This window comes from Vibrio sp. ZF 223 (assembly GCF_003050585.1).
In the GTDB taxonomy this organism is placed as follows: domain Bacteria; phylum Pseudomonadota; class Gammaproteobacteria; order Enterobacterales; family Vibrionaceae; genus Vibrio; species Vibrio crassostreae.
The window spans coordinates 115,344-173,014 of sequence record NZ_PIGB01000011.1 but is presented as its reverse complement, the minus strand read 5'-3'; the positions used below and the strand labels follow the sequence as shown (position 1 = coordinate 173,014).

Annotated in this window: 49 protein-coding genes and 1 riboswitch (2 of these 50 cut by a window edge); of the genes, 18 read left to right on the top strand and 31 right to left on the bottom strand. The window is 45.0% G+C overall.

Annotated features, from left to right (window positions below):
• From nqrM to bolA, 9 genes are all read right to left on the bottom strand, one after another.
• A protein-coding gene (gene nqrM, locus CWO13_RS19240) for a (Na+)-NQR maturation NqrM (protein WP_009848378.1) crosses the window boundary here: on the bottom strand, window positions 1–99 show its 5' portion. 156 nt of this gene lie to the left of the window's left edge; 99 of the gene's 255 nt are visible here — the first part of the coding sequence; the start codon lies at window positions 97–99; its stop codon lies beyond the left edge, outside the window.
• A 16-nt stretch (window positions 100–115) separates the two neighbouring features.
• Complete coding sequence (locus CWO13_RS19235) at window positions 116–1,120, bottom strand: FAD:protein FMN transferase (protein WP_108083407.1); 1,005 nt, start codon at window positions 1,118–1,120, stop codon at window positions 116–118.
• A gap of 174 nt (window positions 1,121–1,294) precedes the next feature.
• Window positions 1,295–2,521, bottom strand: coding sequence for an NADH:ubiquinone reductase (Na(+)-transporting) subunit F (gene nqrF, locus CWO13_RS19230; protein ID WP_017631923.1), 1,227 nt, complete (start codon window positions 2,519–2,521; stop codon window positions 1,295–1,297).
• Between the two features lie 29 nt (window positions 2,522–2,550).
• Window positions 2,551–3,147, bottom strand: a complete 597-nt coding sequence (nqrE, locus tag CWO13_RS19225; protein ID WP_009848375.1) for an NADH:ubiquinone reductase (Na(+)-transporting) subunit E — start codon at window positions 3,145–3,147, stop codon at window positions 2,551–2,553.
• A gap of 7 nt (window positions 3,148–3,154) precedes the next feature.
• The gene (locus CWO13_RS19220; protein ID WP_008223083.1) at window positions 3,155–3,787 is read right to left on the bottom strand and encodes an NADH:ubiquinone reductase (Na(+)-transporting) subunit D; all 633 of its coding nucleotides are present in this window, start codon (window positions 3,785–3,787) and stop codon (window positions 3,155–3,157) included.
• Window positions 3,787–4,554, bottom strand: a complete 768-nt coding sequence (locus CWO13_RS19215) for a Na(+)-translocating NADH-quinone reductase subunit C (RefSeq protein ID WP_004735209.1) — start codon at window positions 4,552–4,554, stop codon at window positions 3,787–3,789. Before CWO13_RS19215 ends, CWO13_RS19220 begins: the two co-directional genes overlap by 1 nt.
• Window positions 4,544–5,788: an NADH:ubiquinone reductase (Na(+)-transporting) subunit B gene (locus tag CWO13_RS19210; protein ID WP_017067139.1), complete on the bottom strand. Its 1,245-nt coding sequence runs from the start codon at window positions 5,786–5,788 to the stop codon at window positions 4,544–4,546. Before CWO13_RS19210 ends, CWO13_RS19215 begins: the two co-directional genes overlap by 11 nt.
• A gap of 5 nt (window positions 5,789–5,793) precedes the next feature.
• Entirely contained in the window at window positions 5,794–7,134 is a 1,341-nt protein-coding gene (locus tag CWO13_RS19205) for a Na(+)-translocating NADH-quinone reductase subunit A (RefSeq protein ID WP_048657905.1), read from the bottom strand.
• A 521-nt stretch (window positions 7,135–7,655) separates the two neighbouring features.
• Window positions 7,656–7,964: a transcriptional regulator BolA gene (gene bolA, locus CWO13_RS19200; protein ID WP_017064186.1), complete on the bottom strand. Its 309-nt coding sequence runs from the start codon at window positions 7,962–7,964 to the stop codon at window positions 7,656–7,658.
• Between the two features lie 174 nt (window positions 7,965–8,138).
• Here bolA and CWO13_RS19195 point away from each other — a divergent pair, with 174 nt between their 5' ends.
• From CWO13_RS19195 to CWO13_RS19180, 4 genes are all read left to right on the top strand, one after another.
• Window positions 8,139–9,290, top strand: coding sequence for a methyltransferase (locus tag CWO13_RS19195; protein WP_048607983.1), 1,152 nt, complete (start codon window positions 8,139–8,141; stop codon window positions 9,288–9,290).
• 66 nt (window positions 9,291–9,356) lie between these two features.
• Window positions 9,357–9,926 carry a YajG family lipoprotein gene (locus tag CWO13_RS19190; protein WP_048663688.1) on the top strand — a complete coding sequence of 190 codons (570 nt, stop codon included), beginning with the start codon at window positions 9,357–9,359 and terminating at the stop codon, window positions 9,924–9,926.
• Window positions 9,926–10,474, top strand: coding sequence for a peptidylprolyl isomerase (locus CWO13_RS19185; RefSeq protein WP_102480753.1), 549 nt, complete (start codon window positions 9,926–9,928; stop codon window positions 10,472–10,474). The genes CWO13_RS19190 and CWO13_RS19185 overlap by 1 nt, the downstream gene beginning before the upstream one ends.
• Window positions 10,475–10,527: 53 nt before the next feature.
• Entirely contained in the window at window positions 10,528–11,886 is a 1,359-nt protein-coding gene (locus CWO13_RS19180; protein ID WP_108083406.1) for an AmpG family muropeptide MFS transporter, read from the top strand.
• Between the two features lie 78 nt (window positions 11,887–11,964).
• Here the strand turns inward: CWO13_RS19180 and CWO13_RS19175 are convergent, their stop codons facing one another.
• The gene (locus tag CWO13_RS19175) at window positions 11,965–13,311 is read right to left on the bottom strand and encodes a DUF4397 domain-containing protein (RefSeq protein ID WP_102432267.1); all 1,347 of its coding nucleotides are present in this window, start codon (window positions 13,309–13,311) and stop codon (window positions 11,965–11,967) included.
• Between the two features lie 587 nt (window positions 13,312–13,898).
• Here CWO13_RS19175 and CWO13_RS19170 point away from each other — a divergent pair.
• The 3 genes from CWO13_RS19170 (at window position 13,899) to csdA (ending at window position 17,008) form a co-directional block, all read left to right on the top strand.
• The gene (locus tag CWO13_RS19170; protein WP_108083405.1) at window positions 13,899–14,705 is read left to right on the top strand and encodes a nucleoside-specific channel-forming Tsx family protein; all 807 of its coding nucleotides are present in this window, start codon (window positions 13,899–13,901) and stop codon (window positions 14,703–14,705) included.
• A gap of 110 nt (window positions 14,706–14,815) precedes the next feature.
• Complete coding sequence (gene panE, locus CWO13_RS19165) at window positions 14,816–15,709, top strand: 2-dehydropantoate 2-reductase (protein ID WP_108083404.1); 894 nt, start codon at window positions 14,816–14,818, stop codon at window positions 15,707–15,709.
• 87 nt (window positions 15,710–15,796) lie between these two features.
• The gene (csdA, locus tag CWO13_RS19160) at window positions 15,797–17,008 is read left to right on the top strand and encodes a cysteine desulfurase CsdA (RefSeq protein WP_108083403.1); all 1,212 of its coding nucleotides are present in this window, start codon (window positions 15,797–15,799) and stop codon (window positions 17,006–17,008) included.
• 74 nt (window positions 17,009–17,082) lie between these two features.
• On the opposite strand, the gene csdE is transcribed toward csdA, so the two are convergent.
• The 4 genes from csdE to CWO13_RS19140 form a co-directional block, all read right to left on the bottom strand.
• Window positions 17,083–17,511 (bottom strand): cysteine desulfurase sulfur acceptor subunit CsdE, encoded by a 429-nt coding sequence (csdE, locus tag CWO13_RS19155; RefSeq protein ID WP_108083402.1) that lies wholly within the window; start codon window positions 17,509–17,511, stop codon window positions 17,083–17,085.
• Between the two features lie 37 nt (window positions 17,512–17,548).
• Entirely contained in the window at window positions 17,549–18,358 is an 810-nt protein-coding gene (tcdA, locus tag CWO13_RS19150) for a tRNA cyclic N6-threonylcarbamoyladenosine(37) synthase TcdA (protein ID WP_048657895.1), read from the bottom strand.
• A gap of 113 nt (window positions 18,359–18,471) precedes the next feature.
• Window positions 18,472–19,584, bottom strand: a complete 1,113-nt coding sequence (gene mltA / locus CWO13_RS19145) for a murein transglycosylase A (protein ID WP_108020737.1) — start codon at window positions 19,582–19,584, stop codon at window positions 18,472–18,474.
• Window positions 19,585–19,665: 81 nt separating this feature from the next.
• Window positions 19,666–20,139 carry a DUF2850 domain-containing protein gene (locus CWO13_RS19140; RefSeq protein WP_108083401.1) on the bottom strand — a complete coding sequence of 158 codons (474 nt, stop codon included), beginning with the start codon at window positions 20,137–20,139 and terminating at the stop codon, window positions 19,666–19,668.
• A 162-nt stretch (window positions 20,140–20,301) separates the two neighbouring features.
• Here CWO13_RS19140 and argA point away from each other — a divergent pair, with 162 nt between their 5' ends.
• Together argA and CWO13_RS19125 are read left to right on the top strand one after the other, a co-directional pair.
• Window positions 20,302–21,639, top strand: coding sequence for an amino-acid N-acetyltransferase (gene argA / locus CWO13_RS19135; RefSeq protein WP_048663694.1), 1,338 nt, complete (start codon window positions 20,302–20,304; stop codon window positions 21,637–21,639).
• 284 nt (window positions 21,640–21,923) lie between these two features.
• Window positions 21,924–22,115, top strand: a complete 192-nt coding sequence (locus tag CWO13_RS19125; RefSeq protein ID WP_008223046.1) for a hypothetical protein — start codon at window positions 21,924–21,926, stop codon at window positions 22,113–22,115.
• A 52-nt stretch (window positions 22,116–22,167) separates the two neighbouring features.
• On the opposite strand, the gene recD is transcribed toward CWO13_RS19125, so the two are convergent.
• The 5 genes from recD to CWO13_RS19105 form a co-directional block, all read right to left on the bottom strand.
• Window positions 22,168–24,378 carry an exodeoxyribonuclease V subunit alpha gene (gene recD, locus CWO13_RS19120; protein WP_102432262.1) on the bottom strand — a complete coding sequence of 737 codons (2,211 nt, stop codon included), beginning with the start codon at window positions 24,376–24,378 and terminating at the stop codon, window positions 22,168–22,170.
• Complete coding sequence (gene recB / locus CWO13_RS19115; protein ID WP_108083400.1) at window positions 24,378–28,052, bottom strand: exodeoxyribonuclease V subunit beta; 3,675 nt, start codon at window positions 28,050–28,052, stop codon at window positions 24,378–24,380. Before recB ends, recD begins: the two co-directional genes overlap by 1 nt.
• Window positions 28,053–28,293: 241 nt before the next feature.
• Complete coding sequence (locus CWO13_RS23520) at window positions 28,294–28,461, bottom strand: hypothetical protein (protein ID WP_181359928.1); 168 nt, start codon at window positions 28,459–28,461, stop codon at window positions 28,294–28,296.
• Complete coding sequence (recC, locus tag CWO13_RS19110; RefSeq protein ID WP_108083399.1) at window positions 28,462–31,935, bottom strand: exodeoxyribonuclease V subunit gamma; 3,474 nt, start codon at window positions 31,933–31,935, stop codon at window positions 28,462–28,464. It abuts the gene before it with no gap.
• A gap of 127 nt (window positions 31,936–32,062) precedes the next feature.
• The gene (locus CWO13_RS19105; RefSeq protein ID WP_181359927.1) at window positions 32,063–33,013 is read right to left on the bottom strand and encodes a TDT family transporter; all 951 of its coding nucleotides are present in this window, start codon (window positions 33,011–33,013) and stop codon (window positions 32,063–32,065) included.
• Between the two features lie 208 nt (window positions 33,014–33,221).
• On the opposite strand from CWO13_RS19105, the gene CWO13_RS19100 reads away from it, so the two are divergent.
• The 5 genes from CWO13_RS19100 (at window position 33,222) to CWO13_RS19080 (ending at window position 37,522) form a co-directional block, all read left to right on the top strand.
• The gene (locus CWO13_RS19100) at window positions 33,222–34,118 is read left to right on the top strand and encodes a LysR family transcriptional regulator (RefSeq protein WP_048657887.1); all 897 of its coding nucleotides are present in this window, start codon (window positions 33,222–33,224) and stop codon (window positions 34,116–34,118) included.
• A gap of 88 nt (window positions 34,119–34,206) precedes the next feature.
• Entirely contained in the window at window positions 34,207–34,500 is a 294-nt protein-coding gene (locus CWO13_RS19095) for a YebG family protein (protein WP_008223840.1), read from the top strand.
• Between the two features lie 155 nt (window positions 34,501–34,655).
• A riboswitch (Fluoride riboswitch) is annotated at window positions 34,656–34,740 on the top strand.
• Between the two features lie 194 nt (window positions 34,741–34,934).
• Window positions 34,935–35,627 (top strand): iron-sulfur cluster assembly scaffold protein, encoded by a 693-nt coding sequence (locus CWO13_RS19090; protein WP_102432259.1) that lies wholly within the window; start codon window positions 34,935–34,937, stop codon window positions 35,625–35,627.
• A gap of 21 nt (window positions 35,628–35,648) precedes the next feature.
• Window positions 35,649–36,638: a GGGtGRT protein gene (locus CWO13_RS19085; protein ID WP_050645517.1), complete on the top strand. Its 990-nt coding sequence runs from the start codon at window positions 35,649–35,651 to the stop codon at window positions 36,636–36,638.
• A 242-nt stretch (window positions 36,639–36,880) separates the two neighbouring features.
• Window positions 36,881–37,522, top strand: coding sequence for a MarC family protein (locus tag CWO13_RS19080; RefSeq protein ID WP_065676366.1), 642 nt, complete (start codon window positions 36,881–36,883; stop codon window positions 37,520–37,522).
• A 134-nt stretch (window positions 37,523–37,656) separates the two neighbouring features.
• Here the strand turns inward: CWO13_RS19080 and CWO13_RS19075 are convergent, their stop codons facing one another.
• Window positions 37,657–39,648, bottom strand: a complete 1,992-nt coding sequence (locus CWO13_RS19075; protein ID WP_102478362.1) for a bifunctional metallophosphatase/5'-nucleotidase — start codon at window positions 39,646–39,648, stop codon at window positions 37,657–37,659.
• A gap of 504 nt (window positions 39,649–40,152) precedes the next feature.
• On the opposite strand from CWO13_RS19075, the gene dapD reads away from it, so the two are divergent.
• Window positions 40,153–41,184 carry a 2,3,4,5-tetrahydropyridine-2,6-dicarboxylate N-succinyltransferase gene (gene dapD / locus CWO13_RS19070; protein ID WP_102432257.1) on the top strand — a complete coding sequence of 344 codons (1,032 nt, stop codon included), beginning with the start codon at window positions 40,153–40,155 and terminating at the stop codon, window positions 41,182–41,184.
• A gap of 98 nt (window positions 41,185–41,282) precedes the next feature.
• Here dapD and CWO13_RS19065 read toward each other — a convergent pair whose 3' ends face one another.
• Window positions 41,283–41,816, bottom strand: coding sequence for a DUF3332 domain-containing protein (locus tag CWO13_RS19065; RefSeq protein WP_008223831.1), 534 nt, complete (start codon window positions 41,814–41,816; stop codon window positions 41,283–41,285).
• 264 nt (window positions 41,817–42,080) lie between these two features.
• Window positions 42,081–45,977, bottom strand: coding sequence for a phosphoribosylformylglycinamidine synthase (gene purL, locus CWO13_RS19060; protein ID WP_102432256.1), 3,897 nt, complete (start codon window positions 45,975–45,977; stop codon window positions 42,081–42,083).
• 329 nt (window positions 45,978–46,306) lie between these two features.
• Here purL and mltF point away from each other — a divergent pair, with 329 nt between their 5' ends.
• Both mltF and CWO13_RS23740 read left to right on the top strand, forming a co-directional pair.
• Window positions 46,307–47,875 (top strand): membrane-bound lytic murein transglycosylase MltF, encoded by a 1,569-nt coding sequence (mltF, locus tag CWO13_RS19055; RefSeq protein ID WP_102432255.1) that lies wholly within the window; start codon window positions 46,307–46,309, stop codon window positions 47,873–47,875.
• A gap of 303 nt (window positions 47,876–48,178) precedes the next feature.
• Window positions 48,179–48,310 carry a hypothetical protein gene (locus CWO13_RS23740; protein ID WP_017059878.1) on the top strand — a complete coding sequence of 44 codons (132 nt, stop codon included), beginning with the start codon at window positions 48,179–48,181 and terminating at the stop codon, window positions 48,308–48,310.
• Between the two features lie 61 nt (window positions 48,311–48,371).
• Here CWO13_RS23740 and tadA read toward each other — a convergent pair whose 3' ends face one another.
• From tadA to CWO13_RS19020, 7 genes are all read right to left on the bottom strand, one after another.
• A complete protein-coding gene (gene tadA, locus CWO13_RS19050; RefSeq protein ID WP_108083398.1) occupies window positions 48,372–48,923 on the bottom strand; it encodes a tRNA adenosine(34) deaminase TadA in 552 nt (183 codons plus the stop codon).
• 139 nt (window positions 48,924–49,062) lie between these two features.
• Window positions 49,063–50,352, bottom strand: a complete 1,290-nt coding sequence (locus CWO13_RS19045) for a hemolysin family protein (RefSeq protein ID WP_108083397.1) — start codon at window positions 50,350–50,352, stop codon at window positions 49,063–49,065.
• A gap of 175 nt (window positions 50,353–50,527) precedes the next feature.
• Entirely contained in the window at window positions 50,528–52,090 is a 1,563-nt protein-coding gene (locus CWO13_RS19040; protein ID WP_048657876.1) for an AbgT family transporter, read from the bottom strand.
• A 298-nt stretch (window positions 52,091–52,388) separates the two neighbouring features.
• Window positions 52,389–52,838, bottom strand: a complete 450-nt coding sequence (locus tag CWO13_RS19035; protein WP_108083396.1) for a type IV pilus modification PilV family protein — start codon at window positions 52,836–52,838, stop codon at window positions 52,389–52,391.
• On the bottom strand, window positions 52,828–54,168 hold the full coding sequence (locus CWO13_RS19030; protein ID WP_108083395.1) for a hypothetical protein: 1,341 nt from the start codon (window positions 54,166–54,168) through the stop codon (window positions 52,828–52,830). Before CWO13_RS19030 ends, CWO13_RS19035 begins: the two co-directional genes overlap by 11 nt.
• Window positions 54,165–54,797 (bottom strand): PilW family protein, encoded by a 633-nt coding sequence (locus tag CWO13_RS19025; protein WP_108083394.1) that lies wholly within the window; start codon window positions 54,795–54,797, stop codon window positions 54,165–54,167. Before CWO13_RS19025 ends, CWO13_RS19030 begins: the two co-directional genes overlap by 4 nt.
• Window positions 54,778–55,284 carry a GspH/FimT family pseudopilin gene (locus CWO13_RS19020; RefSeq protein WP_048657872.1) on the bottom strand — a complete coding sequence of 169 codons (507 nt, stop codon included), beginning with the start codon at window positions 55,282–55,284 and terminating at the stop codon, window positions 54,778–54,780. The genes CWO13_RS19025 and CWO13_RS19020 overlap by 20 nt, the downstream gene beginning before the upstream one ends.
• A gap of 102 nt (window positions 55,285–55,386) precedes the next feature.
• Here CWO13_RS19020 and CWO13_RS19015 point away from each other — a divergent pair, with 102 nt between their 5' ends.
• Window positions 55,387–55,818 (top strand): type IV pilin protein, encoded by a 432-nt coding sequence (locus tag CWO13_RS19015; protein WP_102478367.1) that lies wholly within the window; start codon window positions 55,387–55,389, stop codon window positions 55,816–55,818.
• A gap of 103 nt (window positions 55,819–55,921) precedes the next feature.
• On the opposite strand, the gene dnaJ is transcribed toward CWO13_RS19015, so the two are convergent.
• Both dnaJ and dnaK read right to left on the bottom strand, forming a co-directional pair.
• Window positions 55,922–57,067 (bottom strand): molecular chaperone DnaJ, encoded by a 1,146-nt coding sequence (gene dnaJ / locus CWO13_RS19010; protein ID WP_102432252.1) that lies wholly within the window; start codon window positions 57,065–57,067, stop codon window positions 55,922–55,924.
• Window positions 57,068–57,356: 289 nt separating this feature from the next.
• Window positions 57,357–57,671 carry the 3' portion of a molecular chaperone DnaK gene (dnaK, locus tag CWO13_RS19005; RefSeq protein ID WP_019823919.1) on the bottom strand. The gene runs 1,599 nt beyond the window's last position, so 315 of the gene's 1,914 nt are visible here — the last part of the coding sequence; its start codon lies off the right edge, out of view — the gene reads right to left on this strand; the stop codon is at window positions 57,357–57,359.

Sequence of the window (57,671 nt, the reverse complement as noted above, 5' to 3'; positions counted from 1 at the left end):
ACAGCTACCTTTCACAACTTTCTTTTGGATAATGTAGCCAATTGACATCGCTGCGATTACTGCAAGAAAAACACCAAATGTAATCAGAAATGTATTCATAATTATCTCGCTTACCTTATTTACCTAAGTATGGCTTAAATGCTTCAGAAGCAATTTCTTTAAAGCCATCTGCTGTTTTTACCACCATGAACACTGGGATGTTATGCTGGTTTGCGACTTCCATTCCTTTTTCCTCACCTAAGACCATAAGGCCAGTAGATAAGCCGTCTGCAGTCATTGAAGACGGGTTTAAAACAGTCACAGAAACCACTTTATGATGAAGAGGCTTTCCTGTTTCTGGGTTGATGATGTGTGAGTAACGAACACCATCACGCTCAAAATAGTTGCGGTAGTCACCAGACGTTGCGATCGCCATATCACCAGGCTCGATGATCTCTTGGATGTTACGTTCGTCAATACTTGGCTTTTCGATGGCAATACGCCAGCCTACACTTTCACGGTTTAGGCCTTTCAAACGGATTTCACCGCCTACTTCTACCATGTAGTTGTGAATACCAATTGAATCAAGGTAATCGGCAACAACATCAACGCCCCAACCTTTTGCAATAGTTGACAGGTCGACATACAAATTAGGCAAGTCTTTAGTTAGCTTGTTGCCTTCAACGCTCAAGTGGTGAATACCAACCTTAGCTTTACGAGCAGCAAGTTCTTCATCTGATGGAACGACTTCCGGACGCGCTTCAGGACCAAAACCCCAAAGATTAACCAATGGGCCAACCGTAACATCCAACGCACCTTCAGTAAGACCGTTCAAACGAATGGCTTCTTTCACAACGATAGCAGTTTGTTCAGATACTTCGAATGCGTCCGCACCTTTGTGTTGATTGAAACGGCTCAGCTCTGAATCTTCACGGTAAGTCGACATTTGATCATTCACTTCTTCAAGTAGACGATCGATCTCAGTATGAACTTCATTAGATTCAGGAAATTCATCACCCTTGATATATTTAATATTGTAACTGGTACCCATTGTTGGGCCACTTAAATGCACTTGCTCTCTTGCCTGATCACAGCCCGCAAGAAAAATCAAAGAAGTTAATGCAACAAGCCAAATTCTCACTTGCTTACTCCTGTCTAATGTTAAGGATTTATATAAGGAAAAATAAGAGTAAAAAATAGGTATTTTGAATGCCTTACTCTTTCTTATATAAGCCAGTATGTTGTCAAAAATAGTCTTAGAAAAACAAATGGCTGACTCGTGAGAGTCAGCCATAATATCAATCACTTAAATGGATTAACCACCGAAGTCATCTAGTAGGATGTTTTCATCTTCTACACCAAGATCTTTCAGCATGCCGATAACAGCCGCGTTCATCATTGGTGGACCACACATGTAGTACTCACAGTCTTCAGGAGCTTCGTGATCCTTCAGGTAGTTTTCGTACAATACGTTATGGATGAAACCTGTGTAACCGTCCCAGTTGTCCTCTGGTTGAGGATCAGACAGAGCACAGTGCCACACGAAGTTCTCGTTTGCAGCCGCTAGGCCATCGAAATCTTCAATGTAGAACATCTCACGCTTAGAACGTGCACCGTACCAGTAAGACATCTTACGAGTAGAGTTAAGACGCTTAAGTTGGTCGAAGATATGTGAACGCATTGGCGCCATACCTGCACCACCACCGATGAATACCATTTCATTGTCTGTGTCTTTAGCAAAGAACTCACCAAATGGACCAGAAATAGTACATTTGTCGCCTTCTTTAAGAGACCAGATGTATGAAGACATCACACCAGGAGCTACGTCAGGGTTGTTTGGCGGCGGAGTTGCGATACGCACGTTAAGCTTGATGATGCCTTTCTCTTCTGGGTATGAAGCCATAGAGTAAGCACGGATCGAGTGCTCTTTAACGATAGACTCGTAACGGAACAAGTTGAACTTATCCCAGTCACCACGGTATTCCTCAGGAATATCGTAATCTGCGTATTTCACGTGATGTGGTTCAGCTTCAATCTGAATGTAACCACCCGCGCGGAACGGAACTTCTTCACCTTCAGGGATCGCTAGAGCAAGTTCTTTGATGAAAGTAGCTTCGTTGTTATTCGAGATAACAGTACATTCCCACTTTTTAACACCAAAGATATCTTCGTCTAGTTCAATCTCCATGTCAGTTTTCATAGCAACTTGACATGCAAGACGTTCACCTTCGCGAGCTTCACCTTTTGTGATGTGATCAAGTTCAGTTGGAAGGATGTCGCCACCACCAGACTTAACTTTTACACGACACTGACCACAAGAGCCACCGCCACCACAAGCAGAAGATACGAAGATACCAGCGCCAGCTAGGGCACCAAGTAGCTTGCTACCAGGTTGAGTAACGATCGCCTTTTCAGGGTCGCCGTTTACAGCAATAGTGATGTCACCTGATGGTACTAGCTTAGACTTAGCGAAAAGAATCACTAGTACTAGAGCCAATACAATAATGGTAAACATCGCTACGCCAAGAATAATGCTTTGCATTTGTTATTCCTTATTACTGGGTGCTTACCCTACAGTTGAACACCAGAGAAAGACATAAAGCCTAACGCCATCAGACCAACAGTAATGAACGTGATACCAAGGCCACGAAGACCTGGAGGTACGTCAGAGTACTTCATCTTCTCACGGATACCCGCAAGAGCAACGATAGCTAACATCCAACCCACACCAGAACCGAAGCCGTAAACAACAGATTCCGCAAAGTTGTAGTCACGAGTTACCATGAAAGATACACCACCAAAGATTGCACAGTTAACTGTGATCAGTGGAAGGAAGATACCTAGTGCGTTGTACAAAGGTGGGAAGAAACGGTCTAGAACCATCTCTAGGATTTGTACAAGTGCCGCGATAACACCGATGAATGCGATGAAGTTAAGGAAACTTAAATCGACACCTTCAACAAGCGCGTTTTCTTTCAGGATGTGTGTGTAAACAAGGTTGTTTACAGGAACAGCGATTGTAAGTACTACAACTACCGCAACACCAAGACCAAAAGAAGTTTTAACTTTCTTAGATACCGCTAGGAATGTACACATACCTAGGAAGAAAGAAAGCGCCATGTTTTCGATGAAAATCGATTTAACTAGCAGACTAATATAATGTTCCATGACTACCTTACCCCTTCGCTTCTACTTGTTCTGGTTTGAACACACGAATTGCCCAAATCAAGAAACCAATTAGGAAGAATGCAGAAGGTGCTAGAAGCATCAAGCCATTTGGCTGATACCAACCACCGTTGCTCACTAGAGGTAGTACTTCCATACCAAATAGTTTGCCAGAGCCTAGAAGCTCACGGAAGAAACCAACAGTGATAAGAACGAAACCGTAACCAAGACCGTTACCAAGACCATCGATTAGAGATGGGATTGGCGCAGACTTCATTGCGAATGCTTCAGCACGACCCATTACAATACAGTTAGTAATGATTAGGCCTACGAATACAGATAGCTGCTTAGAGATATCGTATAGGTATGCTTTAAGCACTTGGTCTACCACGATTACTAATGATGCGATGATTGCCATCTGAACGATGATACGCACACTGTTAGGAATGTGGTTACGGATCAAAGAAACGAAGAAGTTAGACAGAGCAGTAACGAACATTACCGCGATAGTCATAACAAATGCTGTTTCTAGCTTAGTGGTTACCGCAAGAGCAGAACACACACCAAGAACCTGTAGCGCGATTGGGTTGTTGTCCAACACCGGCGCTAAGATGCTCTTTTTAATTTCTTTTGCACTAGACATTAGTTCAGACCTCCGTCACGAACTTTTGCTAGGAACGGACCAAAGCCCATATCACCTAACCAGAAGTCAAATGTATGTTGAACACCAACGCTAGTCAGTGTTGCACCAGAAAGGCCATCTACACCGTGCTCAGAACCTTGAGGAGCGCCACCTTTAACAACCTGAATAGCAGGTTTGTGGTTTTCGTCGAATAATTTCTTACCAACGAATTGAGCGCGCCAAGTTGGGTTCTCAACTTCACCACCAAGTCCAGGAGTTTCACCTTGCTCGTAGTAAGTGATACCAGAAACTGTGTTGCCATCAGTTTCTACCGCAACGAATGCGTACATCATTGACCATAGACCGTTACCGTGAACAGGGATGATAACTTTAGAAGTTTCAGCGCCATCTTTCACAAGGTATACAGTACCTGTGTTAGCACGACGAATGATCTTAGCGATGTCATCTTCAGCTGAAAGCTTAATTGACTGAGCTGGATCTTTTGCCGCTTTACGTTGGTCGTATGCAGCAGCATCGCCGTCAACGAAATCACCAGTAGCGAAATCAACTAGACGAGGTTCAATGTTCTCTGCGTACAGTGCTGGAATGTTACCCGCAAGTTCAATGCCCGCAACTTCAAGGATCTTAGTTTGCTGATCCAGAACCGCGTTAGCTTGTTGCTTAGGTTTAAGAACAACTGCAGCTGTTGAAACGATGATTGAGCACACTAAGCTCAATGCGATAACAACAAACAGCGTCTTTTTAATGCTATCGTTATTACTTGCCATAGCGCGCTAGTCTCCGCTTAATGTTCTTCTCGATTACAACGTGGTCAAACAGAGGAGCAAATAGGTTTGCGAATAGAATCGCAAGCATCATGCCTTCTGGGTATGCAGGGTTAACTACACGGATCATTACACACATTGCGCCGATTAGGATGCCGTACCACCACTTACCTTTGTTGGTAAATGAAGCTGATACTGGGTCAGTCGCCATGAAGAACATACCGAACGCGAAGCCACCAAGAACTAGGTGCCAGTGCCAAGGCATGCTGAACATTGCGTTAGTATCAGAACCGATCACGTTAAACAGCGTAGACACAGCAATCATACCGATCATTACACCAGCAATGATACGCCATGAAGCGATACGCATGTATACGATCATCGCAGCACCGATCATAAGTGCTAGAGTCGATACTTCACCGATAGAACCTGGGATGTTACCAATGAATGCGTCCATCCAAGTGATTGCTTCACCAGATGTTACGTTCATTAGTGCGCTACCGCCGCCTTGAGCCCATTGGCTAAGAGCAGTTGCACCAGAGAAACCGTCTGCAGCAGTCCAAACTACGTCACCTGAAATCTGTGCAGGGTATGCAAAGAATAGGAACGCACGGCCAGCAAGTGCAGGGTTCAGGAAGTTACGACCCGTACCACCGAAGATCTCTTTAGCGACTACAACACCGAAGGTAATACCTAGTGCTGCTTGCCATAGAGGAAGTGTTGGCGGAACGATAAGCGCAAATAAGATAGAAGTAACAAAGAAGCCTTCGTTTACTTCGTGCTTACGCACCATACAGAACAGAACTTCCCAGAAACCACCAACGATGAATACCGTTGCGTAGATAGGTAGGAAGTATGTCGCACCAAGTAGCATCTTGCTGCCAACACCTGCATCGGCTCCTAAGGAGGCGCCAAGCATTTCGGTTAGCCAGTAGTGCCAGTTACCACTGATAACAGATGCTAGTTCAGCGCCTGCGTACATATGGTTAAGTGCTGCGATAGCTTGGCCACCCGCGTTGTACATACCCCAGAACATTGCTGGGAATACCGCGAACCAAACCATGATCATGATACGTTTTAAATCAACGCTATCACGAACGTGCGAGCTTTTCTTTGTAATAAGACCTGGCGTGTAGAACACTGTCGCTGCTGCTTCGTAAAGCGCAAACCACTTCTCGTGTTTACCACCTGGCTCAAAATGATGCTCGATGTCTTCAAGAAACTTTTTAAGGCCCATGAAAATTACCCTTCCTTCTCAATCGTATCTAGGCATTCACGAAGTAGTTGACCGTACTCGTACTTACCTGGACATACAAAGGTACACAATGCTACATCTTCTTCGTCTAGCTCTAGCGCACCAAGTGCTTGAGCACTATCAATGTCGCCTGCACATAGATCACGAAGCAGCAATGTAGGTTCCATATCTAGAGGCATTACGCGCTCGTAGTTACCAATTGGAACCATTGAGCGGTCACTACCGTTTGTCGTCGTTGTCATGTTGAACAACTGACCTTTAAACAGGTGACCAAGGAATGAACGAGTAACAGAGAACTTGTTCTTACCAGGCATAGCCCAGCCGAATAGCTCTTTATCACGACCTTCACGTAGAACAGAAACTTGCTGATGGTAACGACCAAGGAAAGCATGTGGACCTGTTGCTTCAGTACCCGTAAGTACAGAACCAGAAATCACACGAACTTCGCCTGGCATTAACTCGCTGTCTGTCAACTCTTCAAGGCTAGCACCAATTTGAGTACGAACTAGACGTGGGTTGTTAACCACTGGACCAGCCAGAGAAACAACACGCTCAGAGTAAATCTCACCAGTAAGGAAAAGCTTACCGAATGCGATAACATCTTGGTAGTTAATGCTCCACGCTACATTTTGTGCATTTACCGGATATAGGTAATGCATATGCGTGCCTGCAAGACCTGCAGGGTGTGGGCCATCAAAAACATGTTCTTCAACGTTAGACTGAGCTGAACGAGGTAAGCTAGTACCTTTTTTACAAACGTACACTTTACCGTTAGTCAGAGTTGAAAGAAGATCTAAACCAGCAACGAAAGCATCAGACTGCTCGTTAATGATTAATTCTGGCTCAGCTGCTAGTGGATTAGTATCCATAGCAGTAACGAAAATAGCCTGAGTTTCAGAATCAACTGCTGGAACCTTGCTGAACGGACGAGTTCGCAAAGCGGTCCATGCGCCAGACTCAACCAACTGAGCTTTAACCGTTTCACGGTCAAGACTTGTTAGTTGGTTAGCTTCATAGCTATTGAACGTGATTTGCTCATTACCTGCTACTTCAATCACTACTGATTGAAGAACACGCTTAGCACCACGGTTCACTTCAATAACTTTACCGCTTGCTGGAGAAGTAAATACAACACCTGGGTTCTTTTTATCTGCAAAAAGAACTTGGCCTTTCTTCACTTCATCACCAACGCGAGCATGCATCGTAGGACGCATACCAACGTACTCTTCGCCAAGCAAGGCGACTTTAGTGATGGACTTACCATCATTAATCACCTGGGATGGAGTTCCTGCGATAGGAAGATCCAAACCCTTCTTTATTGTAATCATACGCACTTGCACTACTTTATCGGGAAAAAGATTCTTTTAATTGCGTAAATTCGGGACGTTTTAAAATCGCCCTTAGACACGACATTACAGTGTCCGGTTTCGGTAGATTTGAAATACCAAAATCGCAACATTATCTTAATAAATTCATCACACTAATTATGTGAGATTTATCAGGTGCCGTATTCTAGCATTTTTTGACAACTTGATGCCATGACCAATAACTTGAATACGGCCTTTATTTGGTGAGATTTGAAGCATATGGACTCTCAAATATGTATAAATTTGACGAGCCGCACAGATAAATTGGCTTTTGAATCGTGTTTTAAACAAGAGATTAATACTCTGTCACAAACTAATATTTTACGAGTTATGTTGAAACACTGTTAATAAAAACATTACTCATTGTAGGTATTTTCAGCCGTTCGATTTACCATCAGTTTGAGTGATATAACAACGAAAAACAGATGAATTTGACGACAAAAAAGGCGGCATCGCCACCTCTTCTATATTCGTAAGCTTTCTTACTTACCGCCGCCCATACACATCGGGCTATCTGGCACGTTATCTAGCTGCTTCATCCATTCATCTTTTGTATAAGTGTGAATGGACAATGCATGAATATTGTTCGCCAGCTCTTCTGAAAGGGCTTTATTTACCGCTCGATGACGAGCAATAAGACGCAAACCTTCAAACACATCGCTGACAACAATCACTTTGAAATGACTCTCAGAACCAGCCGGAACATTGTGCATATAGCTCTCATTGACCACGTTTAAATGACTTGGTGAAAACTCATTGTGCAATTTTGTTTCGATAACTTCTTGGATCATTGTGATTCCTTAATAACGTATTGGCATTATCCGTGGGGTGAGTATAAACCCTAACAGGTCGAGTGTCTGAGTATTTCATAGCAAATGGCATAGGTTTGGTTGAGTTTTTTCTATCTTGTTCAGGCTGCATTTGAGACAATATCTTTGTTATTTCTTACATAAGTATCTCAAGCAATGAAAACCGAACTTACCCTTCACGACAGAACTTTGACCTTACATCGTTTCCCTAAACGTTCAAATGAAACCCTTCAAGCTTGGGATGCGGGCGACGAATACCTGATCAGTCATGTTGAAGAGATGAACCTTGAACCTGGTAAACACATCCTGATCATGAACGACAGCTTCGGTGCTCTATCGACTTGGTTCTCGAAAGACCATGATGTCACTATGATGAGCGACTCATTTATCTCTCACCGTGGTGCTCTGAAAAACTTACAGCGTAATCAAAGTAACCGAGTGAACTTCTTGAACACAATGGATGATATCCCACACGGTATCGATCTTGTGATCATGCAGCTGCCGAAAACAAATCGTCACCTAATCTGGCAATTGAGTCAGCTACGCCAAGCTTTGCCTGAAGGCTGCCAAGTGATCGGTGTCAACAAGGTAAAAGAGATTCACACTTCTACGCTTAACCTGTTCGAGAAGTACCTAGGCGAAACCAAAACATCACTAGCGAAGAAAAAACACCGCTTAGTATTCTCGTCTCCAAACTGCCAGCCAATTCAAACGGTAGAGCCTTTTGTTGAATGGGATGTGGACGGTGAAGATATCCGCCTGAAAAATTTACCAAATGTTTACTCAGGGGAAGCACTCGATCAAGGCGCTCGCTATATGCTAGAGCACATCCCTCAAGATCCTGAGCTGCGTCATATCATCGACCTAGGCTGTGGCAACGGTGTATTGAGTGTAAAAGCTGGGCAATTGAACCCACAAGCTCGTATCACTTGTGTGGATGAAAGCTTTATGGCAGTGGAATCAGCACGCCAAAACGTCAAGGATAACCTTGGTGAAGAAGGCAACTTCCAGTTCATCGCCAACAACTGTTTAGATGGCTTCAAGAAAAACAGCACCTACTTAGTGATGTGTAATCCTCCATTCCATCAGCAACAAGCGATTACGGATCACATTGCGTGGCAAATGTTCTGTGATGCAAAGCATGTTCTAAGCAATGGAGGCAAATTAATTGTTATTGGCAACCGACACCTCGGATACGATGTAAAACTAGCAAGACTATTTGGTGAAGCTAACGTTGAAACGCTTGAACTAAACCAAAAATTTGAGATATTACAAGCAACAAGAGAACCTGCGAATTTTAATAAATAAGCAGAAACGACTTCACAAGAATTTAAGATACCGAGCTTCTGGTGTGAATTTAGAAAGGATAAAGGAATGAAAAAACTGATTTTGGCTGCTTCTATTATGGCTTTGACAGCATGTTCAGCCCCTCAGCAAGAACAGATCAATGTAATGCCAGAAGCTTCACTAAGCTCAAGCAACCTTGTACAAGGTAAAACATACACACTAACCAGTAAAGATGTTCGTGCCGCTCAATATGTTGCATTGGTTGATAGTGGCCGTTCAAACATTCAGCCAATTCATGCTAAGCAAAACATGCGTATTTCTCTAGAAAACGCTGTGGCTCAACAGTTAGAGTCTCAAGGTTTTCGTGCAAGCGTAAACAGTGAAAACTCAATTGTTTTAGAAATTCAAGAAGCACTCGTTACCGTAGAACACACCATTATGGAAAACAAAATGGACGGTAAAGTAACGCTTGAAGTTACCGCTGAAACACCGGAAGGTAAGCTCGTTAAAACATTCAACGGTACTGCTACTCGCACAGGTGCATTAAGCGCTTCAAACGATGATATCGCGATGGTGCTTAACGATGTAATCAACTTGGTATTGAAAGAGATTGCCAATGACCAAGAGCTACAAACTTACATGAAGGAACGTTTCTAATGGGTCGCATTCTATCTTTTATTGCATTAATGCTAGTGAGCGTGAGCGTTTGGGCTGGTCCTAAAGTGAACGTAGAAACAACGTTAGGCGACTTCACTATCGAGCTTAACCAAGAGCAAGCACCAGTTAGTGCTGAGAACTTTTTAAAGTACGTTGCTGACGGCAGCTACGAAGGTACTATCTTCCACCGTGTTATTCCTGGCTTTATGGCGCAAGGTGGCGGCTTCGATCAAGAGATGAATCAACAAGCGACTTATGCTCCTATCAAAAATGAAGGCAGCAACGGCCTAAAGAATGATACAGCAACGATCGCTATGGCTCGCACTAATGCGCCAGATTCTGCAACTCGTCAGTTCTTCATTAACTTCTCTGATAATGATTTTTTGAACGCAAAAGGTGGTAACCCAGGTTACGCTGTATTCGGCAAAGTAACTGAAGGTTTTGATGTTGTACAAAAGATGGCAACAATTCCAACTAAACGAATGGGCCGCATGTCAGACATTCCAGTCGACCCAATCGTCATCACTAAAGTGACCCTTCTTAAGTAATCCAATGCAACGCCCTTATTTCTTAAGGGCGTTTTTCTATACAAGGACGCCCTATGTCATCAGGCACTCCCTCTCTTTCTTGGATGCAGACTTTTCGCAGCTACCTAGATAAACGCCTACTTTGGGTGTTTATGCTCGGCTGTTCGAGCGGCTTCCCATGGGTTCTTATTGGATCCAACATGTCTGGTTGGTTAAAAGATGCAGGTTTAACACGAGCAGCCATTGGCTACTTTGGTAGTGTGTTTGCCGTCTATGCGATTAACTTTCTATGGGCACCATTGGTAGACCGAGTAAAACTGCCGGTGCTTCACGCAATACTCGGCCAGCGCCGCAGTTGGATCTTTTTCTGCCAAACCATTGTTTTGATTGGCACCTTATTCATCGCAGGCGTCAATCCCGCAGAAAATTTGGCGTTTACCTCAATGTTGGCGCTCGCTATTGCTATTGCCTCAGCCACGCAAGATATCGCGATTGATGCATTTCGTATTGATACCTTCCCAAAATCCGAAGCATCAAAACTGCCGCAAGCTTCTGCAATGGCCGTCATTGGTTGGTGGACAGGGTATTCTCTACCAGGCTACCTTGCCTTTATTAATGCAGACTCAATCGGTTGGAATGGCGTGTATTACGGCATGGCAGGTGTCGTTGTTGTATTAATGCTGTTTACTCTTTTTGTCGGAGAGCCAAACACACAACGTGAAGCCCTACAAGAGCAAGCACAGCAGCGCCACAAGAAAGTGGTCGGCTCAAAGCTTGTCGCTTGGTTCAGTGTAACGGTAATTGAACCGTTTTATGATTTCTTCAAAAGAAACGGCGTTCAAGTTGCCATTACTCTATTGCTGTTTGTGTTCCTATTTAAGATAGGTGAAGCCTTCTTAGGTCGCATGTCGATCACCTTCTATAAAGAGATAGGTTTCAGTAACGAACAGATCGGTCACTACTCCAAGTTAATTGGCTGGGGAGCAACCATATTCTTCACTTTGGTAGGCAGTGTCTTCAATGTGAAATTTGGCATTGTACGCGGACTGATGATCGGTGGTGTGGCAATGGCAGCAAGTAATCTAATGTTTGCGTGGATCGCTCAGACAGGCCCGAGTGAAACCTTGTTCTTGGCAACCATTATTGTCGACAACTTCACAACTGCCTTTTCTACCGTTGCGTTTGTCTCTTTCCTAACGTTATTAACAGGCCAAGCGTTTTCGGCAACACAATACGCCTTACTCGCATCCTTAGGTAACTTCGGTCGCACCACACTAGCTTCCTTCAGCGGTGAGTTGGTTGATTACCTCAATGACTGGTCAACCTTCTTTATATTGACTGCTCTCATGGTGATACCAAGTTTGATCATGCTCTATTCGTTGCGCCACTTTTTCACAGATTTACTAGAAAAAGCCAAAACCAACCACGAATAAGAGAAAAAGAAGACAGAATAGAAAGAGGGTAGCTTCACGCTACCCTCTTTTACTTTGTCACTACTGATTTAGTAAACGCTAGTCTGTTGTATCACTCACAATAAGGTTGAAGCCTGTGCCAGCCGAATCGTCGATCGCCACAACTTGATACACCACGCCATCAGCCAAGGTCGCCTGTGCTGAATTAACAGCGATTGTTGATGGGTCACCTGCAACGGTAATCGTTACATAATAAGTTCCCGCTGCAACATAAATGCCATTCGCATAATCTTTGAATTTCACATCACTCAGCGCCGGAGTGCTACCAGAGATCCCCGCGTTTTCTGTTAAGTAGATATCCACCGATGCCGCAATTGGGTTAGCAGCGGCGTGGGTAATGTTTAACACCGCACTGGTCGCAACCGGACGACGGTTTTCAGGAACAACCAAAGGTTCCAAATTCAGTGGACTTACTGTCCCTACCGCATAGATGCTGTAATCCATGCCAGCAAATACAGCTAATCCATCAACATCAATAAATGTCGGAGACGTCGTTCCCGTTTCGTATATATCAATATCATAACTGCCTGCTGCTAAATCTAAGAAACCGCGAATTTCTTTAAACATTAAACCATCAAGAGGAGCAAACTTAGCAGAATTAACAAATACATCTACAGCTGGTGCGCCATCGACCAAATGCCCGACTCTCACTTCGGCAGTTTCTGACATGTCGTATATTAAAGAGGAACCGCTACCATCCATCACCATCAACTTAACTGGAGATGTACTGTTTGAGTCAGCTCTTGGCACAGCTGCAATCGTTAGCTCGCTACCTCCAGACAGAGTGATCTCTCCTGAATCAAACGCGATAGCACTACCAGTTACTGTTTCAAGTCTCACGCGATATTGACCAGCAGGAATATTGAGCACATCGGTAAAATCTTTATAAGCCAACGTCCCCAACGGTGCACCCAATGGATCGCTAGGACCTGTGACATACAAGTTTACATCGCCGACACCTGTCGCCGCATGGACTACTTGCACATCTAAACTTGAACTTGTTGCCGTGCCCGCAGCAGGACGAGTAACAACTAACGCCTCAACCGGGTTATTAGAACCATCAGCATCGCCGACCACCATCACGGTGTAATCTAGGTCTGGGCTCAGGTTAAATTGGCTTTGAGGTATGACGGTTGCGACGGCCTCTCCGGGAAGCTGAACGTCAACTTGCACTGAAGTCTGCCCTTCTGACACTGACACGTACCCAGACGCTTGAGCATAATCGACGCCAGTCCAACGAGCTTGACTGTTGACGATAACATTAGCCAAAGGTGCATCAGGTGATGCGTGAACGGCTTGAAGTTGTGTAGTAGGTTCATCGTCATCGTCACACCCAACAATGAACAGCGCTGATATTGCTACCGCTAGTAATGGTGAATATTTCATCGGTCTTCTCTCCAAAAAGTTAGACCAGTTCGTCACACAAAAGATAAGCTCAGTAAAAAATCTTTAAATACTCTCTCAGTATTTAGTGCAGTGAACTGTCTCAATAATATCTGTGATGGGAAAAGTAATAAGGCTGACATTCCAAATTACTCATCACATGAGTTGTTCATCAATTGATTCCCCCACCATTACGGAGCTGGTTAAAAATAGATCAAAGAGTGGATCTAACTGAGGAGAGATTTAGTCGTTTTCTGGGGGTAAATTACATAGAAAAGAATACTGTTGATTTTGATATGCATGTCACTCTAATTAGTAGAATCGTTTGCTTAGCGTAGTATTTCACCTATTTATCCACAAAATAATCAAATTTCACAAAATCAATAGAATTAGAGGTGCATCTAGATGCATTGCCACTTTAAAGTTCCATCATTTAGATCGTTAGTGTGATCAACCTCACCTTAATAATTGTAGTTTTCACTCTGTCTCACTTTTATTTGAGAACAAAATCGCTATTATGCTCGGCATTCGGACATCATAAACACGCACGGATTAGCGGGTTACTTATTTCAAACATAGAGAGTTCCATTATGCGTAAATCACTTTTAACTCTTGGCCTACTTGCAGCAACTTCTGCTCCTGTAATGGCAGCGGATTATTCTGACGGCGACATCCATAAGAACGATTACAAATGGATGCAATTCAACCTTATGGGTGCATTTGATGAGCTTCCAGGTGAATCATCACATGATTACCTAGAGATGGAATTTGGCGGTCGTTCAGGAATCTTCGACCTATATGGCTATGTTGATGTATTTAACCTACTTTCGGATCCAGGTAGCGATAAAGCAGACAGCCAAGCAAAAATGTTCATGAAGTTTGCTCCACGTATGTCTCTTGACGGACTAACAGGTAAAGACCTTTCATTTGGTCCAGTACAAGAGCTTTACGTTGCATCTGAAATCACGTGGGACGGCGTTAACACAACTGACACTACTTTTGGTGTTAACCAACAAAAAATCGGTCTAGGTTCTGACGTAATGGTTCCTTGGTTAGGCAAAATTGGCTTAAACCTTTACGGTACATACGATTCAAACATTAAAGACTGGAACGGTTTCCAAATCTCGACTAACTGGTTCAAACCATTCTACTTCTTTGAGAACGGTTCATTCATCTCTTACCAAGGTTACATTGATTGGCAATTTGCGATGGAAGACGAGTACAGCGCAGAAAGCAGCGGCGGCGCAATGTTTAACGGTATCTACTGGCACTCAGACCGTTATGCTGTAGGTTACGGTCTTAAAGCTTACGAAACTATTTACGGTCTAGAAGACGGTGGATTCGCAGGTAAAACTTCAGGTGTGAGCCACTACCTAGCAGTAACTTACAAGTTCTAATCAAACTTCTAAGAAAATTTCCAAAATGGCACCCTCGGGTGCCATTTTTTATTGCTTTCATTTAATGCCTCGCTATCCTTGCAGCATCACTTTCTTATCTTGGTATTGCTGTGAACATCACGATTGTTGGACCTGGAGCAATTGGCTCTTTATGGGCAATAAAACTACTTCAAGCTGGTCATAATGTCTCTTTGTGGAGCCGCTCCCCTGAAACCTCAATTGACCTATCACTTGATGAGCAAACTTCACTTCACTTCAGTAACAACAATATCGAAAAGCTATCAGCGAGTGACTTAGTGATTTTCACGGTCAAGGCTTGGCAAGTAAAAGAAGCCACCACTCCGTTACTTCAATATCTCGACCCTGATACCATTCTTATGTTCATGCACAACGGAATGGGAGCAGTAGATGAGATAGCCACTCAGATTGATGCTCACCCGATAGTATTGGCAACCACCACCCAAGCAGCATTCAAGCCCGACAAGAATAATGTTTGTCATAAAGGGTTAGGACAAACTCAACTGGGTGCTTTTAACCTCAAAGGTCAGCAATGCACTTTTTTGGTTGATGTGTTGGAACACGCCCTACCGACCGTGAATTGGAACCCAGAGATAACAGCCGCGCTTTGGACTAAGCTCGCCATCAACTGTGCTATCAACCCACTGACTGGGTTGAAACAAGTCAAGAATGGCGAACTTGCAGACCAAAAGTTTGGGGATACTTTAAGCTCTATCGTTGAAGAGCTCACAAAAGTTATGCAAGCCGAAGAGATCGCTTGTTCATTCGACGAATTAGAAGCCAGCGTCAAACAGGTAATCCAAGCCACAGCCCAGAACAACTCATCCATGAAGCAGGATATGTTTTACCAACGCAAGACAGAGATCGACTTCATCACTGGTCACCTAATAAAAACAGCGCTTAAGCATCAGATAAAAGTTCCCGTTAACCAAAAGCTGTTCGATCAGGTCAAAGAGCAAGAAAATAGCTGGAATCATCAAGATTAGTCAGCAACGGTTAACAAGTCGCGATAAAATAACAATACCGCTAAGCACAACGCTAGCACCAATTTCCAAGATTTTAGGTAAGAATAGATGCTTGATATCAATCACATCCGAGAGCAGTTTCCTGCGCTAGCACAAACCATCAATCAACAACCATTGATCTACTTAGACAGCGCGGCAACAACACAAAAACCTCAGGTAGTTATTGATGCCATTAGCCAATATTACTCCAAACAAAATGCCAATGTTCACCGTGGTAGTCATAGCTTAACGGCGAACGCGACCAGTCAATTTGAAGCGGCAAGAGATAAGATTGCTCAGTTTATTGGTGCAAGCTCTTCAAAAGAGGTCATCTGGACTCGTGGTGCCACCGAAGCACTTAACCTAATTGCTCAAACGTATGCAAGAAGCACGCTTCAACCTGGTGATGAGATCTTAGTGAGTGAGATGGAACATCACGCCAACATAGTGCCTTGGCAAATTGTGGCAGAACAAACCGGCGCTAAAGTCGTTAAAGTACCAATGACATCTGATTGCGAATTTGATCTACAAGCTTTTGATCATCTTCTTAATGATAAGACCAAGATTGTTGCCTTAGCTCAGATCACCAATGTCACAGGTTCTCGTCAGCCAATTGAACAAGTCATCGAAAAAGCTCACAAGATGAATGCGGTTGTGGTGGTTGATGGCGCACAAGGTATCGTTCATGAATCAATTGATGTTGCAGCTTTAGGCGCTGATTTCTACGTATTCTCTGGGCACAAGCTCTATGCTCCCGCCGGCATTGGTGTACTTTACGGCAAGCTTGAATTGCTCGAAGCGATGCCACCATGGCACGGTGGAGGTAAAATGGTTGAGCGAGTATCATTTTCTGGTACCACTTTTTCAGAATTACCGGGCAAGTTTGAAGCAGGCACGCCAAATGTTGCCGGAGCGATAGCATTAAGTACTGCAATAGAATGGTTAAGTGGTTTTACACAGCAAGATGTCGAAAATCATATCCACCAGCTACAGCACGAGACTTACCTTGCGCTCAGTAAACTGGATGACATTCAGATTTTGGGCTATCAACCCAACGCCAGTGTGATTACGTTTGTAATGGATGGCGTTCACCATCAAGATATAGCGACTCTACTGGATCAGCAAGGTATCGCAGTACGTGCAGGGCATCATTGTGCTCACCCATTGATGGATGCTCTTAATGTGAAAGGAACGGTTCGTATTTCATTTGGCATTTACAACAACATGGATGATGTTGAAAGGCTCGTAGCGGCGATAGAAAAAGCCGTTGATATGCTTTAGCCGAGTCACGAGCGAAATTATTTAGGGTTGGCGTTTAGCGTCAACCCTTTTTGTTTCTGTGTATCTAAGAGATGTTAAGCACTGAGCTCTTGGATTTGAGCAACAATCGCTTTTAAGCCGTTACCGCGAGATGGGCTTAGGTGAATGATTAGACCGATTTTTTCAAAGTAGCTGTCAATATCAAACCCTTGAATCTGCACTGATGTTTTTCCATCATACGCAGCCATCACTAATGCAATCAGACCGCGAACGATGCGAGCATCAGAGTCAGCACAAAAGTGCCAAACACCATCGATATTTTGAGAAACCAACCACACTTGGCTTTCACAACCAGAGACAATCACCTGCTCACTTTTCAGTTCATCAGGCATGTTAGGTAGTTTTTTTCCCCATTGAATCACTTGGCGATAACGGTCTTCCCAGCCGCTGAATGTCTGCATTTTCGCGACAATATCATCACTGGTAATTTCAGTGCCGAATGGAGAGCTTGGGAATGTGGTCATTTTAATATCCAGTCGATTATTAATTGAATAGAAGACGTTACTTAGCGTGCTTTTGAATCAGCTTTTCTACAATACGTGAAACAGCCACAAAACCAAACGTCGCCGTTACCACCGTTGCCGCACCAAAACCCGTCGCACAATCCATGCGCTTTGGACCTTCTGCTGTTGCTTTCGCAGCGCATACACTGCCGTCAGCTTGAGGATATTTCAGCTGTTCAGTTGAGAACACACAATCGATACCAAACTTACGTGCTGGATTCTTAGGGAAATTATGATGACGACGAAGGGTGTCTTTTAGCTTCTTCGCTAGCGGGTCTTGAATTGTCTTGGTCAGATCGGCCACTTTAATTTGCGTTGGGTCGATTTGACCACCAGCACCACCAGTAGTGATCACCTTAATTTTGTTGCTACGACAGTACGCCAGCAGCGAAGCCTTCGCTTTCATGCTATCAATAGCATCTAACACAAAGTCGAACTCTTTCGATAGGTATTCAGCCTGATTGTCTGGGCCGATAAAGTCATCAATCAGGTTAACTTTGCATTCAGGGTTAATCAGCTTGACGCGCTCTGCCATCACTTCGATTTTGCTCTTACCAACGGTACCCGACATAGCATGAATCTGACGGTTAATGTTGGTCACGCAAACGTCATCCATATCGATCAACGTCAGCTCACCTAAACCAGTACGAGCAAGCGCTTCAACCGCCCATGAACCTACACCGCCAATACCGATTACACACACGTGTGCTCCTCTAAGTATGTCGACTTCACTATTGCCATACAGGCGACGAGTGCCACCAAATCGTTGGTCATAGTTTTCTGAAGCTGGAGTGGTCAATTCACGCATTGTTGCCGCCAATTTATTTCTGAGAAAAAGAAAAGAGTGCGTTTTATACGCACTCTTGAATAAAAAGTCTAGGGGATTAACGATTCGCTTTCAATGCCCTATTTTATTGTCGCTTACTCAACCTTTTCAGGAGGCAAAGCCCAAGGAGCTTCGGTTGCGCTGCCATCTAACCCGAGCTTCCACACACGACCAAAATGCTTGTAATGACCCGCTTCAGTACCTGCTCGTGGGCCCATGCCATGGTAGAGATCCAAATGGTTTTGCTTAACCGCACCACCCGTATCTAAAACCAGTAACAATCTTAATTGGTGTGCTCCACTCCAAGTACCGTCGGCATTTAGCAGCGGTACTTCTGCAAGAATCGGCGTTCCCATTGGTAAGATAGAGCGATCACCCGCAACTGCGGCCATTGGTAACAGTGGGATGCCTGCGCTGCCCATTACCGATAAGTCATCTCTCGCGCTAAAGAATACGAAAGAAGGGTTTTGTTCAAGCAGTTCTTTGACAACTTCAGGCTCGTTCGCCAATACCCACTCTTTGATTGCTTTCAACGACATTTTTTCACGGGGAACCAAACCTCGTTCGATCAGCACACGGCCAATACTCACGTACGCCTTATTGTTCTTACCCGCGTAAGCGAAATACTGCAACGTGTCATCATCTCCGAAATGCACAAAGCCACTGCCTTGCACTTCCATCATAAATGGGTCGATTCGGTTAGCAGCGTAGCCAAGTTCAAGACCTTGACCTTCTAAAGCACCATTGTAGATCTCTTCACGAGTTGGACAATTTTTATCGCAGTCAGGAAGCCCATAAACAGGGAATCGATATTCTTCATTGGCTTCATGGCGCAACTCCATTACAGGAGAGAAGTAACCCGTGAACAAAACATTGCCTTGCTTATCGCCACCACCCAGTTGAGCAGTCTGAACGCCAAAGTTTGCTAGTTGGCTTGGATCACCGCTTTGCAGCGCCCACTCATTGAGTTGCTGATAAAGCGGCTCATAGATTTTCGCCATCGAAGGAGATTTAGATACCACCATCTCAGCTTGTTCAGCGAATGCGGTGTAGTCTCTTGGCTTATTGGATTCAACCTGATCGACCTTATTTAAGGTGCGAGGAAATTCATCATCAAGATGTTGTTGAGCAAGATCGGTGGGTTGAGCACAGCCAAATAGTAAAGAGGCGGCAACAAGGGGAAGCCATTTTTTAATCACAAGAGTCATCCTAAAAATTCTATGCATCGAGGATGACAAAAACAGTCAGATAACACAATCTTAGATTGTAAGAGTTTACAATAAGATAACCTACCGGACGGAGTTATCGATGTGACCTTTAAGGCGGAAGATAGGGTTATAGTGGCTGTCAGAATCGAGCACAATTTCTGTATTGTCAGAATTAGTCATGCGGTAGCGATAGGTCTTTTCACCGGCCTTATATTCGAAGTAGTGGCCATCAAAGTCAAAGTTCGTCGAGATAACAGACCCACGAACTGACACACCATTAGCATTCAGTACAAACTCATCTGTCGCATAATGTGCAACATCCTGCTCTATCCAAGTACCATATATTAGATGATCAGGCGTCGCCGCATCTTGCACTCGGGAAAGCACATCACCGAATAAAGAAACCACAGCAAATGAACCCACCAAGGCTAAAACCATTAAGCAGCGCTCAATGATCTTACGCTTCAACTTAGATTGATTGCGCTGATCTGCTTCACTGTAGAGGCCTTTGGTTATCTCATCGATTTTGTTCTTTGTAGCTGGAACTTGCTGCATTCGTTTACGACTCATAAGGATGCTATGCGCATTCTACACTGAGACAGTTTATATATTGAAGTCTAGATAAGAATAGTTTGCGCTTTATTCCAAAAAGGTGTTGTTTACATTTGAATTTAAATGCTAAATTAACGAATAAATAAACACAAATGGACTTGTTCTGTGAAATTAAGAAGTACAGCGCTAGTAAAAGGTTTCAGACAATCAACCCCTTACGTGAATGCTCACCGTGGCAAAACCATGGTCATTATGCTGGGAGGCGAAGCTGTTGCCGATAGAAACTTTGGTAACATTATTAGCGACATTGCCCTACTCCATAGTCTTGGCGTGAAGATTGTTCTCGTTCACGGGGCAAGACCACAGATCAACCAACTGTTAGAAAAACAAGATTGCCATACGCCTTATCACAAGAATATTAGAGTCACCGATGAATACTCTCTGGGTGTCGCTATGCAGGCAGCTGGCCAGCTACAACTAGCCATAACAGCTCGCCTTTCAATGAGCTTGAACAACACCCCTATGGCAGGCACTCAACTCAATGTGATGAGTGGTAACTTCATCACCGCGCAACCGCTAGGTGTCGATGATGGTACAGATTATTGCCACAGTGGTCGTATTCGTCGAATCGATATCGAAGGGATTAATCGCACACTTGACCAAGGTTCCATAGTCCTTCTTGGGCCCATAGCTAGCTCCGTGACTGGCGAAAGCTTTAACCTGCTTTCAGAAGAAGTCGCAACTCAGGTTGCTATTCGTTTAAAGGCCGACAAGCTGATTGGGTTCTGTTCCGAGCAAGGGGTAACAGATGAAAGCGGCAATGTACTCGCCGAACTCTTCCCTAAAGACGCCAAACAAATTCTAGAACGCTTAACAGAATCTCAAAAACCTGCCGAAGACATGAGCACAGGAACACTGCGCTTCTTGAAAGGTGCGATCTCGGCTTGTCGTGCCGGAGTCCCTCGTTGCCATCTAATCAGCTACAAAGTCGACGGCGCATTAATCCAAGAGCTGTTCTCTTTTGATGGTATTGGCACCCAAGTGGTCATGGCGAGTGCAGAGCAAGTAAGACAAGCTCAGATTGACGATATTGGTGGCATATTTGATCTCATTCGTCCTTTAGAAGAACAAGGCATCTTGGTTCGTCGTTCAAGAGAGCAATTAGAGCAGGAGATCCACCGCTTTACCATTATCGAAAAAGACGGACTGATCATTGGTTGCGCGGCGCTATACGCCTACCCGGAAGATCACATGGCAGAGATGGCGTGTGTTGCAATCCACCCTGATTATCGTGATGGAAATCGTGGGCAATTACTGCTGGATTACATGCGCCACCAATCAAAATCTCGCGATATCGACCAAATATTTGTCCTAACGACACACAGCCTTCATTGGTTTCGTGAACAAGGTTTTTACGAGATAGCAGTTGATGAGTTACCGATGGAAAAACAAGGGCTATACAACTATCAGAGAAACTCAAAGATCCTGGCGCTCAACGTATAAATAAAGTTTTTTGGAGCGGAATCTCACTTCAAAATAAAAATAATTGCAAACGTAATCGTTTTCTATATGAGATTTATTAACTATGCACTTTAACTCACACGCAAAATTGTATAGAATTTAGTCGCTTTAACAAAATAACAAATGTTTTTATTGGAATTACCATCTCGGTTGTCATATCACATGCATTGAGGTGGTCACTGCACGGATTGCTATACCCGTTGACGGTCAGCACGCTAACATTAGCTCTGCTCGTTAATATAAACAGCAAAAAGAGCAACATTGATATGAGAACCATTGTTTGTAACTCGCTGCAAAGTTTTTGGGATATGGCTGATAACCAATTCTTAGAAGGGCTAGACGTACACTGCGTGTTCCCTGTGAGCGAGAATCTAAAAGAGTTTATTTTGAATTGCCAAGCAAAATACAAGATAAACCACATATCGTTTACTCGAGCGTTTTTAGGCACTGATTCCTAGCACGCTCAAAGCAACCAGGGATGGTTGCTTTGTACATGTACCTCAATCACCTTTAGCTAGTTAAGCGGCTTCCTAAACCACTCACTCGCTCTGTTTTCACCTTAATCCCACGCTTTAATACATTAGTATCACTGAACATCATCAGTTGCTTCTTCGCTCGCGTAATACCTGTGTAGATAAGCTCTCGCGTTAAAATAGGGCTGAAATCCGGCGGCAAGATCATTAAGGTCAGATCAAATTCACTACCCTGAGATTTATGTATCGTCATCGCATAAGCGGTTTCATGATCCGGCACTCGGCTTGGTAACACCGCTTTTACGCTACCATCAGGCAACTCAAAATAGACCTTCAAGCGAGGTGATGAATCAGGTTGGCTTGAATCCGATTCAAGCATGCAGATACCAATATCACCATTGTATAAACCCAAGCCATGATCGTTACGCGTTACCATCACAGGTCGCCCGTGATACCACAATTCATCGTTGTGTGGATTCACTAAACGTCTTGCGGCAAGCGCTCTTTCAATACGATGGTTGAGACCTTTAACACCAAAATCACCTTCACGAATAGAGCACAACAGTCGGCATTGGCTAAACAAATCGAGTACCAATTTGGCTCTCGATTCTTGAGTTTCTAATTCTTCCAACGGCACGTTCATTCTATTGAGGTACGCACCATACTCATGAACCAAAGTACGTAGCATCAAGTTGTAGCTGTCACTCGATAGAGGATGATTTTCAATATCGCCAAACCCTTTGGCAAACACTTGGTCTACTTGATTCGCAGAGCCGTTATTGATTGCTTTTGCTAACTGTCCGATACCTGAACGTGCATCGAAACGATAACTCTTCTGCAGCATACACAAGCTATCTGCAATCTCCGGAGGATTAACGGCTCCCGCTTTTGCTTGTTGTGTATTGGCTATCGCATCAAAGCCTGTCATCTCCGCAATCAAGTTGCCTTGCACTGTGCTATAGCCTGTTGAATTAAATGAGCAGATATCACCTAACACCGCGCCCGCCTCAACAGAAGCGAGTTGGTCTTTATCACCCAACAAGATAAGCCTTGCGTGTTCAGGAAGTGCATCCACCAGCTTATACATCATCGATAAATCAACCATAGAGGCCTCATCCACCACCAAGATATCAAGGTGGAGTGGATTGCGTCGGTTATGTCTAAATTCAGCACGGTTAGGAATCGCGCCGAGTAATCTGTGTAAGGTACTCGATTCAGTTGGTATGTTGGCTTTCACTTCAGGCGCTAATGGCAACTGTTCAATCGCTTTACCAATCGACTCAGTTAAACGCGCCGCCGCTTTACCCGTTGGTGCCACTAGCTTAATCGTAGGTGTTTTTCCTTGGCTTAATGATTGCTCGACCATCGCCGACAATAACTTGGTTACTGTGGTCGTTTTACCAGTACCCGGCCCACCGGAAATCACCGCAAAGCGACGACTCAGCGCCACCGCTGCCGCCACTTTTTGCCAATTCAAACATGCCGATAACGGTACCAAGCTATCTAGGACATCTAAGTCTGTTACCTGCTTGGCTTGGATAATCGCTTGGTCGATTGCTCCCCAATCTAGAGCCTGCTCATTCACAATATCAAGATGATCACACACCAATTGTTGGCGTAACACCTGAGACGTTTGTTGGCTTGCTTCAGCCTTGGCTAAGGCGTTAAACAGGAAGTGATAGCTGCGTGCAAAGAGCTGATTGAGTGTTTCCGTCAGCGCCTTTTTCTGTTCAATATTGAACTCTACAGGCTTACTTAAACGGTTTAAGGTGTCAGCCAGTACAACCTCGTAGTTCCAGTAACGCTGTAAGTAGACACGCTGTCCATCAAACATCAGCGGCTTAACACAGTCATTGGTTGCTCCAACTAAATTGGACGATTGAAGTACCGCCAACCAATCAATACCTAACAGCTTTTGATTCAATTGCAGCGCCGTTTCACCATACAACCCAAGTAACTGGGCTAGATCTGCCGTTTGTGCAGGGCCTATCGTATGCTGCTGTATAAGCTGAGAACAAATGTGCCCTTTGCCTAATTCATGACTCACTACCCCCGCGAGAAAGCCGATTTCTTGAGAGTAACTCGTGGCTTGCTGAGCAATAAAACGGGCAAACTGATAATCCAACTGACGAATCGAACCTTTGTCCGCTAGGAACTTTAATACATCCATGAGCTGCTCAGGGATAAGTGAAACTGGCTTAACTGTGTTCGCAGCTTCTATGCTGGTATTAGTGGTCGTTGTTGTCATTATAGAAGCCCCATCTGTCCAGTTTCATTGTCATTCAATTGTGCTGAACGTCTGTCTATCACTTTACCGTCAATCAATTGATCCATTTCATCGAGCAAAGCCAATGTAGGTTTAGCCGAGAAAATACCTTGTTGAGATTGGCCGTCCATTCCTCTTAAAAACAAGTAATAAACCCCACCAAAATGTTGTTCATAACTGTAATCTGCAACGCGGCTGCGTAAGAAACGGTGCAGAGCCAACGCGTAGATTTGATATTGCAGATCGTAACGGTGGTCGGCCATCGCCGATTTCAATGCCTCACCATGGTAGACGGCAACGTCATCACCTAAATGGTTCGATTTCCAGTCGAGCACATAGTATTTACCTTGATGCTCGAACACCAAATCGATGAAGCCTTTCAACATGCCTTGCACGGTTTGGAAGCCTAAGTCACCCGCTTTGGCCGATAACGGATCGTGATATTGAATGGTTTGATTCAATTCAGATGCGGCCAACACTTCGATCGGCAACAAGAACTCCATTTCGACTAATCGTTGAGTCGAGTCTTTCTCACTTAGCTTTAGATTTTTGCCATCCAACGCGGTGTTCAGCACCGTATCAACCAGTTGTTGAAGCACAGGTAACCACTCTAGTTCGTATTGCTCCGACTCTAATAAGTGAGTGATTACTTGCGTGTTATGTTCACTGGTTGCTGGCTCAGTAAATTCAACATCCTCAAACAAGGTGTGCAAGAAGGTACCTGGGCGAGCGCCGCGAGGGAACGTGAATATAGAACGTTCAGGTTCAATCAGTTCCGACTCATCTTGTTCATCAGCCGAGTCAATATCGAAACCAGACACCTCAATGGTAGCGTCATGGCTCGCGCCGTGACTGCCTTGTTTTACAAGCCCTGAATAACTGGTGATACGCCAAGCTCGGTCAATTGAAGCTTTAAGTTCATTGGCCTGTAAGTCGTCACTCACTTGCTCTGTTTGCACAAAAACTTGTTCGTGAGCGGTTGGTGTTTCAGACAGCAATACGCTTGAATTCTTACCCTCAATCGCTGACAGAGCTTGATGTAACTCAGCGATGCCTTGCTCTTGTCCGTTTTGAACCAAGTAGCCCATGGCACTTAAGTGAACGCCGGTCGGCTCTTTGGTTGAACGCCCTTTACGTAAAGGAGCCATACCAATAAAACAGCCATAAACGGCACGAGTAAGCGCCACGTAAATCAAACGCAGGTCTTCCGCGAGTCGCTCTTTATCGGCTTGCGCCAAAGCACTGTCGCTACCGGTAATATCAAGCACTGTGGTATCTGATTCGTGATCGTAGAACTTGCCTTCACTCGCTTCACGGTAACTCGCGACAAACGGCAAAAATACGAGGTCATATTCCAAGCCTTTTGATTTGTGGATGGTAACGATTTGAACCAAGTTTCTCTCTGATTCAAGGCGTTGAATGTCGTCTTCACTGCCACCTAAACCATTTTGCGCATCTGATATCGCTTCTGCTAACCAACGTAACAAGCCATAGTCGCTGTCGAGTTCTTGCCTAGCTTGTTGCAGCAATTCGCCAATGTGCATCAAATCAGTGAGTGAGCGCTCACCATTTTCTTCTTCTAGTAAGCGTTCGGCGAGGTGCCTTTTACTGATCACGCTGCGAAGCATTGGTAATACGCCACGTTGCAACCACAACTTACGATATTCTCGGAATTCGTTAACGACGTTTTCCCAAACCACTTCATCGTTATTGAGTTCATCCAATGATGCGGCATCCAAAGCAAACAACTCCGACGCTAAACTCGCGCGCAATGCACGGTCGTTTTCAGGAGTCAGCACCGCTTGCAATAGGCGTTGAATATCTTGCGCGACCAAGCTGGTGAACACGCTATCTCGGTTAGACAAATACACGCTCGCAATGCCTTGTTCCGACAATGCATTTTTAATTAGACGCCCTTCACTGCCGGTTCGAACCAAGACAGCAATATCACCTGCATTCACGGCATGTTGTTTTTTACCGTTATCAAAATAGGCTTGCTGGTTTTGAGAAGCAGTCAGAATGGTTTGAATTTGACTCGCCGTCGCCTCGGCCATTGCCTTGTGGTATTCGCCTTTCGGTAAGGGCTTTTCTTCCGCCTCTTGCAGCCAAAAGGTGAGCGCGTGCTGAGTTTCACCATTCATCACCCATTGGCGTTTGTCGGCCGATGGGCTGGCTGCGACGGGCAAAAATGGAATATCTTGGTCGTAGATAAATGGGCTATCCGAATTCATAAACACTTGGTTTACCGCGCTGACCATATCCGCACTCGAACGCCAGTTAGTGCCTAACGTGTAGTGAGCACTAACTTGGTTTCTCGCTTTGATATAGGTAAAGATATCTGCGCCGCGAAAGCCATAGATAGCCTGCTTCGGGTCGCCGATCATAAACAAGCCACATTGCGGGTTATCTAGGTAGATTCGACTAAAAATACTGTATTGCAGCGGATCGGTATCTTGGAATTCATCGATCATCGCTACTGGGTATAAGGTGCGAATTCTCTCCACCAGCAGTGATTGCTCATCGACATCGATTGACGCGGATAACTGAGTCAACAAATCATCAAACGATAACCACTGCTTTTGTTGCTTAGCCTTGGCTAGCATAGTTCGACAATGGGTAATGGCATGCGCCAGCAATGGAGCTTTTAGATCTGCTGGAGAATTTAAGAAGTCCTCAATCGCTTCGAAAACGGCGTGCTGAGGCGCGGTGCCTTTGGGTGTTTTTTCAATTAGAGTGGCTTGTGAGAACTTCTCTAATTTATCTGGGAACTGGTAATCATGGGTGTCGCTCTGCGCCCATGCTGTTACCGCTTCTAGCCATGTTGGCAAAGACTTCTTGGTGTAGCTGCGCTTGTTCACATCTGAACCTGAAATCAAAGCCAAAAAGTCCGCTTCAGATTCACACCACAGCGCTTTAAGTTGCTTCACTTTGTCTAGGTTTTGATTGTGCAGAGTTTGTAAATCGCCCGACATTGCTTCGACGGTTAGCTTTAGTGGAGATCCCGTCAGATAACGATTTACGTCAGCTAATAACGAAGCGGGAGAACCCCAGATATTACGAACCTCACCAGCTAATTGATTCGGCAGCGGGTAGAACTGTTTACGCCAATAGTCGGCAACTACTTGTGCTTTCAGATGGCTTTCATCGGTCACAAATTCATTATCAAAACGGCTTCCAGACTCAAAAGCATTTTGAGTCAACATTCGCTGACAGAAACCGTGAATGGTGTATACCGCCGCTTCGTCCATTTGCCTTTCGGCATTAAGCAGTGTTTTCGCAGCGCCAGCGTGGTCTTCGATCTCTTGCAACAGAGGCGCAATCACTGGGTCATCACTTTGCCCGCGAGCAAACGCAATGCGCGCATCATGGATTCGTGCACGGATACGATCTCGCAGCTCTGCGGTTGCCGCTTCGGTAAAGGTCACTACCAGGATTTGATCTACGGTCAGTGGCTCATGGTGTCGGGTAGCTTCTGTAAGCTCACCTTGTGGTGCTACCGTGCCGTGCCCGAGCAGTAGGCGCAAGTACAAACCAGCGATGGTAAATGTTTTACCCGTACCCGCTGATGCTTCAATTAAACGCGCGCCATGAAGTGGAAACGTCATGGTATCGAGTGTCTGTGGAGCAATTACCTGAACACTGCTTGTGGTCGTCATGCCTTACTGCCTTCTGATAAATATGTTGTTACAAATGTGACCTAGCGTGGAAAACGTCATTCAATTTACGTCCTACGCTGATTTGTTAATAGTTAGTGCGATCTCTCTCACGGATCAATTCAGATCGCCTCGCTACTATGCGCCCACGAGTTCAGGAGCGCGTACGAGTTTTGTACTTTACGGCGTTACTTTGAACCACAGAATAATGGTCCCTCTGACCTGTGGCCGTACAGCGAACGCCCTACACTAATAATGATTTACTGGCGGCCACTTTATTTCCTGTACCTTGCTTCTGTTCACCTTGATTCCCTTCACCTGGAAAGTAAGAACCCCAAATGCTTACCAGCGACTCTCTTTCGTTTTTCATTAATTCAGCGCACACGCTACTGATCTTGTCGATCACAGCCACTTACTCCTGATCTTCCAGATCGGCAGCAGCCAACCTTGCCGCCTGTAACACAAGCGTTGAATACATACGCGACTCAGCCGCCAGCTCCTCGTCCCACTTAGGCCAAATACGCGAGATGTAGGTATCTCGACCCTCGCCCGTGAAAGCGAAGCTATCATTAAAAGTATCAGCCATTTTCTTGAGCGACTTCTCTTCATCATCGACCCATTTACCACGGCTAAAGCCCGCTTCAACGCCGGCCAAGGCGGTTTTCGGGAAATACGGCAGTGGTGCAGTCATACCTTGATAGAACAGTCGCACTAACTCAGCTAATAAACTCTTCGCCTGCTGCGCATCGCCGATAGGTTGTAGCGTTTGGTGAACCACGCCTTCTTTTCTGTCATAGCCAATAATATGAGTCGTTTTGCCGTGCCCCATCACCGCACAGCACAAGTGATCGACCCACGCAGCCAAGTAATCTTGCGAGCGAATTTTGCCACTACGGAAACGCACTAAACCCGATTGATAGTTTTGAGTCAGCCAACCCATCAAACGAACCGGTTTGCCCTCATCTAGTACGTCAAATTCAATATTTACCTCGAGATCTTGTTGTGGCTGCCCACTTACAAATCGAATCTCTTTGGCTAAGTCTTCTGCTTGAACGCGGTTGGTTTCAAATTCGATATCACCAAAAGCGCCAACCGGTAATCGACCTTGAGCTTTTTGCTCAGAGACAAACAAGCGAACCGCTTCATCCGCCCCTTCAGGATGATCGAGTAATACTTGAAGCAAAGCGTCTTTTAGTTGGAAACTTTCTAAACCATTAAGCACGAACGGTTCATCGTCTTCCATTACCGGAAGCGGGGGCTCAAACACCACTTTTAGGCGGCGATTAAAGAAGTATTGCACTGGCAAGCGCCAGAAACGCTGTAGCTCAACCAAATCCAATTCCAATGGATAGGTCGCACCAAGCAAATAGTCATCCAAGGCACGATTGAATTCACCACTGCGTTCACCGGAACGGTTAGCCGCAGGAAGCCATTCTTTGGCGTAACTCAGCACATGGCTTGAATCACCTTGAGTAAAGGCAGCCGGGCTAAATGGCGTCATGGTGTGTTCAAAACTGATCGCTTGAGTCAGCTTGATACCAGAATCATCACTTGGTAGCGCTTGGTCTTCACTTAGGCAGTAGTTCTGCTGGCAGTACTCAATCAACTCTGAAACCAATACCGACGGCACTCGCTCAGTATTATCTTGAATCGAACGGCCGACATAGCTTATGTACAAACATTCTTGCGCTGACAACATCGCCTCTAAGAATAGGTAGCGGTCATCATCACGACGAGAACGGTCTCCGGGACGAGTGCGCCCGTTCATCAAATCAAACCCTTCTGGTGGCATTGAGCGCGGGTAAACACCATCATTCATGCCTAATAGACAAACGGTTTTGAACGGAATAGAACGCATCGGCATCAGGGTACAGAAGTTAACTTGTCCCGCTAAGAAACGCTGACTAATACGCGCGCCCGACAGTTTATTATTCAAGTACTGATAGATAATGCTTGGCGATAGCTCTTGTTCGTACAAGGCATCATCAAGCTGTTCATTCAGTTGAGAAAGTGCATCGCGAATCGACTTAAGCACCACCTCACCTTCTAACTCAACCGCAAAGAAATCATCAATCATTTGCAGCAAGGTTTCACGCCACATGTCGATAGATTGCGTCTCAGCAAGGCGTTGACGGTAATGAGCAATGCGGTCAATAAAATGCGCTAACTTACCTGCAAGTTCGGCGTTAATGCCCTGAACTTCGTTATAAGCGGCAATTGGAGAGTGTTCAGTTTCAAACAAACCTGCAGAATCCGACATCGCATAGCCCAGTAGCATTCGCTGGATACCAAATAGCCAGGTATTTTGTTCAGTAGCAGGTAAGTCAAATTCAGTTGCGGTAGAAGAATCGACACCCCAACGGATACCCGCTTCTTCAACCCACTGCTTAGCTTGTTCAAATTGAAATTCATCAATACCGAAGCGTGCCATCATCGCTGGGATTTCTAATAACTCTAGAAGTTCAGAAGCTAAACAGCGCGTGTTTGGTAGCGCGACTAGCTGCATGAACGCCGTCAAAATTGGGCTCTCTTGATCTGCGGTTCTATCTGAGATTGAATATGGGATATAGCGCTCACCCGGGGCATTACCAAATACCGCCTGAATCGCAGGGCTGTAGGCATTGATATCTGCCACCATCACGATGATATCGCGTGGCTTTAGTGTCGGGTCAGCGTCAAACATTGCTAACAGCTGATCATGAAGAACTTCAACCTCACGCATTGGGCTGTGACAAGCATGTACAGTCAACGAGCGATCGCCCAGCTCAACCACTTGTTTGTGGTTGCTGGAGTCTAAAATTTCATCATTGCGATGCTCTTCCAATTCAAGGATATCTCTTTGAATTTGATGCAATAAGCCATCTCGCTCTACATCAATAAAAAATTGATACTCCTCAATATCTCCCTCAGAGAGCAAAAGTAAGTTATCTCGTCCTAATTTTCCCATCGAAGCTAATAAGTTATTTCCAATGGCATTATCAATATGTAGTTCATCATGCACTTCATATTTCCCCCCTTCCATTAGGGAAGACGAGCCAGCTGATGAGAGCATATTGTTAGACAAAGCGAGTTTTTTACGTTGCTTAGCCTCAAACCTTGCTAAATCTTTGAGGCTTTTGATGTCTCCCCAATAAGGCTTACTTGGGTTGGTAAACATCAGGTGGACATCAATCTGTTCGCCAAGCGCTTTCAAGGCATCCATGTAGCGAGGAGGCAGTGACGAAATACCAAATACAAACAAACGTTTCGGCAGGTGTTGTAACTGGCCTTGTTGATTAGCTAACGCTTCAATGAAGTCGTGATACAAGTTGCCACGGTGATACTTTGATTGGCCTTGAGAGAGCGTTTGCTCGTAGAGTGCCTTCCACAAAATTGGCTGCCAAGGGTGCTCTTGTTGCCCTTCACTATCAATCAATTCTGCAACGGGTTCTCCCGCTTCCCACATCGCCATCCACTCAGGTCGATACACCAAGTAACCATCGAAGATATCGGCAATTTTCTCTGCCAATTGATACAGCTTAGAGCCGTCTTCGTCGTTTTCAAGATAGCGCTGTAGAGGTAAGAAATCAGGGTGGTCAAGTTTCGCGGGTAACAAACTCATCAGCTTCCACGTCATCGCTTCTTTATTAAAAGCACTGCGTTTCGGTACATCAGGAAGCACTTGGGTAAACATATCCCAAATGAAGGTTGCTGGGAGAGGGAAATCGATATTTGCTGCTACACCAAACTCTTTGGCGAGTTCCATCTTAAGCCATTGAGACATACCAGGGCTCTGAACCAAGATCTGCTCTTTTTCGAAAGGATTGGCTAAAGGGTCACTTTTGATTAAGTGAACGAGAAGGATTTTTAAAGTATCAACTTTATTGGAATGATAAACAGTAAACAAAGTGCACTCACGCTAATCTTGCCACAATATACAGCCAGATTAGCATAAGTGCTGAGTTTGGATGAGGAATATAAGCTTATGAAATACCGAAAGCTTAAGCTTCGTTTATCTTTTGAACTATTGCCTCTTACAATCTACCCGCTACCGCGCCTAAAACACGATGAGGTTTGTAGTTCATGTAGTAACGAACAGCGACATAACCCACAACCAACGTAGCCACAATCAATTCAAGATACGCTAGGCCAAACACTTGATTGATGTAATGCGCTTCAATACCTTGTGCTTGCATCCACGCAGCCAGTTTAAACAAGGCTGTTGCACCAATCACGATTGGGAAGGTAAACGCTGCATAACCAGGGCTAAATGGAAGACGAAGTAGTTTGAAAAACGCCATATAGATAATGAACGTCATCAACACTGCAATACCAAATAGTAAACCAATGATCACAGGTGAAGGGCTAGCAGTAACGGTTAAGTAACCCGCCAAAGATAGGCTTGCCGGTGCTGCCATAATCGCAATCGTTGGTTTTGCAGCATCTGGCACTTCGTGAGAGAAGATCAAACGGTAAATCATCAGTGGTAGCATTACTGCGTAAACCAATAAGCCGAATACCAAAGTCGCGTTAGCTACTGGCTCTAAAACTGGATTACCAGAGAAAGAGACGTCAGCGACGATAATACCGATCGGTGGCACAAACCAGCTTGGCACCATGTGGTGAATCTCAAAGTTTTTAGCTCTGTGGTACAAAAAGCTCATTAGAAACACAACGTGCAAAGCCACAGAAGCTAACCACATAGCTTCTTGTAAGAATTGAGAGATTGGCGCCAAAGACGCTGACACCACCATGCACCCCATTGCAAATGTTGGTACCACACTGCCGACAACAGGGTGAGCAAGATCTTCACGAAGTAAATGACCGTGAATCAAAAATTTCACAGCTAAAACAAGAAGCAATACCGCTGCAATAGCTGCACTGATCCACTGGACTAAGCCTGGGGTGTGCAAAATACCTTGTGCGACTAAAACGCCATCCCAGCACCAGCCTAAGCTTGCGATTGCTAGTGCTAACCCTGCCATGGGTGTTGGAGCTCCTGTTAATCTATATTTAATACGTTGAATCATGTCAGCCTCTCTTAAACTTAATTCACTAAACTTGTGAACTCATCAGCTTGTTGAAGCCATAATACGCTTGCGCTTCGTTAAACAATATCCAATTATATATAACAAGTGTTCATCAATACTGAACAGAACCCGTTTTCACCAGCAGAGCAAAACTAGGAATCTGATGGCTAATATTTCAATTAAACAACTCAAAGTGTTTGTCACCATTACCCAGCATTCGACGCTTACCGCAGCATCAGAAGCGCTGTTTTTGTCTAAAGCTGCGGTCAGCATGGCACTAGGCGAAATGGAGAAACAACTCGGCCACTCTCTATTTGACCGGGTCAACAACCGATTAATTCTCAACCAAGAGGGACATAAGTTACTTCCTTTGGCTGATGAAATACTTCACCGAGCTGCGGGTATTGATGTTTTGTTCCGTGACGACCAGCCTTTAAGTGGCAATTTAAAGGTCGGCGCGAGTGACACGATTGGTAATCAGGTCGCACCGTTTATTTTGTCAGGTTTTCGTGAACGAACTCAGCACCAGGATCAAAGCTTGTTCATTTCAAACAGTGCACTGATCTGTCAAAAGTTGGTGGATTATGAACTTGATATCGCGCTAATTGAAGGAAAAACATTACACCCTGAACTCATTTCGAGTCAGTTTAGCAGCGATGAAATGTGTATTATTGTTAGTAATCAACATCCTCTCGTTTCAAAAGAAAAAGTAACTTTAAGCGATTTAGAAGGCAGCCATTGGATTCTACGTGAATCAGGCTCAGGGACTCGCGAGTTTTTCCTTCGTGCCGTCGCACCACGTATCGAACACTGGTATGAATCTTTTGAACTCAACACGACAGAGGCGATCATCAATTCGGTTTCTGCCAATCTTGGATTCGCGTGTTTATCACGATTGGCGGCGCAACGAGCGATTGATTCAGGCCGGGTGAAAGCGCTCGATGTGCCACTCGACATGAAACGACGTTTCTGGATGCTGGTACATAAAGACAAATACCAGAGCCCGCTGCTGAAATCTTTCATGAGTTATTGTGAAGACTGGGCTACACATCAAGATTGAGGCCGCATAGTTGGGGCTCCAACTGGACTTTTAACATCAGAAACTGTATAAAAAGCCAGTAAAATTTATCAAACTTAGAGGATTAACCATGGCTGTTATCGTCAAGTACGTGGTGGAACGCAACGGAGAAGAGAAAATGACTTTTACCTCTAAAGCCGAAGCTGACGCATACGACAAAATGCTGGATATGGCTGATGAGCTTTTTGAACTGTTAGGCAAAAGCGATTTAGTTGAAGATGAAGGCAAGCAAGAAGAACTTGCAATGTACCTAGCGAAGAACAAAGAAGAAGTTCTTTACGCATTAGGTGCTAAGCGTAAGCCAGCTCCGAAAAAAGCTAAGAAGCTTGAAGCTGTTGAAGACGCAGAAGAAGATGCAGCTTAACTAGCTGATACCTTTCTAAAAAACGTCAATGACGCCTCTAATCAGAGTTCGTTATTGGCGTTTTTTTATACTTTTCGAAATATAATGAAGCTTGTTTATAGTCGAAATCGCTCTAAACATTCGCTTGCACAAAAGTGTGATAAAGATCTAATCTATAGCCATCAGGTGATGGGGTTCCACCTAAGCTTTTGCTTCAACCGCCCGTTCTTTTCGAACAGTGCTAATGACTCCTACAGAATCGAAAACAGGTAATACTGTTGGATGTATCGCTATTCCTCCATTTTGAAATGGACTTAGTCTATTGAGACCAAGACCCATGACACCTTTGGATTATCGATACTCAAGATCTGTAGTGAATTAGCCGCACCTCTTCCAACACGTCCTGCTTTCTCAACGCCCTAGGTCTTAAATGGCTCTACAAGTGAGAAAACATTATGCACTACTCTTCAGAAATTCAATCAATGTGCCCTATTCAAAGGGGTGACCTTCACAATTCAGCTCCAATTCCAGTTGAAGGCGCAATGGTTAGCCCAAAAGATGTCATCGCTATTTCTGGCTTAAGCCACGGTGTTGGCACTTGTGCACCACAACAAGGTGCTGCAAAACTGACTCTTAACGTAAAAAACGGCATCATCGAAGAAGCACTAATCGAAACGATTGGTTGTTCAGGCATGACTCAATCAGCCGCGATGGCCGCTGAAATCCTCACCGGAAAAACTATCCTAGAAGCACTTAATACAGACTTAGTATGTGACGCTATTAACGTAGCCATGCGTGAAATCTTCCTGCAGTTTGTTTACGGTCGAACTCAATCAGCTTTCTCTGAAGGTGGTCTAGAAATTGGCGCTGCATTAGAAGACTTAGGTCAAACACAGCGCAGCCAAGTGGGTACCAGTTACTCAACCGCTGCAAAAGGCGTACGTTACCTAGAGCTTGCAGAAGGTTACGTGACCAAGCTTGCACTTGATGATCACAGCGAAGTGATTGGCTACGAATATCTCAACCTCGGCAAAATGATGAAGGCGATTAACCAAGGCGTGCCAGCGAATGAAGCGGCCGACCTTGCGACAGGGACCTATGGCCGCTTCGATGAAGCCGTGACCACTATTAACCCACGCCAACACTAATTGCCAATTTAGAGGAAAGATATGATGAACACTCAATTTAATGAATCAGTAACTCGCGTATTGGCAGAAATGAACTTCGACTCTTTGGAGCAAGCTGACCAATACTGTAAAGCCCACAACGTTGATCCAAAAGCGCTAGTGATGGATACCCAACCTATCGCTTTTGAAAGCGCTGCAGATGCTTATATCCTTGGCTCAGCACTGGCGTTATTTCGTAAAGCCACCAGCGCAGAACAAGCCGCTAATATTATTGGTGAAGGTCTTCAAGCATTCACCAAACCTGGCAGTGTTGCTGAACAACGCCAAGTTGGTATTGGACATGGCGCGCTAGCCGCTCGTCTTCTCAATGAAGAGAGCCACTGCTTCGCCTTCCTAGCGGGTCACGAATCTTTTGCTGCAGCAGAAGGTGCGATTAAAATTGCGCTAAACGTCAACAAATCACGCAAAAACCCATTGAAAGTGATCTTAAATGGCCTAGGTAAAGATGCGGCTTATCTTATCTCGCGCATCAACGGCTTCACTTACGTGCGCACTCAATACGATTACCAAACAGGTGAACTTGTTGAAACTGAACGTCGCCGTTTCTCACAAGGCCCTCGCGGCGACATCTTGTGTTACGGCGCTGATGATGTACGTGAAGGTGTGGCTATCATGCACAGAGAAGAAGTGGATGTCAGTATTACGGGTAACTCAACCAACCCTACTCGCTTCCAACACCCTGTAGCGGGTATCTACAAAGCAGAACGTACTCGCCAAGGTTTGCCATACTTCTCAGTAGCTTCAGGCGGCGGTACCGGTCGTACATTGCACCCGGACAACGTAGCCGCTGGCCCTGCGTCTTACGGCATGACAGATACCATGGGCAGAATGCACGCTGACGCTCAATTTGCAGGTAGCTCTTCTGTTCCAGCTCACGTCGCCATGATGGGCTTCATCGGCATGGGTAACAATCCAATGGTCGGTGCTACAGTTGCATTGGCTGTCGCTGTGAGTGAATCTCAAAACGCATAGCGCCAAAACGATCTCCACCGTCGGCCTGTTGTATAGAGGCAGTTGTGTCGAGCTTAATAATTGAGAAACTCGCAATAACGCGCGACCAAAACTCTACACCTATCACTAAAATCAAACAGCCAGCCTTATGCTGGCTGTTTTTTATTCACACTTGCTCTACTATCTATTTCTAATAATTATTTGTATCTAAGATTAAATACACTAGCCATTAGTATTTAACTGCATCTTTTCAAAGGAATAATATGAAAGAGCTCATCATTCATACCATTACCGTGTTCATGGGCTTTTTTGCCATCATGAACCCAATCGCTAATACGCCAATCTTTCTTGGATTAACCGGTGACAATGACAGGGAAACGGTCAAGTCCATCGCCTTCCGTTCAGTGTTTATCGCATTCGTCATCGTCAGTACGTTTGCACTCTCTGGCAAACTGATCTTTGACCTCTTTGGTATCACGCTTTACGCACTGCGTATCACGGGCGGTATTCTGGTCTTTTTGATTGGCTTTCACATGCTACAAGGCGACTCAACACACGCCAAAGCGAAAGAGAAGGTCAACTCAGATGCCCAACGAGACGCGGCGCTAAGTATCGCAGTTTCACCTTTAGCTATGCCAATACTGGCCGGCCCGGGCACCATTGCCACTGCGATGAACTTTGCCAGTACCGAGGGGATTTACGAGACCATCATCACCATCGTCGCCTTTGGTCTACTGTGTACTTTAACCTATGTATTATTTGTATTCGGCGAACGCTTCGTGAAAGCCGTTGGGCCAAGTGCACTGAATGTGATTACTCGAATGATGGGTTTGATACTAGCGGTAATCGGTATGCAGATGTTGATTGAAGGTATTGAACAAGCTCATAAGGCGCTGTTTGTTTAAGCTCAGACTACAAAAATCTAAAACAAAAATAGCCAGCGATTCGCTGGCTATTTTCTTTTACTGTTAATCTATACCCTTGTCTTTTAAGGCTTTGAATAACAATAAATAACGCTCCGACAAGTGCGGTATCAGTACTATTTATATTCCATCGTTGTTGTTTCAAACCCTAGTGGTTCTAGTACTTTCTTATGCTCAGCCCAAGAGATAAATGATTCAGCATCAGTATTACATATGTCACCTGAGCCTTCCGCACATGGTTTAATACCACCGTCATAGATGACGCTATACTTCTCGGTACTTCCATCGTATGACAAGTTGTTAACTTTGTAAGTTTTAAAACTATCGCCTGAAATAACTATGTCTTGACGATCTGTTGATGTTAATTGAGCATCGCCTAATACATTCCAACCATCACTACCGCTTGCATTATAGTTATTAACGATAACAGTGTAGTCAGCGGCATCGTTCATTGTCGCCCATACTGGGTTTACTTCTGTTCCAGTATTTACCTCTAGATTCGTAACTGTACCTGATACACCTTTCACATCTTCTGTAAACGTGTAACGCATACCCGATACATACGGGAACTTACCAGCATGAGCACCTTCAGCAAGCGTCGGCTCAATTGTGCTGTCAATAAGGTTTCGAATCACCTCGCCTTTCACTGTTAAAATCGACAGGTAGTTCGAGAATGGTAATAATTCTAGCGTAGCGTTACCTTCCCTGAAATCACCTGACGCGATATCCGTTCGAACACCACCAGCTCCCACCAAACCAATCTGGACATTTTTACCGGTAACAGTTGCTACCGACGCTTGATTTGCCCAATAAATCATACCTTGAGCTATCATAGGTGCAACATCAGAACCGTGCACATCTGTTCCAGCATCACCAGGACGACGCTCATGACTGATTTCAGTCGGTGCGGCTGCAACAACATCACCATATGCAGCTTCAAGAGCAGGCTTATAAGTCGCGTCGATACGGGTTCTTAAATCAACATCTTCATTTTTAATCGTGATTTTATCGTTATCATCAATAAACGAAGTTACATCATCTTTATCAGAGCTAACCATTTGATGTTCTCGATGAGAATCATGATAAAACTCATCATTTGATAATAAAGTATTATTCCCAACACATGATAGGAGGTTGCCATTTATATCAAATGCTACATCAACGTCTCCGATAGCTTCGGCATACTGACCAGCTTGAACCACACAAGTATTTTGTGCCTTATCTTTTTGCGGGATCATTTCGGCGTAAATACCATTATTACCTTGGTCAAGGTCGGTAAAATCACCAAGTAAAGTATGAGAATGACCGCCAACAATAATATCGATACCCGTTGTATTGGCAGCTAGATCCTTATCGGCAGCATTTCCTATATGTGATAGAACAATGATTTTATTCACACCCTTGGTTTTTAAATCATTTATAGTGGCTTGAGTTGCTGTAATTTGGTCACTAAATGTCACATCACCAGTCCCGGTAGCTATCGTTGGCATATCCCCCAAAACAACACCGATTACCGCAACAACTTTCTCATCATCACTTGCATCAGAAACAGAGGTAATTGCTCTTTTTTCTGAGCCTTCAAATGCAAACAGTTGATAAGGGTATAAATTATCTACATTACTTAAAGACTGATCTTTTGATGCATCCATATTATTTGCTAATATCGGAAAACTAACCGTATTGATGAACGATGCGAGCTTGTCGGTATCTAAGTCGAATTCATGGTTCCCAAGTACCATTGCATCTAACCCCATCTGGGACAATAAGTCTGCGTTTGCAGCACCTTCATTTAGCTTAAAGTAAGCGGTACCTTGCCATGCATCACCACCATGCAAGAATAACAAAGGTTCTTTGTCTGCTTTAGCCCCTGCTTTGATATCGTCAGCGGCTTTCAATAGGCGAGGATAGCCGCCAAATTCGTTATAAACCTTCTTGCCATCAGCACCCATAGTAAAACTGGATTTTACAGGATCAAAATTTGAGTGAGTGTCATTCACATGTGCTATGCGCAATGTCATATCGGGAACAATAATATCGTCACTGTCCGAGCCACAACCAACCATCGCTACGCCGATAGAGAGCACCAGTAAAGACTTAGTAAAATTCATAGAAGATCCTTTATTAATCGTTTTAATGTCGTTATGGCTGGAAATATACTTATATCCTTAAGTGTTTTAGTGATCGCTATCTTAATTACACAGCGGAAAAACTGAGTAATTACTCGGACTGTAGGCACAAGCGATTAATCAACAGAACTCGATTAATTCCGATACTAAACAGATATTTATAAAGAATTTGTGACTAGCTCTATTGATATAGCGAACAAGAGACTTCTTTCTAAGTGCAGATTTGGGATGAGAATGGAGCGGTGCAAAGCAGCTTAAGCAATGATCAATACAATAAGCTCAGAGAGTAATATCCGGATAATGAAAACTATCGCCAGAAAGACAAGCAATATCATTTTACAGACTTTATCCCGATACGCCCTTTCATAACGAGAGCGCTCTCTTTATGATGAACGCAATTAAATTAACTTTGCTAACGGCAGCGCTTGTTATTCGAGCCGCTGTTATGAAATAGCAAAATCAAGACTCAACACATGGAGATTCAACATGGCTTACTTTTCACTAGCCTTCGGTACGGCAACCAAAAACCGCGACAATAAAATCATTGAAGCGTTCTTCCCTAACCCACTTCTAAACCCAAGTGACGCTCTTGTTGCGGCTGTGGCTGAAGTATCAGGTTACACTGAAGGCAACCAAGCTATCGAAATCTCTGCTGCACAGAGCGCGGAACTAGCGAGAGCATTCGCAGCAAACGACGATGCAGCAAACGCATCTTTCGCAGAAAAAGCAGCAGCATCTGAGCAGCCACTTGTTCTTGTTGTTCTTGCGACTGACGAGAAGCCAGCATCGGTTGCTGAAGGCTTCCTAAAGCTTCAACTTATCTCTAACCGCCTAGTTCAACCGCACGGTACAGTACTGGACGGCATCTTCGGCCTACTGCACAACATCGCATGGACAAACGAAGGCCCAATCGATCTTCCTGAACTAGCTGAGCGTCAAATCGAAGCTCGCCTAGCTGGTCGTGCTCTATCTGTAGATTGCGTAGACAAGTTCCCTAAAATGGTGGATTACGTGGTACCAACAGGTATTCGTATTGCTGACACTTCTCGTGTTCGTCTTGGCGCACATGTGGGTGAAGGCACAACGGTTATGCACGAAGGTTTCATCAACTTCAATGCAGGTACAACTGGCGTAAGCATGGTTGAAGGTCGTATCTCTGCTGGTGTTGTTGTAGGTAACGGTTCAGACATCGGTGGCGGCGCTTCTATCATGGGTACGCTATCTGGTGGCGGTACTATGGTTATCTCTATCGGCGAAAACTGCCTACTAGGCGCAAATGCAGGTCTTGGCTTCCCAATGGGCGACCGCTGTACTGTTGAGTCTGGCCTATATGTGACTGCTGGTACGAAAGTTCGCATGCTAGATAAAGAAGGCAACGAAGTAGAAATCATCAAAGCGCGTGACCTAGCTGGCGTTTCTGATCTTCTGTTCCGTCGCAACTCGATCACTGGTCAAATTGAATGTCTAGCGAACAAGTCTGCTGTTGAACTGAACAGCGAGCTACACAGCAACAACTAATTTAAGCGCTAGATGCTAAATTACTAGATACTAAAAAATACGAAGCCGCTGGGGTTAACTCCAGCGGCTTTTCTTTTATTAGTCTCTAGCTGAAAGGGTTACGCTTTCTCTGCGGCTAGCTGTTCAAGCGCTTGAATAGAGGTCTCTGATACTAGCGTGCCATCCATGTAGTAGCTGACCTTATCGCCATCACGAACACCCGTCAGAACGGCTTTCTGGCCATCGTTGTAGGTGATGTCCATGCGAATGGTGTTCTCATCGATTTGTTGCATCTCACCCCATTCAATCTGGCGATTATTGAAACCAAGTGGCGCTTCTTTTAGTGAATCATCAAGGCTGTCGTTCACATCAATCATGGTGTCGACTTTGCTATCAAAGATGTGAGGCGCGCCTGTGAGTGGGTTTTTACCCGCCCAGAATTCGATTGAGTTAAAGACAATGTAATCGGCTGCGGTGGTTAGTGCGTAAACCGGAGCAAGCAAGAAGTTGACGCCTGCACGAGCGTAACGGTTATCTACCACCTCGACGTTGAACTTCATTAATTTCCCAGTAACCGCGTTACTACCTACACACCCAGCTAACGACATAACAATCGCTGCCACTGCAACGGCTTTTGTAATTGTTGTTTTCATAGATCCCTCTTATGCCACGATGATTGATTCAGTTTTTGCATAGCCGAACGAAGCTTTCCTTGCTCGAGTGCAAGAATTATTCGCCTAACAAATTGATTCCATAACATTTAGCGTAGTGGAGATTTTTAGAACAGCAAACTGCAAACCTCAATTGTTTCGCACCGGTTCCTAAATCTTAGGAAATAAAAAAGCGCAGACCTTTCGATCTGCGCTTTTCATTTTTGCATAACCTAGCCTAGATTAATGCGACCTGTAAGAAAGTGATTAACCTACATTCTTACGAGCGTTTTGGAACATACGCATCCAAGCGCCATTCTCGCCCCAACCTTCTGGAGACCAAGAGTTTGCAACCGTGCGGAATACACGCTCTGGGTGAGGCATCATGATTGTCACGCGGCCATCCGTCGTTGTTAAACCAGTGATAGCGTTTGGCGAACCGTTCGGGTTGTTCGGGTATTGCTGCGTTTGGTTACCGTTGTTATCAACGTAACGTAGGGCAACTGTACCTGAGTTTTCAATCGCGTTTAGGTGGTCGTTGTCACGCACTTCTACGCGACCTTCACCGTGAGAAACCGCAATTGGCATACGAGAACCTTCCATGCCATTGAAGAATACGGAATCAGACTTCTGAACTTCAACTAGGCTGAAACGAGCTTCAAAACGCTCAGATTCGTTGCGAACGAAACGTGGCCAGTACTCAGCTCCTGGGATAAGTTCACGTAAGTTAGAAAGCATCTGACAACCGTTACACACACCTAGTGAGAAGGTATCTTCACGCTTGAAGAAGTTTTCAAACTGGTCACGCGTCGAATCGTTAAACAGAACCGACTTCGCCCAACCTTCACCAGCGCCTAGTACGTCACCGTAAGAGAAGCCACCACAAGCCACAAGCCCGTTGTACTCTTCAAGAACCGCTTGACCCGTTAGGATGTCGCTCATGTGAATATCTGTCGCTTCGAAACCTGCACGGTCGAATGCTGCTGCCATTTCCACGTGAGAGTTAACACCCTGCTCACGTAGAATCGCCATCTTAGGCTTAGCGCCAGTGTTGATGAACGGTGCAGCGATATCTTCATTTACGTCGAAGCTTAGTTTCACGTTCAGACCTGGGTCTGAGTTGTCTTTCTTCGCTTCGTGCTCTTGGTCAGCACATGCTGGGTTATCACGTAGACCTTGCATCTTATGCGTTGTCTCAGCCCAGATAGTACGTAGTTCAGTACGGTTACGTTGGATTACAACGTCTGCGCCTGACTTAATCACTACCTCGTCAGATGCTTCAACAGAGCCAATTACGTGTGAACACGCTTCTAGGCCATTTGCTGCAAGAGTAGAAAGAACTGCGTCTAGGTCGTCGTTGCGAACTTGGATTACCGCACCTAGCTCTTCGTTGAATAGTGCTGCTAGTGTGTCTTCGCCTAGCGCTGCAATATCAGCGTTAACACCACAGTGACCTGCGAACGCCATTTCAGCTAGCGTTACGAATAGACCACCGTCGCCTTTATCGTGGTAAGCGACAACTTGGTCGTTAGCCACAAGTGCTTGAACGCCTTCGTAGAAACCTTTTAGTTGTGCTGCGTTGTCTACGTCTGCTGGCTTGTCACCAAGCTGCTTGTAAACTTGCGCTAGTGCTGTAGCACCCATACGGTTTTTGCCGTTACCTAAGTCGATAAGAACTAGGCTTGTATTACCCTTGTCAGTGCGAAGTTGAGGCGTAATCGTCTTACGAACATCTTCAACACGTGCGAACGCAGTGATAACAAGAGATAGCGGAGACGTTACTTCTTTCTGCTCGCCATTCTCTTCCCACTTAGTCTTCATCGACATTGAGTCTTTACCCACAGGGATAGTTAGACCTAGCGCTGGACATAGTTCTTCACCAACTGCTTTCACCGCTTCGTAAAGACCTGCATCTTCACCTGGGTGACCCGCTGGAGACATCCAGTTAGCCGACAGTTTAATGTGTTTGATATCGCCGATATTGGTCGCTGCGATGTTTGTGATTGCTTCACCAACCGCTAGACGAGCAGATGCGCCGAAGTCTAGTAGTGCCACTGGCGTACGCTCACCAAGAGACATCGCCTCACCGTGGTAAGAGTCGTAACTTGCCGCAGTTACAGCACAGTTAGCAACAGGAACCTGCCATGGGCCAACCATTTGGTCACGAGCCACAAGGCCAGTTACCGAGCGATCACCGATAGTGATAAGGAATGTTTTCTCAGCCACTGTTGGTAGACGAAGAACACGGTCAACCGCTTCGTTCATCTCGATACCAGAACGGTCAATCGCTGGGTTATTTGCTTTTAGCGTTTTCGCGTCACGGTGCATCTTAGGTGTTTTACCTAAAAGGATGTCCATTGGCATGTCGATTGGCGTGTTGTTGAAGTGTGAATCTTCAAGTTTAAGTTCACGCTCTTCCGTTGCTTTACCAACCACTGCGTAAGGTGCGCGTTCACGCTTACAAATAGCGTCGAACGTTGCCATGTCTTCGTCAGCAACCGCCATTACGTAACGCTCTTGAGATTCGTTACACCAGATCTCAAGTGGGCTCATGCCCGGCTCATCGTTTGGCACATCACGTAGGTTAAAGATACCACCACGCTCGCCATCGTCTACTAGCTCAGGAAGAGCATTAGAGATACCGCCAGCGCCCACATCGTGGATAAATGCGATTGGGTTCGCATCACCTAGCTGCCAACAACGGTCGATAACTTCCTGACAACGACGTTCCATTTCTGGGTTTTCACGTTGTACAGAAGCGAAGTCTAGATCTTCAGAAGAAGAACCCGAATCCATTGAAGATGCCGCACCGCCACCAAGGCCGATGTTCATCGCAGGACCACCAAGAACGATTAGGCTTGCACCTACTGGGATCTCTTTCTTCTGAACGTGCTCATCACGGATGTTACCAAGACCACCAGCTAGCATGATTGGTTTGTGGTAACCACGTACTTCTTCACCAGCGTGAGAGTTAACTTTCTCTTCGTAAGTACGGAAGTAACCTAGCAGGTTTGGACGACCAAATTCGTTGTTGAATGCTGCGCCGCCAAGAGGACCTTCAAGCATGATATCCAGAGCAGTAACGATACGGCTTGGCTTACCAAAGTCTGTTTCCCAAGGTTGAACGAAGTTCGGGATCTTAAGATTAGATACAGAGAACGCAACCAAACCAGCTTTTGGTTTACCACCAATACCAGTCGCGCCTTCATCACGGATTTCACCGCCTGAACCTGTCGATGCGCCCGGCCATGGAGAGATTGCCGTTGGGTGGTTGTGCGTTTCAACTTTCATCAAGATGTGTGTTTTTTCTTGGTGGTAGTTGTATTGGCGAGTTTCTGGATCTGGGAAGAAACGACCGACTTCAGAACCTGTCATTACCGCTGCATTATCTTTGTAAGCAGACAGAACGTGCTCTGGTGTCGTTTCAAAGGTGTTCTTAATCATCTTGAACAATGATTTTTCTTGCTTAACGCCATCGATAGTCCAATCAGCGTTAAAGATCTTGTGACGACAGTGCTCTGAGTTCGCTTGTGCAAACATCATTAGCTCGATGTCAGTCGGATTACGACCTAGCTTCTCAGTGAAGCTTTCAAGAAGGTAATCGATCTCATCTTCTGCAAGTGCAAGACCTAGGGTAACGTTTGCTTTTTCAAGCGCTTTACGTCCGCCAGTTAATAGGTCAACTTCCGCATAAGGAGCAGGCTCAGCAACCGTGAATAGTGCCGCCGCTGATTCGAAGTCAGTGAAAACCACTTCCATCATACGGTCGTGCAGAATCGCTTTCAGCTCAACAAGTTGAAGCTCAGAAAGTTCAGAAGAGGTTTCAATGTAGAAAGCAGTACCGCGCTCTAGACGTGACACTTTAGCCAGCCCGCAGTTGTGTGCGATATCTGTTGATTTTGAAGACCAAGGCGAGATAGTGCCCGGGCGTGGCGTTGCAAGCAGCAGTAAACCTTCAGGTTCATGCTCTTCAATCGTTGGACCGTAAGTCAGTAGCTTTTCTAGCTTCTCAACTTCAGACTCATCTAGGTCTGCCGTTAGATCAGCAAAGTGGGCAAACTCAGCGTAAATACCTGTTACAGGTAAGCTTAATTCACGACAAAGCTCTAAAAGCTTGTTAACACGAAACTCAGATAGAGCTGGGGAGCCACGCAAAATTCTCATGTGCTTACGTCTCTTATGCAGTTGATTAAGGTAGTATTGGAATAAATTCAGTGGGTTATAGGAACAACCTAACTGTTTTCTTCGAAGCTATTCCCGAAGGTTGCCAAACCTATGCCGATTCCACCTCTTCAATGCGAGCGCATTATAAAGCATTTCTTTTTGTGACGTAACACCAAAAGCAACCGTTTGCGTGATTTTTTTTATCTTTCTGCGTAAATGGTACTTTTGCTGCATTTATCACCACTTTTACAACTGTTTAATTAAACCTACTTTGCCAGCCTTGCGGGGTTTGGTATAAAGGGGCTTCCACTTTTCGAGATTTCATTTTGATGCCTAAATTTACGCTCATCTTTTCGTCTAAGTTCCTTCTGCTCGCCATCGCCCTCTTTGGGTTGGCTGGATGTCAGATTGAATCTGAACCTAAAAGTGTCCTTGAGCAGATACGAGATCGTGGCGTTCTTCGTGTCGGCACCCTCAATAACCAACTCTCTTATTACATCGGTCCTGATGGCCCTGCTGGCTTGGATTACGAATTAGCGCGTGAATTTGCGCAGGAGCTTGGTGTAAAGCTTGAGGTTAAACCCGCTTACCGTTTGTCTGGCCTGTTCCCTGCCCTGCAGAAAGGCGAAATCGATCTTATCGCAACCGGCTTAACGCAAAACAATAAACTGACACGCGCTTATCGTGCCGCACCTGCTTATTACTATGTAAGCCAACAGGTCGTATACAAAAAAGGCCAGTGGCGACCAAGAAATCTTGAACAACTGATCAATTTCGAGAATGAGCGTCAGGCTGAATTTGTAAAAGCGCAAACTGAATCAGAAGAGGCGGCGTCTACTGACACATTAACGCCATCTTTGGTTGTAGTGAAAGACTCACACTTTGAGCCAACACTAAAGCAGCTGCAAAAAACACACGATGACTTTATCTATGATGCGGTCGGCAATGCTGATATCAACGACCTGCTTAAAGAAGTCTCGACTGGGGAGCGCTTATTCACTGTGGCTGACTCAATTGAGCTGTCACTTGCACAACGTTTATACCCAGACGTAGCTTTGGCTTTTGAACTGACAGAAGACCAACCTATCTCTTGGTATTTGCAGAAGTCTGAAGATGAAAGCCTTTATGCTCTGTTGATTGAGTTCTTCGGTAACCTAAAACAGTCTGGTGAACTCGCTTCACTGGAAGAGAAATACATCGGCCACATCGGTACTTTTGACTATGTTGATACTCGTGCCTTTATCCGTGCACTGGACAGCAAGTTACCAAAATGGTCACCGCTGTTTCAGAAGTACTCGCAAGAGTTTGATTGGCGCTTGATTGCTGCATTGGCATACCAAGAGTCACACTGGAACCCTGTTGCGCGCTCGCCAACTGGTGTGCGAGGCATGATGATGCTAACACTGCCTACTGCTAAGAGTGTTGGTGTAACCAACCGTCTTGACCCGAAACAGTCGGTACAAGGTGGTGTTGAATACCTGCGTCGGATCGTGAACCGAGTGCCAGATTCAATCACACAACATGAAAAGATCTGGTTTGCCCTAGCCTCATACAACGTAGGTTACGGACACATGATGGATGCTCGACGCTTAACCAAAGCACAAGGCGGAGATCCTGATGCTTGGGGCGATGTAAAAGACCGATTGCCTCTATTGAGACAGAAGAAGTACTACAGTAAGACTCGTTATGGGTATGCTCGTGGTGATGAAGCAAGGAATTACGTTGAGAACATTCGCCGTTATTACCAGAGCATCATTGGCCATGTGAATAAGCGCAATAAAGAGCAAGAAGCGAGCCTTGAAGGTTTGGTGGTGATCCCGCCTTTAGAAACCTCAGGTGCTGAATCAAGCATTAGTGCTGCTCAATCGACAGTAAGCAGTTCGGAACCTTCGCAGTAGATACTAAAAGAGCAATGCCATTAAGCATTGCTCTTTTTTATTGTGTTTTTTATAACTGCGCGAAAAAGAACAAGCTCGACAAAAGGCCATGAAACTCGATGTGTCATATTGCAGTAACAATCGAACTTTATAACGGCACACCATAATCAAAAATTACGTTCTGTTGCACATCAGTGCTGGCTTTAGACTAGAACTGCTCTTCTATTTAAGCCAAGCGTGCGACAGGCCAAACAAACGAATAACACTATAATTAAATCGTTAGTCCAAACTAAAAAGTCAGACGACAAATAGGAAATCATTGAAATGATGAAGAAACTGAAATCGAAACGCCTTGATAAGACCGTTGCTGCAAACCGTCGTAAGCGTATGCTTTCAAATAATAAAAAGAAGATCATTTGGCGCAATCGCGCTTTCATGCAGATGATTGCTGAGTAAATGTAGTTACTCAGTCAGTTTGCTTGGCACTCTTGCGATTGAGAGTGCCGAAAGCACGCTGCTATTTCTTGTTGCTAGCCTTCATCTCTGCTTCTAAACGCTGCTCTTCCAACAGACGTTCTTGCTTTCGCTTCTCTTTTATCTCTTTTCGACGACGCTTGAAAAATGCCTGCAACTGCTCACGACACTCTTCCTCTAATAGCCCGTGCTCAACATCGGCATAGTGATAAGAAGCTTGGCTTTCAAACAAGTTCAACACCGTACCCGCCGCACCCGCTTTTAAATCAGGCGCACCAAACACAATGCGCTTTATTCGGCTATGTAACAAAGCCCCTGCACACATTGGGCAAGGCTCGAGCGTGACGTATAAAGTGGTATCGAGTAGACGGTAGTTTTCCAGAGCTTGACCTGCTTTACGCAAGGTTTCGATTTCTGCGTGTGCCGTGGCATCGTGGCTACCAATCGAACGGTTCCACCCTTCAGAGATAATCTCACCATCTTTGACCAACACGGCACCCACGGGAACTTCTCCCTCACTCTCAGCTTGCTTGGCCACCTCAATGGCGCGTCGCATGAAGATTTCATCTTGAGGGGTGAATTGATGGTCTGACAAAGGGAACTCCAAAAACAAAGGACAAAAACGAAAATAGGCATGCGGTGAAGCATACCTAATCTTCGTGATAATGAACAATAAAGAGATAATAGACAACAACAGACAATGAACAATAGCCGCTTGCTAGTTGGTTGAGTCGCTAGCTGTTGGCGTCTTCTATATCATTGGCTATTTGCGTCGCTTTGATGCTCACAATGCGATTGTTCTCAACAGAGATAATTTCAAACTGCCACTGCTGGTATTGAACAACTTCGCCGGCATCAGGTAAACGCCCGATTAACCAAGTCACAAGGCCATTCAACGTCTGGAAACTCTCGCTTTCGCCCTCAAGATCCGACAGCTCTAAACGGTTTTTCAGTTCACTGATAGGAATCAATCCATCCACCAGCAAACCATCTTCCACTTGCTCAGTCCAAAGATCGTTCGGGTTATTCGATAGCTCGCCAGCAATCGCCTCAAGAATATCGTAATGAGTCACAAGGCCTTGAACATCGCCATACTCGTCGACAATGAATGCCATCTCAGTACCCGACTCTTTAAAGTAGCCAAGTAAACGCAGAGCTTTCATCGATTCTGGAACATAGATCGGCGAGCGAGACAGCCCCATGATCACTTGAATGCTTAGATTACCCGCCTGATTCAGCAAGGCTTTGGCTGACACCGTACCGACCACTTTATTGAGGTGATCTTGGCACAATGGAAACACACTGTGCTTTGATGAACGCAATTGCTTAAAGATATTCTCGACAGGCTGATCGATATCCAGAAAATCGATGTCTCGACGCGGAGTCATCAATGAGCTCACAAGGCGATCATCAAGCTGCAAGATATTGCGAATCATCTCTTGTTCGCCGCGTTCAATCACACCCGATTCCGAGCCCTCTTTCACCAGTGCATGGATATCATCTTCAGTCACGCTATCTTCTTCACCGCCTCGCCCCATCAACTTAAGAATACCTTCCGTTGAAGCCGACAACGCAAATACAAACGGCGTCGCGATTTTAGATAGCCAGAAGATTGGCAGCGCGACTAACACAGCAATGTTTTCAGCTTGAGACTGAGCAAAACGCTTTGGTACCAACTCACCGACAACGATAGCGAAATAAGTAATACCCACCACCACAACCGCGGTAGACAAGATATTCGCTTGTGTTGGGTCTAATCCCCACAGTTCAAGTTGAACGGCCAATGGAGCCGATAGCGTCGCCTCACCCACAATACCGCTGAGCAGGCCTATTACCGTGATACCGATTTGAATGGTAGAGAGGAAGCGGGTTGGGTTTTCTTTGAGCTCAAGCGCAACCTGAGCGGAACGGTGTTTTTCGGCTAAGCGTTTTAACCGACTATTCTTTGCTGCTACCAATGCAATCTCTGACATGGCAAACAGACCATTTAAAACAATTAACCCTACTAAAAGCAGAATCTTCATGTGGCTTGGATTTCCTAAATTTACCGGCCAACAATTAGCCGTAATCCGGAGTATAAGCTGAGTGCCTTTACCTTGGATATAAAAAGTCTCAGATATAAAAAATAGCGAAAAAAAAGCCCGCACATTTCGGTGCGGGCTTAGCAATGAATAAAGCTTAATTTTGCTTAGTTCAATCTTACATTGTGTAAGTGTAAGGTGCTTGGATACCTAGTGGGATACCAAGAGCCCAGTAAGCTAGCAAGAAGATAGACCAACCGATTAGCATAGCAATCGAGAATGGCATCATTAGAGAAGCTAGAGTACCGATACCTGTGGACTTAACGTAGCGTTGACAGTAAACAACAACCAGTGGGAAGAACACCATTAGTGGAGAGATGATGTTAGACACTGAGTCACCTACACGGTAAGCCGCTTGAGATAGCTCAGGAGAGATACCCACAACCATTAGCATTGGAACTAGGATTGGACCGATAAGAGCCCACTTAGCTGAAGCAGAACCTACAAGCAGGTTCACTGAAGCTGTTAGTAGAATCATACCAACAACCGTTGCTTCACCAGGAAGGTCCATCGCTTTCAGGCCTTCAGCACCGTAAAGTGCCAGCATAGTACCGATGTTTGATTGACCGAATGCAGATAGGAACTGTGCACAGAAGAACGACATTACAATGTATGCGCCCATCGTTGCCATCGTCTCAGACATTGCTTTGATTACGTCATTGCTGTTCTTGAAAGTACCCGCTACACGGCCGTAGACGATACCTGGAATGATGAACAGGATGAAGATCAGAGGAACGATAGACTTCATTACTGGTGCAGAGAATGCTGTTAGCTCACCTTCAGGCGAACGAAGCGCTGAGTTTTCAGGAATAAGAGCCGCGATCAGCAGACCAATACCTGCAACCATAGCCCAACCTGCAAACTTGAATGCTTTAGATTCAATTGCAGTGAACGTACCAAGATCTGGTGCTGCTTCTGCATCTTCATCAACTGGCGTGTTAGCAAGGCGAGGCTCGATGATCTTCTCAGTTACGTACCAACCGATAGCAACAATAAGAACTGAAGATAGGCCAGTAAAGAAGATGTTCGCTAGAGGGTTAATCACGTATTCAGGGTCAAGAACGTTTGCCGCAGTTTGAGTGAAACCAGCTAGTAGCGGGTCAATACCTGAAGGAATGAAGTTCGCTGAGAAACCACCTGATACACCAGCAAACGCTGCTGCAATACCCGCTAGGGGGTGACGACCCGCAGCGTGGAAGATGATACCGCCAAGAGGGATTACTAGAACGTAACCTGCATCTGCTGCTGTGTGAGACACGATAGCAACAAGAATTAGCATTGGCGTTAGTAGCTTAGCTGGCGTGAAGTTAAGCATCTTCTTAAGGCCAGTCGTAATGAAGCCTGAAGAATCTGCAACGCCAACACCTAGCATAGCAACAAGTACGATGCCTAGAGGTGCGAAGCCTGTGAACGTAGTAACCATATTCGCTAGGAAGCTAGCAAGCGCTTCACCAGTAAGTAGGTTGTTAACTTCAAGAGCAGCACCCGTTTGAGGGTTGATGAGGTCGAATGAAAAGTTCGACAAAAGTGCAGATGCTACCCATACAATAACTAGAGCCCAGAAGAACAGGATTGCTGGATCTGGAATTTTGTTGCCGGCGCGTTCAATGAAGTTTAGAAAGCGGTCCATTCCACTGATTTTCTCAGTCGATGGTGCTTTTTTTACGGCTTGGTTACTCATTGTAACTCCATATGTGATGTTGTTTTGTTTAGGCCTAATATAAGTTTTGACCACGGCCTATTGGTACAGCACATATTCTATTAAAGTCGTTATTAAAAAGCACAAGATTCCATCTAATTTTCCATAAATGGAGACATATTTTGCAAAAATACCATACAACCACAACAATATAAAAACACAAAAAACACCATTCCATATACAGAGTTTTAACTAGCACGCAAACAATGTCCGAGGAGTGAAAATTATCAGTAAAAGGAGTGGCGTAAGCCTTGGCATGCAGTAAACGTTTGCTTAGGGGTCAGTCAAACTCACTGTATTTGGAGAGCATAGTTTCGAGATAAATACTTTGCGCGCGGTTCATACGATCTTGCCATGCAATTGTGACAACAATGTTTTTGAGGGCGCCAGATAAGGCTCCGCTCGCATTAGTGACTTCACATGTCATCGAATATACAGAACCAGATAAACCGGATAGGGGATCTGAACTCGCGATGTTGAGACAGTAACTCGACTGATTTAGTTCCTCAAAAGGAATAAGCCCTACCGCGCCACTAACATTGAGCGCGCGAGTTCGATAATGCTCCATCTGCCTTTCTGCAAAATGCAAAGCTTCGACACTCTGGAGCGCATGATCCGACTTTTGTTCCGCATACACCTGTAATTTAACCAGCGCTAACGACGCAACGCCAATCAGCAGAAAAGAGATAAGTACCTCTAGTAAACTGAAGCCAGAACTCTTAGAAATCATTCCACGAACCTCGCTGCCATTGGTACGTTGAAGGTGGGTCACTTGGGTTCGAATCCGCACGAAAATCCATGTCCATATCGCCCACTATGGTCGTCACTCCCGAGGGGGAATCAAAAATAAGACCACCAGAAGGTAAACCAGAGGCAAACTGAATCCCGACACTTTTTTTGACGACACTGGCCTCATCAATATCTTTGATAAAAGGCGCAAACACGTTATTAGCAGCGAGCGCATTCCAGAAACCATCGACTCGATTTTTCACGTGGCTCTTTTGATAATCGACCAAATGATAAATCACTCCGTTGTAAGCCATGGCTCCATTCAGGGCCAACACACCATCTTGCACAACCAACAGCTGTGACGGATTGATTGTGGCCGCAACCGCAGCGTTGATATGGCAGTTGCCTTCAATCCACAGCCCCTTGGTTTGCCCTGCAGTGAAGTGGTCCATGATCTCAGTGCCGCACTCAGTCGCATTCAATAGCTGAACATGTTTAAACAAATCCGTATCTTGTGATAAATCGACAATGTTTTGATCAGTTTTAGCAACACCAAAAAAGGTGTAAAACGGATTCATATTCGGATCTGGATTAAAGTCTTTTTGGAAAGGCGGTGGATTAGTACCTTGATAGTAATCAGGGGCATAGATTGAATGAGTGCTACCGGAAGCACCTTTCGGGATCTCCGTTTTATAATCACTATGGCATATACCATCAAAGCCAGAAAATGGACCATCAGCACTAGGATCGAGAACCTCTAACCCCAATGCCTGTCCTGAATTACTATGAGTTTCGTTATATTGATAGGTGAACAGGTCAGCAAAAGAGACACTGACACACTCATATTCATTGCCGCTAATTGGGTCTTCTTTTACTGTCGGCTTCAAGCTTAAGGTACCAATAAGCTCAATAGGCCCCGTCGACTGAATCGCCCCACTGCCGAACTGAGATCTTTCTTTTATTGTCTTAAAAAGTGACTGTGCGTTTGAGGATGACGTTACGATGTAAGCACTAGAAATTGCACTATCGGAGATCTCGATTTCTGGCTGATTTTGATAAGGAGAGCACCAATCTGCAAAATCCGCCGGGCGAGCACTCACGTCTTTGATATCAGCAATAGTCTTGTCTAATTCAAGTAAGTAAGAATAAGTACATTCTAACCCCCCTTCCGAACGCCAATGTTCTTGCCTGCCTTGAACCTCGTTTTGAGCAACTTTGATCTGATGAAAAACACTGCGATACGTGCCTAGCGTCACCAATAAAGCTCCAACTAAAAGAACCGATGTCACCAGCAAGGTCACCACGCCGCGCTGCTTTCTATATATCATCATTGCCAGTTCCTTTGTTTAACGGAAACCGAAACCGATTTGGAAACACCTGCGGTTGGAATTGAGGCTGTGATACTGATGTCAGTAAATGTGCTCTTGATAGAGTTCTGCTCTAATACTTGGGAATTAATGCTGAACTCATCAACATCAATGAGGTTGTCATCGAAAAGTGAGTAACATCCAGTAACCTCATGAAATGTAGGAATTGCCTCCGATACAGTGGTGCCCTTCTCACATATTTGTAGTTTGGTTCCATTTTTTCTGTAAACGATATTTCGATGATCTTTACTTGCGCTCGCCCCCTCTCGGAAGTAAATAAAACCAACGGCAACACCACCGCTCACTTGAATGGTATCCGTCGCGCCAGACAACTTGATTGAATAACCATTAGATCCATCGTAGCCCGCTCGTTGAATATCTTCTTTCATCACTTGCATTGTGCTGGTTAGGTTTTGTAGTAGCAGTAACTCGATACCTTTGTCTTTAGCTATTCTCTGACCGGTGATAAAAACACTGCCCATGATCGAGATCGCGAAGATACCAATCACAGACGCCACCATTAACTCAATCAATGATGTGCCTCGTTGCTTGCTAGGCGCAGCCACAATCGGCTTAACACGCATAATAGCCATACAGAGCGCTCGACTCGCCACAAACCTTAATTCGCCCTGGGGGACTAGATAACTTAATCAATAAACGGTCGGTTGAAGATGCATTAGGAGAAAGATAGATCGTGCCCCTGGCAGGTCTCCCCCTGACACTCTCAAAACTGATTCTCGCCCCCGTATAGTTGTGAGAAAACGACACATCTCGAAACGGTTGACCCGATAACATCACCAGCGTTTCGCCAGAGAGATCTTCGGTCGGCTTCAACAACAGACTCCATTCCCCTGTTGATTGCTCCTCATTTTTATCCATAGAAAAATGCACCCAAAGATCTTGATTCCTTTTAACCGATTCAGACTTGGCCTGAATAAGAAAGCCATTCAACTCTCCGGCGAGTCGCTGCATCTTGACGGTTTCAGTAACCGAACTAAAACTCGGGGCAGCCGCAGCTATCAGTATCGACAGCACCGATACCGTTACTAACAGCTCTAATAAAGTAAACCCGCGAGTCATTTCCCAAATTCCTATGTAATTCAGTGCGTAACCGTATTTAATCTTGCAGCGATGCTACCACCAGAGAAGAATGGACAGAGTTATGAAAGGAAACTACTCGCGATGATTCGAAGAAATATATGCAACAGCAACAACATAAGCATGAGAGGGATGACATTGATCGAGTTATTGCTGGCTGTGGTAATCGTGGGGATACTCGGTGCCATTGCCTATCCAAGTTATACCAACCATGTTACCAAGGCTCATCGAGTTACAGCGATGGCCGACATGACCAAAATACAACTGGAGATAGAAACCCTATACACGGGAAACTATGCGTCGGCAGCAGTGAATATTATTTCTGGAGGAACATGCTTGTTTTGTGATACCGATTCTAGCCGATACACGCTCGCTATCTCAGCAAGCAGCAGCACCTATTCAATTCAGGCTGAGCCGCATGCACCACAGACAAGTGATGACTGTTTAGATTCGACGACTGATTTTTTGGAATTGCACCACTCAGGTATCTCAGAGCCAGAAGCGTGTTGGAAATAATGAGGTAAGCCAATCAATCTCATGCGTTACCCTTTTACCCTTTCTACAGGCACAAAAAAGCCTGCACACTGGCAGGCTTTAAAATTTTCAAATCACTATCTAATTACTTAGTTAGGTCATCGAAGAAGTTTTTCACGCCGCTGAAGAAACCTTCAGATTTTGGCTTGTGCTTGCTTGCCGCTTCGCCACAACATGTTTCTTCGAATTCACGTAGTAGTTCTTTCTGACGAGAGCTTAGCTTAACTGGCGTTTCTACCACTAGCTTAACGATTAGGTCACCCACACCGCCGCCACGAACACCTTTCACGCCTTTGCCACGCATACGGAACATACGGCCCGTTTGTGTTTCTTCTGGCACTTTAAGGTTTACACGACCATCTAGTGTTGGAACTTCAACTTCACCGCCTAGAGCAGCCATAGAGAAGCTTACTGGAACTTCACAGTAAAGGTTGTTGCCGTCACGCTCAAAGATGTTGTGCTCTTTTACGTGTACTTGTACGTACAGGTCGCCAGCTGGAGCACCTTGCTCTCCCGCTTCGCCTTCGCCAGATAGGCGAATACGATCGCCAGTATCAACACCAGCAGGGATCTTAACGTTAAGTGTTTTCGTCTTCTGCTTGCGACCTTGACCATGACATGAGTTACATGGGTCTTTGATGATCTTGCCTTTACCGTTACACGTAGGACAAGTCTGTTGAACCGCAAAGAAACCTTGGCGCATTTGTACTTGGCCGTGGCCATGACAAGTGCCACACGTTTGTGCAGAAGAACCCGCTTTCGCGCCGCTGCCGTCACAAGTATCACACTCTACAAGTGTTGGTACTTCAATTTCTTTAGAAACACCACGAACCGCTTCTTCTAAAGAAAGTTCCATGTTGTAACGTAGATCTGAACCACGTTGTGCACGCTGTTGACCGCCACCACGACGACCACCGCCGAAGATGTCGCCAAATACGTCACCGAAGATATCGCCGAAGTCACCTTGGCCACCGCCGCCGAAACCGCCGCCGCCCATGCCGCCTTGTTCAAAAGCTGCGTGGCCGTATTGGTCGTAAGCTGCTTTCTTTTGAGAGTCAGTTAGGATCTCGTACGCTACTTTTACTTCTTTAAACTTATCTGCTGCGGTCTCGTCACCCTGGTTACGGTCCGGGTGGAATTTCATCGCTAAGCGTTTGTACGCTTTTTTAATATCGCGCTCTGATGCATCGCGGCTTACGCCTAATACTTCGTAAAAATCACGTTTTGACATGTTCTAGGTCACCAAAATAATTGCTACTACCGAATGATCACTTCAGTAGTCTGTGTATCAATCTAGATAAAAGTTCTGCCGGCTGAAACGCCGAATAAAGCTATTATCTAGATCGACAAGTCTAAATACAAATTTACGGGCGTGAGAGTTACCTCTGACGCCCGTATATTTAGAAATCGAAAAACGACTTTTCTAAGCTAAAACACGTTAGTTCAAGGAGAAGGCACGGAGCTTACGGATGTAAGTGAGTACCTTCGACGTAGAAATCACGTGTTATAGCGACGAAAAATTACTTTTTGTCGTCTTTAACTTCTTCAAACTCCGCGTCTACCACGTCGTCGTCTTGCTTAGGTTGTTCACCAGCGTCAGCACCAGCTTGTTCAGCTTGAGCTTTCTGTTGAGCAATTTCCATTAGCTTTTGAGCTGCTTGCATAAGTTCTTGAACTTTAGCGTCGATAGCTTCTTTGTCGTTACCAGACTTAACTTCTTCTAGTGCCGTGATAGCCGCTTCGATTTTAGCTTTCTCGTCTGCAGGTAGAGCTTCACCAGCTTCTTCTACTTGCTTCTTAGTGCCGTGAATCATTTGGTCAGCTTGGTTACGTGC

Excerpts from the sequence above, each read along its gene's own strand:
- CWO13_RS23740 (WP_017059878.1), top strand. The coding sequence starts at position 48,179 with ATGATGAAGAAACTGAAATCGAAACGCCTTGATAAGACCGTTGCTGCA.
- tcdA (WP_048657895.1), bottom strand. The coding sequence starts at position 18,358 with ATGCGTGAATTGACCACTCCAGCTTCAGAAAACTATGACCAACGATTT.
- recB (WP_108083400.1), bottom strand. The coding sequence starts at position 28,052 with ATGACGACCACAAGCAGTGTTCAGGTAATTGCTCCACAGACACTCGAT.
- CWO13_RS19195 (WP_048607983.1), top strand. The coding sequence starts at position 8,139 with ATGAAAACCGAACTTACCCTTCACGACAGAACTTTGACCTTACATCGT.
- csdE (WP_108083402.1), bottom strand. The coding sequence starts at position 17,511 with ATGACCACATTCCCAAGCTCTCCATTCGGCACTGAAATTACCAGTGAT.
- CWO13_RS19125 (WP_008223046.1), top strand. The coding sequence starts at position 21,924 with ATGAGAACCATTGTTTGTAACTCGCTGCAAAGTTTTTGGGATATGGCT.
- CWO13_RS19030 (WP_108083395.1), bottom strand. The coding sequence starts at position 54,168 with ATGATGATATATAGAAAGCAGCGCGGCGTGGTGACCTTGCTGGTGACA.
- CWO13_RS19190 (WP_048663688.1), top strand. The coding sequence starts at position 9,357 with ATGAAAAAACTGATTTTGGCTGCTTCTATTATGGCTTTGACAGCATGT.
- CWO13_RS19100 (WP_048657887.1), top strand. The coding sequence starts at position 33,222 with ATGGCTAATATTTCAATTAAACAACTCAAAGTGTTTGTCACCATTACC.
- CWO13_RS19215 (WP_004735209.1), bottom strand. The coding sequence starts at position 4,554 with ATGGCAAGTAATAACGATAGCATTAAAAAGACGCTGTTTGTTGTTATC.
- CWO13_RS19025 (WP_108083394.1), bottom strand. The coding sequence starts at position 54,797 with ATGGCTATTATGCGTGTTAAGCCGATTGTGGCTGCGCCTAGCAAGCAA.
- CWO13_RS19105 (WP_181359927.1), bottom strand. The coding sequence starts at position 33,013 with ATGGCAGGGTTAGCACTAGCAATCGCAAGCTTAGGCTGGTGCTGGGAT.
- CWO13_RS19065 (WP_008223831.1), bottom strand. The coding sequence starts at position 41,816 with ATGAAAACAACAATTACAAAAGCCGTTGCAGTGGCAGCGATTGTTATG.
- bolA (WP_017064186.1), bottom strand. The coding sequence starts at position 7,964 with ATGATCCAAGAAGTTATCGAAACAAAATTGCACAATGAGTTTTCACCA.
- nqrF (WP_017631923.1), bottom strand. The coding sequence starts at position 2,521 with ATGCAAAGCATTATTCTTGGCGTAGCGATGTTTACCATTATTGTATTG.
- CWO13_RS19075 (WP_102478362.1), bottom strand. The coding sequence starts at position 39,648 with ATGAATTTTACTAAGTCTTTACTGGTGCTCTCTATCGGCGTAGCGATG.
- CWO13_RS19180 (WP_108083406.1), top strand. The coding sequence starts at position 10,528 with ATGTCATCAGGCACTCCCTCTCTTTCTTGGATGCAGACTTTTCGCAGC.
- CWO13_RS19015 (WP_102478367.1), top strand. The coding sequence starts at position 55,387 with ATGATTCGAAGAAATATATGCAACAGCAACAACATAAGCATGAGAGGG.
- nqrE (WP_009848375.1), bottom strand. The coding sequence starts at position 3,147 with ATGGAACATTATATTAGTCTGCTAGTTAAATCGATTTTCATCGAAAAC.
- csdA (WP_108083403.1), top strand. The coding sequence starts at position 15,797 with ATGCTTGATATCAATCACATCCGAGAGCAGTTTCCTGCGCTAGCACAA.
- CWO13_RS19210 (WP_017067139.1), bottom strand. The coding sequence starts at position 5,788 with ATGGGCCTTAAAAAGTTTCTTGAAGACATCGAGCATCATTTTGAGCCA.
- mltA (WP_108020737.1), bottom strand. The coding sequence starts at position 19,584 with ATGACTCTTGTGATTAAAAAATGGCTTCCCCTTGTTGCCGCCTCTTTA.
- mltF (WP_102432255.1), top strand. The coding sequence starts at position 46,307 with ATGCCTAAATTTACGCTCATCTTTTCGTCTAAGTTCCTTCTGCTCGCC.
- CWO13_RS19185 (WP_102480753.1), top strand. The coding sequence starts at position 9,926 with ATGGGTCGCATTCTATCTTTTATTGCATTAATGCTAGTGAGCGTGAGC.
- CWO13_RS19205 (WP_048657905.1), bottom strand. The coding sequence starts at position 7,134 with ATGATTACAATAAAGAAGGGTTTGGATCTTCCTATCGCAGGAACTCCA.
- CWO13_RS19085 (WP_050645517.1), top strand. The coding sequence starts at position 35,649 with ATGATGAACACTCAATTTAATGAATCAGTAACTCGCGTATTGGCAGAA.
- dnaJ (WP_102432252.1), bottom strand. The coding sequence starts at position 57,067 with ATGTCAAAACGTGATTTTTACGAAGTATTAGGCGTAAGCCGCGATGCA.
- CWO13_RS19175 (WP_102432267.1), bottom strand. The coding sequence starts at position 13,311 with ATGAAATATTCACCATTACTAGCGGTAGCAATATCAGCGCTGTTCATT.
- CWO13_RS19080 (WP_065676366.1), top strand. The coding sequence starts at position 36,881 with ATGAAAGAGCTCATCATTCATACCATTACCGTGTTCATGGGCTTTTTT.
- CWO13_RS19020 (WP_048657872.1), bottom strand. The coding sequence starts at position 55,284 with ATGACTCGCGGGTTTACTTTATTAGAGCTGTTAGTAACGGTATCGGTG.
- CWO13_RS19040 (WP_048657876.1), bottom strand. The coding sequence starts at position 52,090 with ATGAGTAACCAAGCCGTAAAAAAAGCACCATCGACTGAGAAAATCAGT.
- CWO13_RS19090 (WP_102432259.1), top strand. The coding sequence starts at position 34,935 with ATGCACTACTCTTCAGAAATTCAATCAATGTGCCCTATTCAAAGGGGT.
- CWO13_RS19045 (WP_108083397.1), bottom strand. The coding sequence starts at position 50,352 with ATGAAGATTCTGCTTTTAGTAGGGTTAATTGTTTTAAATGGTCTGTTT.
- CWO13_RS19095 (WP_008223840.1), top strand. The coding sequence starts at position 34,207 with ATGGCTGTTATCGTCAAGTACGTGGTGGAACGCAACGGAGAAGAGAAA.
- recD (WP_102432262.1), bottom strand. The coding sequence starts at position 24,378 with ATGACAACAACGACCACTAATACCAGCATAGAAGCTGCGAACACAGTT.
- CWO13_RS19140 (WP_108083401.1), bottom strand. The coding sequence starts at position 20,139 with ATGCAGCAAGTTCCAGCTACAAAGAACAAAATCGATGAGATAACCAAA.
- CWO13_RS19170 (WP_108083405.1), top strand. The coding sequence starts at position 13,899 with ATGCGTAAATCACTTTTAACTCTTGGCCTACTTGCAGCAACTTCTGCT.
- purL (WP_102432256.1), bottom strand. The coding sequence starts at position 45,977 with ATGAGAATTTTGCGTGGCTCCCCAGCTCTATCTGAGTTTCGTGTTAAC.
- CWO13_RS19035 (WP_108083396.1), bottom strand. The coding sequence starts at position 52,838 with ATGATTTCTAAGAGTTCTGGCTTCAGTTTACTAGAGGTACTTATCTCT.
- CWO13_RS19220 (WP_008223083.1), bottom strand. The coding sequence starts at position 3,787 with ATGTCTAGTGCAAAAGAAATTAAAAAGAGCATCTTAGCGCCGGTGTTG.
- dapD (WP_102432257.1), top strand. The coding sequence starts at position 40,153 with ATGGCTTACTTTTCACTAGCCTTCGGTACGGCAACCAAAAACCGCGAC.